This window comes from Streptomyces sp. NPDC048142 (genome assembly GCF_043202835.1).
Classification (GTDB): Bacteria; Actinomycetota; Actinomycetes; order Streptomycetales; family Streptomycetaceae; genus Streptomyces.
Window position 1 is genome coordinate 223,271 of the sequence record NZ_JBIDBC010000006.1, and the last position, 55,943, is coordinate 279,213.

Here is a 55,943-nt window from a genome sequence, read left to right on the forward strand (position 1 = left end):
ACGTGCTGCATCGAACCGTTCGCGGTCCTCGGGCAGGATGCGCCCCCGGATCACGTCTAGCAGTGACTCTTGCATGTCGCGGAAGTCGGTCACTGCTTACCCCCTTCCGGGGCCCTGAGAGCCCCTAGGAACGCCTCAACCTCGCCCCCTGGGGGTCGGGAGGTGTCGGCCGTCAACGAGACGTGCAAGGCCCAACGTAGGGCCGTGACGCGTGCCTGTACTTCCTTGCGCCGAGTCTTGCCCCACCGGTGGCCGTCCCGCTCGGTCTCCGCGTCAAGGCGCAGGATCTCGCGCCCGATGATCTCGGGGGACTGTTCAGCGGTGGTCATCATTCCTCCGGCTGTGACTCGGACACGATGACCACCAAGTCACGAAACGGGCACGTGCACTCTCCGGTGTTCGTCCGGGGGATGTCGCCCTCGGGGAGACGGATTACCCCAAGGCTGCGCATCCAAGGGTTCTTGGTGGAGTACCGCGCGGTCGGGTGATTCTTGCAAGTCAGGATGCGCTGATACGAGTAGTCGTCTGTCCAGTCGAACTCACCGACCGGAACAAGGTCTGCCTTGTCCATGTCCACTCTCAGTTTACGTGTCGTCACTCTGCGTCCACTCCGTAACGTTACGGAGTGCTAGGGGAGGGGCCCCGCCCGAGTGGTTCGAGCGGGGCCCCTAGATGATGCCGACTAGCTGAGCTTGGAGAGCGCGTCACCGAACTTGCTCAACGCGTCCGTGATCTGCTTGCGCAGCTTCTCGCGCTCTTCGTCGCTGTACTCCTCGGCGTTCGCCACCACCGAGACGACGTCCTTAGCGGCCTTGTCCAGCTTGGCGCTGGCCTTGTCGAACGCCGACTTCTCGTCGGTGCCACCGCCGTTGCCCTCTCCCTCTCCCTCTCCGTCGTTCTCGGAACCGTCCGTCAGCTCACCGGCCGCGCGACGCTCGGCAAGTTCCTTAGCGGCCTTGGTCTCCGCACGCTTCCGGGCCGCACGCTCGGCGCGGGACTCGGGGTCAATCTTGTACTCATCAAAGAGAATCGCGGAGAGGGGGCGTTCCTCGGTGGCCTCACCGACCAGCGCGGGGAACAGTTCGGCCGCCTGCTCGGGGGAGTCGTCCAGCGTCCGAACGAACTGCGGGAGAACCGCAGTCATCTGGTAGCTGATCTTCTCCTGGAGCGATTCCATCAGGTCGTCAAAGTCGGCCTTGTCGTTCTTGTAACCCGACTTGATCAGCTTCTCGGCGGCGGCATCCTTGATGCGACCGGCAAGGTCCCTGGACGCCTGACGCGTACCCTTGAGGTCCGGGCGACCCTTCTTGTCCGCGACCCGGAGTCGGGCGTCCAAGATGGCCTCAGCCAGCACGCGGGCCGTTTCCTGGGACGAGACCTCGGCGCGGATGCCCTCGGCCATCTTGTCCGACGTATTGTCGATGATCTCGGCGTAACCGGGGATCTCTTCAACCGTGGTGGTCTCGGGCTTGACAACAGCCGTGGTGGTCCGTCCCTTTGCGGCGGCGACAGCTTCCTTGAGTCGCATCGACAGCGGGGCCCGCTTGGCGGCGCTGATCTTGAGGAGTTCGGCGTTCGCCTGTGCCTGAGTGCTGGTGATCTTGTCGGCGTCGCCCTTGGCCAGGGTGGAGAGAACGTCAATCAGGTTCTCAACATCCTTGGTGACCTCGGCCAGCGTCTCGGCGTCCGTCTTGGGCTTGGTGTCGGTCTCGGTCTCGGCCACGGTGTCGCTCTCCTCGGTGGTGGTGGTCGCTGCGGTTGCTGCGGTGAACAGCTTTGCGCAAGTCTTGCACAGGTTGATCTCTGCGTTGAAGTCGTCGGCGGGGGTAGTGGGCTTTCCGGTGCACGCCGTCTCGCTCGCGTCGGTCAGGAAGTGCGGCGTCTGTCCCTTACCCAGACGGCCGACCTTGTGACCAGCGGTGGTGACGTCCCCGACCGTAACCGTATTCGCTGCCATTTCCCTACCCCTGTCTGTTTCCGGCTGACTCCGTGTCGGCCTCACAAGAAGAACACTAGACCTATCCACGGGGCGTGTCAAACCCCAACTTCAAACTTCGTCCGAACGGACCACCCCGGAACGTTCCGGACTGGTCAGGGACGCAAAAAGCCCCCACAGCGTGAGCCATGGGGGCCAGTCTTAGCGCGCGATGCTGTCAGCCTGTGCGGCCAACTCGGCAAGTGTGCTGTCGTTCATGATGGTTACGCCTACGGGGAACCCCTCTAGTGCGGTCTCGCTCTCGTGCGCGTTGGGGGAGGGGTCGCCTAGAGAGGGTCGGATCACACGGACGAGTCGGAACCCTCGGCGCTGTAGCGCTATGGCCTCATTGGGGTACCGCACATCCGTTACGACGTACGGGCGTCCGCCGTGCGCAAGTTCGTTGATGAGTGCGTTTACCCAGTAGTCGGGGTCACGCTGCCTGACGCTCTGCCCGGTGTGTTGCAAGATGCGGCGAACCTCGGGGTACGTGTCCTTGGCGTACTCCCAACCCACATCAGCAATGAGCCGGTGAAGCCTCACCATGACACCGGGGGAGGTGGGCACCCAAGGATTGATCTCTAGCGCCATGTCCTTAAGCGGGTCCGCGAACGCACGGCGCGTGTACTCGAACCGGGTCATCAAGCGGGCACCGACCGAGTCTTTCCCCGACCGTGCCCGCCCGATGAGTGCAACGTCCCTCAACTGTGCCTCCCTGATAGGTGGTTCTCACCCATCAGGGATCGCGTCAGTTGCGCGGGTCGGTGGCGTACGCCTGTGCCGTCTTCTTGTCCTCGGTGCGCTGGACTGCCTCACCAACACCAAGAACGGCGGCAACTAGACCTAGGGCTAGCTCCGTTGGTAGCTCCGGCACGTAGTGCGCCACTAGGGCGAACAGCGCGACCGCAACCGCGTAGAAGCGTGCCGCGTGAGCCTTGACGAACTGCATTGTGTTTACCTCTCGTTGATGCTTACTCATACCTTCGGAACCTTGAGCGCGTCCCACTGCTTGCGACCGGGCCAGCCATCGCAGTACGCCGGGGCGTCACCTAGCTTGCGCTGGAACTTCTTGAAGCTTTCGCGGTCGGCGTTCGTCCACTTGGAACCGGGGCCAACCTTGTATGCCGAGCACCCCACCTTTACAAGGCGCTTGCCCATGGCGGTGATGATCGGGCTGTTCGGCTTCTTCCGGAAGAACTTCACACCGGGGAACGGCTCGTACCGCATCGGGGCCGGTGCCGACACCGGCTCTAGCGAACCGTCCTGAACCATCTTGTACAGCGCACCACCGGGGCAAGCCGTTGCGTACCCGTCGCGGTGACCTCGGATCTCCTTACCGGCCCCGTGTGCGCGGTTGTAGGCGATGGCGTCGCGGATGCCCTGTACCTGATCAGCGGTTGGGGTCGTGTGCCCCGAGGAACCGACGAACGCGAGAACTGCAAAGTGGTTGCGGTTGAGCGTCGTGTTGCCGTTCGCTGCGTTCTGAGCGTTCAGCCCTCGGCCCTCAAACACGTAACCGTGCTCGCAGACAGCGAAGTTGTAACCGATGTCGGCCCAACCGTTACCGTTCATGTGCTGATTCTGTAGCTTGCGCATGTACGCGGCACACGTGCTATGAACGTCCGCGCTGTACGCCGTGCCTAGGTAGTGGACCTTAACGCCGTAGTTCGAGCTTACGACCGCGTGACCGTTGTCCGGCTTACGTGCGCCCCACTGTGCGCGGGTAACTAGCTTCACTGGTAATGCCTTTCAAAAGGGGGGTGCCCTGCCCGAACAATTCGAGCGAAGCACCCCGTAACGTTCCGGAGAGGTTAGACGCGCGCTAGCGCCATGATCGGATAGTCATGGTTAGCCAGCGCGCCGCTTGCTGCCTGATTCAGCGTCGCCGGTAGGTTCGCGTTAGTCTGGCCCGACTGGTACCAAGCGCGCGCCCACGGCGAACCAGGCATCCAAAAGTTGGCGGTTCCAATTGGGCTTTCGTTCTGCACATGGAAGAACGAGAAATCGGCCGTGCCACCCGTGACCAGCGACCACGCCACCCAGTAGCGACCGGGGGTAAGCGTGGTGGTGGTGATCGTCATAGGCACCGCACCAATGTGGTTCGTCTTGTTCTCGGGCATTGCGCCCGCTTCCTGACCCGCCATGGTCAGCGCGACACCGGCCGTCTGAACGACCAGGGAGCCGGTACCAACTCCGCTTTCTCGGTAGATACCCGCGCGGTAGCGGTTGCTGGAAACACCACCGTAGCCACGGGCCCACATGACGATTCGGTTAACCGTCGTGTTCTCCGTGATGTTGAAGCCGGTCAGGTAAAGACGCTGCGGCGTAAGGTACTTGGCCGAAGGGTTAGCCACCGCGCCCGGATCAACCGACCACGCCTCAAACCCGAGAGCCTGTGGCGTCCACGTGTTCTTAGCGCCACCGCCGGGCATGGTCGGAAGTTGAACGCTTGGAACCTTGCCATCCGATCCGAGCGAGGCAACACCGTTGGCGGTGCCCTTAGTTGCCAGCGGTACAGGCTCAACTACGGTGAAACGGGAGTTAGGTGTAACGACCTTGAGCGCGCCGCCCTCGGAGTACATCGCGACCCCGCCGCTCGGGTTGGCCGTTGGGACCACCGAGGCATCACGGAAACCGAGAACGTACGTACCACCGGCAAAGTCAACGGTAGTCGGACCGATGCCCACGTTATACATCGTGTTTCGTAGGCTGTTGCTGTACGCATGTCCGGCGTCGGTCACACGGAAGTACGTTGTACCGTCGCCGCTGAACGCGGTAAATGGGTGCCCCGTCGCTCGGATGGTGGTGGAGCCGGTGAGATCCCCGCCCGACAGAGGGAGAGCACCGACGTCGGCGGGGGAGAGGGTCACAACACCCTGTGCGTTGGGCTGTACGCCGTTTACAGCGGTTACGGTGCCCGAGCCGGTGCCGTCCTTGCCCGCTGGCCCCATAGGCCCTGTGTCGCCTGTGTCGCCCTTTGGGCCGGTAGCACCGATGGGACCTCGGATGCTTCCCTTGTTGATCCAAGTTGTTCCGTCATGCTGGTAAAGATTTCCGGTATCCGTTCGGATGCCGAAGTCACCAGCCACACCGACGTCGTCAAAGTCGGACCCCAAGGCAGAGGCGTACACCTTGCTGCCGTCTGGACCACGTAGGCCGGTGTCGCCCTTTACACCCTGGATGCCCTGTGCGCCGGTATCTCCCTTGTCTCCCTTGTCTCCCTTGGGGCCCTTGAGGTTGCCCTTTGCGGTGCCCCATCCGGACGCGTCACGCTGCCAAAAGTCGCCAGTGTCCGACCGGATGAGTAGGTCACCGGGCTTGGTCAGGCTGCTACCGGTTGACTCGTTGTTGACGTAGATGTTGTGTCCGCGAATCTCTCCGGTCTGGAGAGTCCACGTGCTGTTCACCTTGGCGTACGTGGTAAGGCGCGTGTCTGTGATCCCTAGGAACGGCGGGGTGACCTCGGTACGTACGTACATGTCGCCATGCTTGCCGAGTCCGGCCGGTGGGGTCGCCGTCCCCTGATAGATACGACTGCCCTCTACGCCAACGTAGTTCGGCGTTCCGGGGTCGGTCGGCGCAAGTTCATCTAGGTAGGGATCGACTAGGGACTTGGGTAGCTTGATCGCGTAGGGCTGTCGGTCCGCAACACCCTGTAGGCGCTCCGTGATCCAGTAGGCCCAATCGGTGGGGTTGCTGCCTGCAACGTCCGTGGCCGGTAGCGTTACATCAAACTTGCCCTCGGCGTCCAGCGGAAGAATCACCGGGCCCGTAACGAACACGTCGGCGTTCGGGAATGTTAGGGGAGTGGGGGCCAGGATCTCGACCCAACCGCGTAGCGGACGGCCGTCCGGCCCGACGTAGCGACCATGAAGCGTAACGGTGGGCACGGATGCCGGTAGATTGAACAGTGTTGCCATTAGTCCTCCCCTACCAGTCCGGAACGTTCCGGACTGGTCATACCCTCGGCCTCAAGCATTCGGCGTAGCTGGCCGTTCTCGATACGCAGCGCCTTAACCTGGATAGTCAGTTCGTTTACTTGCTTTTCTAGTAGCTCGGCCCGCTGTGATTGCGACTCGGCAATGTCCCGCCACGTGTCCGTTAGTCCACGCTTCCACTTCTGGAGCGAAAGGAAGACGAACAGAAGGGAGGGGATTACCACGTCAAGACCAGCGGGAATGCTGTCTAGGCTCATGGTTTCCTATACGGTGAATACGGGTTCGTTGATGTTCGGTGGGCGGACGATCTTTGCGTTACCGCCCACGATCCAAAACCAACCGTTCTCGCTGGCACCGGGCGCGCGATCCTGGGGGACTCCAACGCAGTAATGCATCTGAGACAGGTTGTATTTTCCGTCCCAGCTACCCGGAAGGTCGTTCCATGCGACCGGGGCCGGAGTCCCAGAGTCAACCCACGTGTTACTAGAGGTGTAACGCATCCGGTTACCCCAAATCCAAACACCCTGGCGCTCGCCGTTGTTGTAGAAGAGCTGGCCGTAACCGCTAGGTGGGGACTTGTCGCTGTCCTTGTACGGGCCGAAAACCTGCCGTGCCGGATCTTCCTTACGTAGGCAGTCATTCGGGTTGCGGTGCTGTAGCTCGATTGTGTAAATGGCATCGTCGCTGTCGGTGTAGTCCCACCCGAATTCGATCCCATGAATCCATCGCCACTTGGAAACCGACACGACATTTGAGGTGTTGCCCGTAAGTCGGACAGTGCTTGTCGCGCTCACGCACTCCTTTAGCGAACTCCCGTAAGAGTGACGGAATGCGGCTAGTCGTACTTCGGCCTCGGAACGACCGGGGCGCACGTCGTAAGCCAGGAACTTGGACTCGATGCGGTCGTAGCGCAGACCGGTCACGTTGGCCACGCTCACCGACGACCAGACATTCCCAGCGACCGGACCGCGTGGGGTGGCCGACCATTCAACGCATGGGTACTGGTCATATGAGGTCTGCGGGATGGGCTTGCGCTCTAGCGCCTCTAGGCGCGTCTTCATCGCCCGTAGCTCTGAGACTAGATCCGGGCTAGTGGTCCCTGGACGTGCCATTTATGCACCCTCCGTTTCCTTGAATAGGTCAGACTGAACGAGCGTGAGAGAGAGCCGGTCGGACCCATCAGAGGCCACGGAAACGGCAGTCTCGGTGATGACGTACTCGGCGTTCACGAGACCGAGGAAACCGTCATCAGTCGTGATGCCCGCGCGCATACCGGGCTGTAGTTCCAATGGAGAGAACAGGCCGGGGTACGTGTCGGCCTTTGGGAGAATCACCGGGGCCGATCCGAACGCAAGCGCGCTGCGTACCTTGTACTGCAAAGAGGTAGCCTGCTTGACGCTGGTCTCGTTGAGCACCACGTTCACTTGCGGAATCTGCGTCAGTAGCGCGGGGTTTGTATCCGTCTTGAATGGAGTCACAGAGGCCGTGCCGTCCGTCGCGCCTACAGCGAATGCAGCGGCGGCAAGGCTCGTTCCGTCCACGGAGATGTCGGGGAACTCGCAGTTGACCCCTTGCTGTAGCGACTTGCCCGAGTCGTAAGGATGCCGGTTGGCCGTATTGCGTACACGGTTGCCAACCTTGGTTCCCTCGGTCACCCAATAGGGTTCGAAGTACAGGAAGAACCCACCGCCGTACTTGCCGGATGCCGGATCGATCGACGTAATGTCGTCGGCAAGATCCATGAACACATCGGACAGCGGCTTCATCTCGTACGGATTCCATGTGCGCGTTCGTACCATGCTGGTACTCGTCATGCGTGACGTATCCGTGCCGATAGCGTTAGCCGTACCCGTGATGAAACTCTCGATCATCTGCGTCTGCTCGATGTTCTTGAACTTGACTCCGGTATAGCCAGTCTGACGCTTAGCCCAATACGAGAGGTACCCCGACGCCGAGAGCGCGATAGTACGGGCAGTCAGGTTGAGACGGTAGGCCCATACGAGACCACCCCACACAAGCTCAGTGTCTCGCTGAATGGCAATGCCGGTTCGGACCGGAAAGAGGTCAGCCGGTGTAAGGGGAGTGCCGTCGATCTTGGGAACCCCAATAGGGACTTCCACGGTGGCATTTCCGGCCTCATCCATGACGTACGAGTAAGACAGCGACGAGAACGGAATCTCGGCGTACACCGTCTGAGTCTTCATGTTGTATAGGAGTACGCGGTAAGTCGCCATTAGATCCACTCGTCTCGCATGGTCAGCCATACTTGTCCGGTCGGGTCCGTCCCGCTATCCGTCATGGTGAGGTAGTGATCACCGGGCGTGAACGACGGACGCTGAGCCACGGGGATAGTGAAAGTGCCGCTGCCAGTGATGTTGTGCACATCGCCGGTAACGGCGTTCGTCAGCTTGGGGTCGGTCACCTTGACGCCTGTTGCCAGGTGCGGCGTAATCGAGCGCGTACCGTCCACCGAGATACGCGACGTAACACCCTTCTTAAGCGTGATGCTCGTCGTGTCAACGGCGGTAATCACGGGGTCGGTGGCAAATAGCTCGATCTCAAAGGCGCACGACAGGCGCGCGAACGATGCGTCAAGCGGTGCAGAGCGCTTGCGCGTACGGGCGTTTATGCTTGCGGCGCGTCCGTTACAGAGTCCGGGAATCTGGAACGTGAGAGGGGTCTCACCATCGACACCGGGGGAGAATGCGCGCATGATCAGGTTGACCGAGCTGTTGAACTCGTCGGGCGTAAGCGCCTGCACCTCAAGGCTTAGCGCAATGGTGCGACCACCCATGTAATCGTCACCGGCCCATAGTCCGTCCCGCTGGATAAGCGTTACGTCATTGGTCCGAATGTCCGGCATGGTGAGCGGGTCAAAGTTGGTGAAGTTGACAGCGGGTAGGGTCTCGGCGTCACCGATGGTGAGAGGGCCGTAAGAGATTGTCCAGTCAAGCAATGAAACCGCCAAGGTAGAGGGGGTGGCCGGGGGAGTACCCGACCACCCCGTAACGTTCCGGACTGGTTAGCGGCCCGAGGTCCGAAGAACCCAAGCCACTTCACGCCCGATTTCCGCAGGGTCGGCGTTCGTCTCGGCGTTAACCGTTACGTTCTGCGCCGGTCGCGTAGTCGTCGTGTCGGAACCGCGCTGCGCGTCCAGGGACTTGCGCATAGCGTCGTTGACGGCGAGAGATGCGCCGTCCGCCTGTGGTAGCTCCGTGAGCGCCTTTAGTGGGCTATCGACCGTGCGCAGCATCGGGGATGCGGCGAGAGTCGAGATGCCCATAGGCATAGGTGCAGCCATCAGCGAGAACGCGCCAAAGCCGTCTGTGTCGTCCGCGACAGACATGCGATACGTCGATACCTTGCCGATGTCAGGGACACCGGGGATCGCGTTGTACGCGCCGATAAGCCGGTTGATGACGCCGATGATTCCGTTGATGGCCGACTTGAAGCCCTGTTCGATCTGCCCCGGTAGGGGCGCGATCCCGTCCCAAATGCCACGGAAGAAACGCACCGCGTCAATGCAGAACGAGCGAATAGAGCTAAGCGTGTTCGTCAGCTTGGTAATCCAGTTGGATAGCCACGTGATGATCTGGCGAACAGCCGGAACCAGAGAGGCCACGATTCCCGAAACGAGCTGAGCGACAACGCGAATGACCGGAGTGATTACCGGGACAAGCACGCGTAGTGCTGCGTCGATAAGCCGCGCGAGTAGGGGGAGGAGTGGCGTTACGGCGGTGGCGATGGCAACGAAAGACTCCATCAGCTCACCGAGACTCGGGCCAAGCGCACCCATGATCTGAGTTGCGATGTCCACGAATAGCGGAATCAGGATGTTTAGCGCATCCAGGATCGGCGCAATGAGCGTGGGTAGCACCTCAAGAATGGGAGCTAGCAGCGTCATTAGCAGCGTGCCAAGCTGAGTGACCAGCGGGGCGAGCTGCATAAAGATCGGGGCCAGTCCGGTTACCAGCGACTCAATTAGCGGAAGTACCGCCATGAGGATTTGCGAGATAACCGGTACGAGTGCCTGAATTGGTGGCACGACAAGCGCGACCGCTTGCGCAACGATAGTGCCGAGAACCTGCCCCAGTAGCGTGAATACCGGGGTAAGGCTGGTCAGTACCGGCGTAAGCGCGGTGATAGCGGACGTGATCGCTGGCAGCGCGGCCTGAGCGAATGCCGTAAGGCCCGGCATGATCGCCTGAATAGCGGCACCGAGCGCACCGCCTAGAGCCTGTGCAAGCTGACCAACGAGAGGCGCGATTGCCTGGACGGCGGGAACTAGTCCAGTCGTCAGACCGTCAAGCAGCGTGACGAGACCGGCCGACACTCCATCGAAAAGGGGGGCGAATGCCGACGCTAGGCCACCGAGTAGGGGACCGAGGGCGGCGAGGATATCGCCTAGTCCGCTGAACAGCGATTCCATAGCGGCACCGGCACCGGTCGCGTGCTCGCTCATTGACGCGAACATGGACCCTAGGCCAGTGCCAAGGGAACCGAGACCCGAGGACATGCCCTCAACTACCGGCCCTAGGTTCTGCATTGCGGTCGTAAGGCCCGGTAGAGCGTTGGACGCTAGACCGGTGAAACCCTCGACCATAGGCTTGACCCACTGCGCACCAGCGGCGAACAGTGGGCCAAGCTCACCAACTAGGCTTTGAACGGCGGGCATCGAGTCGATAAGCGCCTTACCCAGTGGCTCGGCCACCTTGCCGAACTCGGACTTAATGGCGTCCGTAGCCTTGGTCATCTCGGCCTGTAGCGTCTCGCTTTGCGCGATAGCCATAGCGCCGATGCCGATCATTGCCAGCGGTAGCGCAGCGAGAGCGGCACCCGCAGCAACACCGGCTAGACCGATGGCACCTACCCCGATACTGGCCTTAGTGGCTACACCGGCAACACTCCCGAGCGAACCCAGGATGCCCGAGATTGCGCCGCCCGCGCGGGACAGTCCGCCCCGGTCAACGTCGGCATCAATGGTTGCCGTTCGGTCTCGCGCTACTCGGGCTAGCGCGGCCTCAGCGTCCGCCGTATCGGCGTTGACGTTGACGTTGATGTCCCGGTCACCCAGCACCCGGTTAAGGTCTGCGGCGGCGGACGTCGTATCAACGTCGATGTTTACTCGTACTTGGGTCCGGCGCTCGATGCGGTCTAGGAACCGCTGTAGCGATGGAGCAAACCGCATAGTGTCGGGAAGAACCCGAATCGCTACGCGGCCCGCTTCGGACCCGCCCGGACCGGCCATGCGTACCCCCTAGGGTGAGGCACGCGAGGCAGACCCTAGGGCTTGGGCAACCGGTATTCAGGAATTGGCATCGCGTGCGGATTGTTTCGGATGAGAGTTTCCGCAGCGCGGTACTTGCGTGCACGCGTACCCGGTCGCTCAAAGGGCTTGGGCTTACTGGGCTTGCGCTTTGCGTTCTGAGCGTTGACCGCCCAAGTAGTCATATTCACCGAGTCGATAAGACATGCCAACAGGTAAGCCGTCGTGTCCCATCCGGTGTGCTCACGGCCACCACGAGCGGCCGTCACGAATGCGGAAGTCTCCGGGAGGTGGGCGACAAGCGCGAGGCAGGAACGCGGAGAGACAGCGCCGGAGACAGCGTCAGAAAGACGCATCCCGTAGCAGCGCTGAAAGTCGGCGTACAGTTCCGCCCCGTGCTTATCGATCATCTCGCGGAGAATTAGGCTTCCGGGGCCTGCGTCGCCTCGCTCCAAGCCTGAATCAGCTTGCCCTTAGCGCCGAGGGGGAGCGCGTCTAGAACAGCCTTGAAGCCGTCCGTGTTATCGACAACTGCGAGTAGTACGGCGTCGATTGCGTCTTCCTGCGCGTCTGCCTCAGCGTCCTTGGAGTTGACAACCTTTACGGCGTCGGTCACTGCCGTACGCTCATGGCGGGGGAGGACCGGAACGGCGCGAAGGTTGTAAGCGACCCCATCGGGGCCGGTGAACTCGACAGCCTTATAGCTCTCCGCTACCTCAGCCATCAGGTCATCAAAAGTCAGCTTGTTACCCATGTGTTTGGTCCCTCGGTCCCTGTGAGGTAAAACCCTCCCCTACAGAGGGACCAGAACTGTAGGGGAGGGGAGTTAAGCAATCCGGAACGTTCCGGACTGGTTACGGCGTGGCGGGGCCCGGTGCAACAAACGCGTCAATGTCACCAAGCGACCCATCGGAACCGGCGAGAATGGTTCCCTTGATCGGGAACTCAAGCAGCGCGGTCGGGTCAAAGGTGATCGCGTCTGAGCCGAGTAGCGACACATTCGGGAAGTAGATAGGTAGCATCTGCGTACCGTCCACGAGCACGATAAGTAGCGCCTTAGCCTGTGCCGTTGGCTTGGCCGGAATCTTGAACGAGCCGTCAGGCTGCGTCGCACCGGGGCCAGCACCGAAGTAAAGGCCGTACGTCTCGGCGGACGCCTGTAGGGCATTCAGCGTGAGAGAGTACGTAACGTCCGGGTTGGTGGTTCGTAGCTTCGGGTTCTGCCACGAACCGCGCGTCTCGGGGTCGTCGCCATCACGGCCAAACTCGATGCCGTTCTCTAGCGACGTGTGCCCTACCGAGTCCCAACCAGTACCGGGGGCCAGCGGGTCAAATGAACCGGTTGGCTTGGTGAGGTTGGGGTTACCGAGATACACGTAACCGGTACCGGGTAGAACAACGTCGGAATCTTCTAGCGCCATGGGTTATGCCTTTCGTGCGGGTCGCGCTGTCAGTTGGTAAGTCGCAATGAACCGCGACAAGTTGGCGTGATCCTCGGGGCCGGGGGACCAGGGGCCGGAAACCTCGGTGAAACTAGCTAGCGACCCCTCGTCGTCACCAACCTTGGTGCGGCACGCATCAACGAGAATCGCGCGAACCTCACGCGCTAGGCGGGAAGCTGAGCGCCGTTCGGTGTGCCAGCACTGAACATCCATCAGCGCACGGTCTACGAACCGAGGATCGGGAGCGGCCCCGCCAACGCGACGTGCGGTCACGAGAGGGCTTGCGGCGTCCCAGTCGGCCGGTAGCTCAATCACGCTGCGAACGGCCGTTAGGCGGGCGCGTAGGGCCTTGAGAACCAGCGCCTCAACGTCGGGAAGAATGGGGGTACTCACTCAAGCCCCTTCTCGATTGCGTGGATTCCTCGCACGGGGCGGCCCGACTTGCTGTCGATGTGACCCCAGTTGATCGAGATCGCGTTAGGGTCATTGATGGCAACTAGCCAGTCTTGGCGTCGGTGCGGACCACTGGCCTTGACGACCTTTACGGACGCTGCAAAGTCACCGGTGATTCGGTGGGACGATGCAGCGGAACGGACCTTGTACGCGCGTCGCTGTGCCTCGTCGTGTACGGCATCGTTGACACCGGGAAGGTTGGCGATCTGCCGACCGAGGTTGCTACGCAGACTTGCCACGTTCCACCACCTCGGCCGAGTAGAACCGTGTACGCGCTGAATAGTCACGCTTGAGCGGGGGACGCACCACCGACCACTCAACGCCGAACATGGTCACTCGGGACCACGGGCCAGCGGGCATGTTCTTGCCGAGTAGCTTGTAACGGCGGGGTTGCGTCCAGCCGTTCGGATCATCCGGGCTCATAGGTTGCGCGATTACGCGAACCTGTACCGGGGCACCCTCACCCGGCTTGGTCCCGCCGTATCCGTCGTCAACGAACACAGCGGGATAAACCGTGATGGGTACCGGGGCGCGATCAAAAATCGCCACGGCTGTAATCCTTCCCGTGCGGGTAGTGAAGTCGCTTAGCGACAATCACCGGCCGGTTAACGGGGATGGACACGAGACCAGTTCGGCCCGACGCTTGACGGATCGTCATTAGCTCATCGGGCCGGAAAAAGAGACCGGCTGAACCTGCTTCGGGGAGCCGGTAGGAATACTCACCGGCCATCTCAGAAACGTAACCCTCGGGGTTACGCATACGTCGCTCGGCTACGGCGAGGACAACACCCTTGACCACATCGGGAACGGGGTTGCCGTTCATGCCCCACAGCGGCAGACCGTAAAGCCGTGCCAGCGCGGACACGTCGTCAAGAGCGGCACCGGCGGCCAGGCTCTCGGGTTCCGAGAACTCGACCCCCATACGGGCCTCTAGATCCTCAACCGTCGCTAGGGCGGGCATAATTGAACCTCCCTAGGTGGGAGACCTCCCCGGAACATTCCGGAGAGGTCCCCCAGGATTAGCCTGCCGGTGCCTCTACCGGCGCAAGGGCAACCTTGACGCCGCGTAGCTGAGCCTTGATGATCGTGTCCGGCGTTGGGTTGGCGATCTTCGCGCCGGTCGCGTCCACGTACTCACCACGGGCGCTAACCAGCGGGTCAAGGACCGGAGAGATACCGGTGTAGATCGACAGGAACGAGCGATCCATGGCCTTATCGGAGTTGTAGTCACGGATGTAACGGACTGCAACGCCGTTGGCGCTCTGCGAGGAAGCGAACGCGGCACCGGCCGGAGCGACGGGAGCGATAAGCGCTAGCTTGAACGCCGTTGGGTGAACGGCGATCATCTCGTCAGGGTCGATCACATCGGAACCAACGATGGTGAAGCCGTACAGGCGACCGATGGATGCCTCACGTAGCGCGTCCGTGGTGCCCGACTGGTCAAGCTGCGTGAGGTGCGGATCGTTGATCAGCGCGGCCTCAACCTCGGAACCGACAAGCAGCACACGACCACCGGCCGGAACGTGGTTAGCGTTCAGTCGCTGTCGCAGCTTCGGGATAGCAAACCGAATCTTCTTGGCCTGTACCTCGGGGTCGGTGTCGCGGCCGATAGCAACCGGGGTGCCGTTGGCGTCGGTCAGCTCAGGCAGGGTCTCTAGCGCGTCGCGCACCTTGAGGTCAAGGTCGGAAGCGATGGACTCGACCTGTGGCGCGAGGATCTGTGCGCCGAACGAGTCGATGTCTAGCGTGGCCTCGGCGTCGGTGATGTCAACAGCGCTGTAAACGTGCGTGTCTAGCTTCACCTGGATCGTGCTCTCAACGATCTCATCCGTCTGGATCGAGCGCGTCTTAGAGCGAGTGATCGCCTCAGAGCGAGCGGCAAGAACGGCCGGACGGCGAATGTTCAGTACGTCGCCCTGAGCACCCTTGAAGCCGTCTGCCGACTGCTTGTCGATGAAAGCCGACAGAATCATCTGTCGCTTAAGAAGTGGTAGCGCAGCGCCAACTAGCTTCTGCTGCTGCTTAATGAACTCAGACATTTAGGGGGTACTCCTAGAAGTAACGGTTAGCGGAAAAGAGCCGGTCGGCTAGCGCTTCGCCCTCGGCCGTGGGGTCGTCGGTGTCGGTCGGATCGAGTCCGCCCGTGCCAAGCGCTGAACCCTTGGCGGTGACGTACGTCGCTAGCGCCTTGGCGTCCGCCTCTAGAGAGTCGGGGCGGAGCATCCCCATAAGGTCGTCGGGGATTCCGTGCTTGCGCGCGGTGCGCTCACGGTTCAGCTCTAGCTCTAGCTCTGCTGCCTTGGCCTTTGCTTCGGCAGCTTCCTTAGTTGCTGCTTCGGCTGCTGCCTTAGCTGCGTCCTCGGAGCCCTGTGCGGGCGTCTGAGGGGCTGGAACCGGGGGAGTGGTCTCCTCGGTCACCGGTGGTGTCACAGGCTCCGCAGGGGGCGTCTGTGGCGTCTGTGGGGTCTCCTCGGGCTTTACCTCGGGGGACGTCTCCTCGGGGGTGGTCGCACCCTCGGGCTTTTCGGGCATTAGCTCTCCAGTCGGAACGCGTTACGGAAGTTGGCTAGCTGCGATGCGCCGGAACCCTCGGTGTCGTTCCACTGGGAGCGCCAACGGTCGGCACGCTCTCGGTCCTCGGCAGGCATGGGCACACCCTCGAAAAGGGGAAGTGTCTGACAGCGGCAATTGGCGTGATACGCCTCGGGGTTCTGGTCATCCAGGAATGAGCGCGAACGGCGCGAAGAATTACGAGAGTCCGTGTACACCAGACCCCGGCTAGCGAGCATGGCGCAGAACCCGCACGGGTCGGCCTCGGCCTTTCGGTAAAAGCCGATAACCTCCCGGTCGTTCTCTCGCGCCTCAGCCAGCGTGTTACGGCCAGCGGCAAGAGTCGTGCGGTCGGTGTTCTCGTGAAGCGGGTTGAGGATGAGCCGGTCAAGCTCCGCCACAAAGTCGGGGTCGTCCAGTCGGCCACGGGCGGGGGAGACAGCGGAATAAAACGCGTCTCCCACACCGTCACCGGGGCGGACCGAACCCCACTGAGAGGCAGGTAGGGCACCGAGACCAGCGGCCTTGCGCACGTCGTTGTGTAGACCCTGCGCTAGCCGGATGGAGTCGGCGCGTGCCCGCTCGACCTCTTGGCGGTACGACTCAAACAGTCGGTCGGGGTTGGCCAGCGAACCAGCGTCAACCCCGACCCACCACCGAACAAGCCACGAAAGAACCCGACTAGCCACGTTGTCTTGCGCTGCTTGGTAGCTGCGCGTGAGCGTGTCTAGTTCGGTCACTTAGGGCCACCGGGTGGGGGTGGTGGCTGCTGACCCTCGGGGCTCTCCGGAACGTTCCGGGGAGGTTCCGGCGTCTTGGCTGCAATGGCTAGAGCCTGCTTATCGGCCTCGGCCTTGAACTCATGGAACTTGTCTACGTCGGTCTGCGAGAAACCAGGTAGCTTGTCCCATAGAGCCTGTGGCGGAACCTGCACCATCTGAACCAGCTTGCCGTAGGCATCGGCCGTCTGTGCCAGCGAACGAGAGCCGGTGTCGCGCCAAACGACCTGTGCCTTACGGTCGGTCGATAGCTTGGTCTTACCGAGAGCCTTAGCGGCTAGGCGTAGGACCGTTTCCCAGGATTCCCCGAACGTCTGCTTAAGCGCATCGACCTTGCGGGTCAGTGCGCTTTCTGCGGCTGCTAGGGCGTCGGCACTCAGGTTGGCCATATTGCCGAGTAGGTAATGCGGGGGTGTCTGCGAGACAGCGGCCATGTGCTGAACATTCAGCTCTAGCGACTTGAGGAATCCGTCTAGCGAAGTTTCCGGCAGGTCGCCAAACTTCGTGTCCGGATCTTCGGCCATCAAAAACCGCGTAGGGTCAAACCCGATGGGCTTGTAGAGCGGGTCTCCGGTCTCGGGGTCCGTGCGCACCTCGCCCGTGTTCGGGTCGGTGTCCATCGGGGGAGCCATGCCGGTTGCGTACCGCACGCGGAACGATCCGTACGTCTGCGCAACGAGTAGGTCAAACCACGTCTGATTGATCCGGTCGCATACAGGAATCAGCGGCTCAACAAGACCAACCGACCGGCCGAGTAGATCGAGATTTGCGGCGAACCGCACCACCGGGCAAACGCCGAAACCGTGAGGCTTGCGACCCGCGATCTGTGGCGTGGTGTACGTCTCGCCAAAAGTGCCGGTCGATTCCTTGTACGTGATTTCGATGATCTCGCGCTCGTCGTAGTAGCGCGCGCCCGTAAGCGTTCCGCTGTCGGGGTGCTCGAAAATCTGCACCGCGTACATGGGGAATTCGTCGGTGACCGGGTCCTCATAGGCAACCCAAACCCGCAGTGCGGAAATCGGTACCAGCTTGGGGCCCTCGGCGTCCGGCACAACAGCGACGTACGAATGCCCGAAAACTAGGGCACCCTCATGCACGATTCCCTGTCGGGCGTCCATCCGATTGTTCTGCCATGCGTCCCATACTTCGGTCCCCTTGCCCGCGCTCGGGCGGAAACCGTCAACCTGTAGATTCTGTAGGGGAGCGGCTACCACCCAGGGGAGCCAGTTATGTACGGCGCGTTCGGCAAGTAGCTTGTACTCGGCGTTCGCGTTGCGAGGCATGTACGGGCCAGCGTGCTTACCTCGGTAATACCGGTCGATCTCTTCTAGCCGCTCGGCGTACTCGTAACGTAGTCGGTCTAGAGAGTGCTCTAGACGTCGCTTGATGTCAGCCACCGATGCCCCAAACTCGGCCGGTACGGGGCCGCTTCAACTTGCCAGATTCAACTAGGTTGTGACGCGCGAGATCGGCCAGCAGCATTGCCGCATAGCCGTCTACCTTGCGCTTGGATTCGCGGTGCTCCTTGGTGAAAGAGACACCAAAGCGGTTGATCTTCCGCTTTGCGTTCATTACGTGGCGCTTGAGCGTGAGGTGTCCGGTGTGCTTGATCCGGCCCACCTCAACAGCGGCCACTAGGCGCTCATTTGCCTGTGTCAGTTCGGGGAGCCCACCGCGCATGTCTCGGCCGACCGTGGACTTACCAGAAGCCTTGACGTGTAGTCGCGTGCGGTATTCCTCGGACCACGCCTCGACCTCGGCCTCCCACAGAGCAACGTCCGCGAAGAAACCGACCACGTCGTACGTGGCGAAAGTGTGGTGAACGGCGTCAACCACTTGATCTCGGGGTGCTTCCCAACCCTCACCAGCGGGGCCGTCCGGCTGTTCCCAAATACCGATGGGGACAACGAGCCGATCAGACATGCGCATAGCGACCAACGCTGTTGCGTCGTCGGTAGAGCCACCATCGAACCCGAGCGTGATTCGGTCACCGCGCTTGAGGGTTTCGTCAGTCTGGCAAGCATCCCAAGCCACCGGCGAAATTAGGGAATCCTCGTCCGTGACAAGCTGGTTGAGGAACATACGGCGCGACTGATAGGCGGGGTACGTGCCCGCGTAGATCGTGGAAATGATCCAGTCAACGTCAAGCCACGTAGCATCCCCGCGCGCTGCGATGATGCCCGCCTCAAGCGAGGCACGGTCACCGAGGACAACGGACGCCGGAGCTTCAACGCTGTCGTAGTACACACCGGCACGGCGGGGGGTGTCTACGTCCTTGTCGCGGAGCTTGGCCCAAGCGTGATAGGTCCGCTCGGCAACGCTCTCTTCACCGGGTAGGGGAGCGTTCGTAATCTCCATCGAACGGGCACCGCCACCGCGTGACTTGGCAAGATTTCCTGCAATCGTCATCGCCATGGCATGGCCCCCGTTGGCCTCTACCCAGTGCTGCGTTTCGTTGAGGAGGTTAAAAGTTGCCCGCCCCCCTTCAAGGGCACGAGCGGACGACGTCACGGCCTCAATGCGGTTGCCGGTCGCGGAATAGATGATCGTCTTGCCGATATCGATTCCGTACCGCTCAATCGCCTTGTCGTTGAACAGCGAGGGAAACACCGTCATCGTGTTTCGCGTCTGGTCCATCGACGTAGCGGCGATCTGAACCCATGCGGAGTTTTGCGTCTTAGCTACCGGCCAGCCGTCCGAATCCCAATGGGAGAAACGGCAAGGGCCGATAAACTCGAATGCGCTAAGGGCTGCGGTAAAAGGGTCCTTGCCCCACCCCTTGAGACGGCGGATCGTTCCCTGTCGGTAGACGAATCGGCCGGTATCATCGATCTCGTACCAGCGCTTTACGATGCGGACTTGCTCACGAGTGAATGTCCAGCGGCTACCGGCGTCGGGGCCGTCCGGCTGTGTCAGGTACTCCGAACACCACAGCAGACATGCCACACCTAGCGTGCGGTTGTCCGGGGGTACGTAGTCGTCTAGCGTGCGTACCGGCTCCATGGGTGGTCCCCTTTCAGCGAGAGGGACCACACCGGAACGTTCCGGGCTGCTAGCTCTGTGCCTTGTACGCGGCCATCAGGTCGGCAATGCCGGAATCAACTTCGGCAGCCTCAGCCTTAGATAGCTCGATGCGCAGACGGCGGCGGGAACCCTCGGTGGTGAGTAGATCGGATGCGGCGGAAATAACCGACGCGAAAAGCTGACCCGAGAGCCGCTGTCCCTGATTCAGGTTGCGGCTCATGGCCTCGGCCACATACGCGGCTTGGGCCCAATCGGATGGTTCGAAAAAGAATGACTGCCCGCTGTCGACTAGCGACTCATACCAGCGGCGCGCGATGGGGTGCCAGTCCGATTCAGGCTCGGGGGCGGATGCGCCGTCAGGGTTCGCGCTCGGTGCGGTAGCTAGCTCGACCTCGGGGGAGTTCCGGCGACGCTTCATATCGTCGCGCTTAGGTACGGGGCCACGGGAACCCATGGGGCGTACCTCCGTGCTATACTGGTGTCTCCACCACAGCGAAGGGGAGATCACAACTGATGGACAAGCTGACTCTTGAGCTGACCGAGGAAGAGGCGGAACTACTCGGTTGGGCAGTTGTCGGTATGCTCAAGGAAACAAGGCAAGCGGCGCGAACCGCCGAGGACCCGGCGAAAGCGGCGGGTTACACACGGACGGTTGGCGGGCTACAGGAACTGCGTAACCGACTTGACGCAATGCTCGGCTAGGTCTAACCACAACGCACGGTAGCGGAGCCTCGGCCTACGGGTCGGGGCTCCCTTGCATTCCAAGTTAGGCGACTTGATAACCCGTACAGACGCCGAGCTGCTATACGCTTGCGGTCCGGAAAGGCTTCAAATCGGGGTCACCCCCCACCGTCCGCCTTGGATTCCAAGGAAGATCAGGCGAGCGTGATCACAGAAAGTCAACACGATCTGATGTGTTGACACAGCGAGATCATCTGTGCATCACCACACATCAGGCATGGTCTCGTCTCGTGTACCAGGGGCCTTTGACTTAGGGGTGTAGGGCTTTTCCTGCGCACGTGCCCGCGCTGATTCCCCCTGTGTCTTACGCCTATGGCACCACGAACACAGGAGTTGCAGGTTAGCTAGGGTGTGGTCATCACCGGGGCGTACGTGGTCAACCTCGGTACCGGGGTGTCCGCATAGGGCCCCTTCTGATAGGACCCCCCTGCAAAGGCCCCGGTCCCTGCGAATGACGCGCTGTCTGATGGCTTCCCAGTTGCGGGGTAGCTCAGAACGGCGGTTCGACGTGGACCAAGCCACGGGATCACTCCGTAACGTTCCGGTATGGTGCGGTGCCTAGGGATCGAACCTAGCGAGCCGGTTTCCCGACCAGGGCTTTACAGGCCCCGTTGCGTCCCAGCGCTCACCGCATGTGTCTGGTTGGTAGGGATCGAACCTACGACTTCCTGTTCCCAAAACAGGCGCTCTACCTCTGAACTACAACCAGTTGTGGTACGTGGTACTATCGATATGTGCGAAAAGAAATGAGATGCGCCATTTCGGGTATGCGAATATCCGCATGTCGCGGCAACGTGATGTATTTGGTATCCACGGTGGACAGCGGAACGGCCGTACAACAGGACTACGCTTGCGAAAGCGCCGAACATCTCGGCTTCATCGTGACCGAGCTTGCCAGCACGGAGGATCACCTTGACGCCAAGGTTCACCGGCTAGTCCCGAGAGTGGAAATGGACGACGATTATTTCCCCATGGACGACAAAGGCAACTTCATCTAGCCGCTGCTCTCCGCCATGGATTCGAACCACGATTCACGGGTTCAGAGCCCGGTGTCTTGCCGTTAGACGAACGGAGAATGTGAGCCCTTGCGAGGAATCGAACCCCGAGCCTCCCGATTACGAAACGGGCGCTCTAACCAATTGAGCTACAAGGGCCAGTCACGAACGGGTCTGTGATGGTAGGAACTCATCACAGACCCGTTCTCGTACCCACTCCCGGACTCGAACCGGGACACTTTGCGTTCTAAGCGCAACGGCTTTGCCAATTTGCCTAAGCGGGCGGGGAACCGTTTTTGTTTTCAGGCACAGCGGCCAAAGGCGGAACGAGACTAAACCGCCTTAGTGAGACCCGAGGGAATCGAACCCCCACGCTCGGGATTTCACCCCGACGCTCTACCAATTGAGCTAGAGCCCCAAGAGCTAGGCCAGCAGGAATCGAACCTACGCCTCACCGATTTGGAGTCGGTGCGTGCTTCCAGTTGACACAATGACCTATTAAGTTGGCACAGAGGGAATCGAACCCCCATCACACGGTTCGTAGCCGCGTACACTGTCCGTTGTGCTATGCGCCATGGGTTGAGAGACGGGATTCGAACCCGCACCATCGAGCTTATGAGACTCGCGCTCTGCCGTTAAGCTACTCTCAGCGCTGGCAAGGCTGGATTCGAACCAGCACCTAACCGGGTAGCAACCGGTTGCACTGCCTGTTGTGCTACTCGCCATAGTGAGCACTCCGGAACGTTCCGGGGTGCTAGTTGGCCCGGTCGGAATCGAACCGACGACATGCGGTTTGTAGGACCGCCGCTCTACCATCTGAGCTACGCGCCATTGTTGGCGTACGGGTTGTTACTGTTGTTACCTCCCGTTCGCTAGGTACCACACCCGGACGCGTGCGCACGCGAAACCCGGTTCTCTCCCTAGCTCAAACGCCCGTGGACCCTATCGGATTCGAACCGCATCTACGCCGTGCAAAAGCGTCGTTTTACCGGATTACACCATAGGGCCCAAGTGGGGTGACGGACGGGGTATGATCCCGCAGCCTCGGGGGTCACGGCCCCGCGCTCTACCAATTGAGCTACCGTCAACGCGCGCCATAAGGGACTCGAACCCTCGGCCTCCCGGCTGACAACCGGACACTCTAACCAACTGAGCTAATGACGCATGTGCGGAAGATGACGGATTCGAACCCCCAAGGGGAATGAACCCCGACGCTTTTCGAGAGCGCTTGGCACGCCAATGCCTGATCTTCCAAGTGGTATGCGCGACGGGATTTGAACCCGCATCGCCCGGTTTATCAGACCGAGGCTCTAACCAATTGAGCTACGCGCAAAGTGATTCGGGTAGGACTCGAACCTACGACGCTGGGATTAAGAGCCCCACGCTCTACCAACTGAGCTACCGAACCGAAGTACCCCCGGTGGGAGTTGAACCCACGACTACGGGTTGAGAACCCGGCATGTTGCCGTTACACCACGGGGACAAGTGCCGTGCGTGCTCAACCGGAGGAGAGGGCCGGGAGCAACGCACGGCCGAGGGGTGCTCTGACCACCGGGTAAGTGTGCGGCAACCGCCCTCTACCTAACAGAGATCGTGTAGCTTGCGCGCGGGCGCGAGGCTACAGCACGGGGGAGCGGTCTCGGGGTGTGTCGAGTGCTGATGTGGGGAGCGGTTTCGGGTTGCCTATAGGTTTTCTTGTGGTGTCTTGGTTTCACATTCAGAATCAACACTCACAACATCTTGCCTGGTCAGAGGGGGTGTACTGAGTGTAGGTTCCCTCTCCGCTGTGTCGGCCGCACCGCTGGAACGCAAAAAGGGGGCCACAAGGGCGAACCCCTGTGACCCCCAAAAGCGGTCTAGCTTACGTGTCACCCCGGAATGTTCCGGTGTGACTACTCCGGCTCATCCTCACCAACCCACTTGATCGTTACCCTTTCGTCACCATCGAACGGCCGTCCGCGTTGCCCCTTGGTCACCCAAATTCTGTCGATACACGCATGCATGATCGCCTTTTTCAGTTCCTCGCTTGCCCGTAGCCACGCATCCTCGCTGTCTGAGCTGTCTATGAGCCAACCCACATCGACGGTGGTTTCTGTCTTGGCTGCGTTAACGGCATCCTGTGCCGCTGTGAGCGTAGACAGCGCCTCGGCATGGGCCGGACCGAAGAACTGTTCTGCGGGGCCGTCGTAGACCCCATTCTGTCGGTCGCGCATAAGGCGCTTGAAGTTGGCTTCCGCGTCCCGCAACGCTGCCTTGGCGTACTTCTCGTCCTCGGTCGCCTTGGGATGCGTGTACGCGGCCCACCGGTCGGCCACCGCCAACACGAACGGATCTTCCGGTTCACTCGCTGCCACCTTGGCGGCCCACCTGTGCGCCACGTACTCCTCAAGAGGCTTGGCAGCGACGTACAGCGGTGCCGGGCATCCGTCCTTGACCGAGGAACGCCAACACCGGTACCCACCGCCCGAGCGGGAAGCCGACGCCGAGCACCCCGGACACTCCACCAGACCGGTTAGGCGGTGCTTGGCGCGCGTGTCGTGGGATGAGCCGTCCAGGGGCACCCCGGAACCCTCGGGGCCCTTTACAGCGGACTGTGCGGCCTCTTGCTCCGCATCGCTGACCAGCGGGGGACTGTGCATCACAGATACGCGCTTGCCCTCGGCGTTGTAGAACGTCAACCGACGCTGTTTCCCATCCTGGCGACCGGTGGTCTGCCAACCGGCGTACGCAGGGTTCTGGATCATGTCGCGGACGGTTACGGCGATCCACTTGCCACCCTCGGGGGAGGGAATCGCGCGCTCATTCATGGCGTAGGCGACACCCCCATATGACAGACCGTCAGTAACGGGGAGGGTGAACACGAGACGTGCAGCGTCACCCTTGGTGCGGCCCTCGGGGTCTCCGGCGTCGTCGTCATCGACGGCTAGCTTGCGTTCGTCGTACTCGTCGCCCTCTTCATCTGTGACCGTTACGAGAACGACTTTCAGGCCGTACGGGGCTCGGGCGTTGACCCATTCGCCGTTCTCCCGTTGGTGCGTCTTGGTGTCCCGCACGCGCTCTGAGAGCTTTTCGGACTCCTCGCGTGCCTCTTCCGCGCGCCGGATGAGTTCGCCCCTGTCGCGCTTGTTGGTGGAGTCCAGTACGGGACGGTTGGTGTCGTCGTCCCATCCGAACAGCAACCGGCGTGGCTGGCCGTCCTCGGGCTCAATGATGCGCAGGATTGATCCGGCCCCGCCTCGGTCCCACCGGTCTAGCCGGTAGCACCACAGCGCGCCGACCTCCCCCTTTTCGAGCGCGGTTAGTGCCTTGCTCTGATCGTCACGAGCCTTGCCGGTACGGAACCGAGAGGCCGAGCCAACCTCTTTCCAGACGTGCCGGACGTGCTTGCCCAAGAGCGCGGCCACCTTCCGGCCTAGCGTCTCCTGAGCGGCAATGCTGATCTCTTGCTTACGTCGCGTTGTGGTGTTTCCTCGGCTCTTTACGGCCTTGGATTTGCGACAGTAAAGGTCCATGAGGTCTGATGGGTCGGGGCCCGTTTCGCTGGTCATATGACCATCGTTGCTGGTCAGCCCCTAATACGCAAGGTGAAGACGCTCCCAGGCCGTCCACTGCGTGATCCGCCGGTCCGACAGCGCCACCCGGCGGCCGCCGAGGCGGTGCGCCTCCACGGTCCGCCCGGCGTCCACGGTCTCCGCGAGCATCGCGGCGACGGCGGCGTAACCGGCGGCCTCCGAGCGGTACGCGGAGGGGGCGCGGCGGAAGTACCAGCGGCAGCCGACGATCAGCACCGGCAGCGCCACCAGCACGGCCAGCGCCAGCGGGGGAGCGGTCACCGTCATCGCGCCGAGCAGCAGCGCGACCCACACGATGCCGATCGCCAGCTGCGGCACGGCCTCGCGCATCGCGTTCGCCAGCCGGTCGATGTCCGTGGTGATCCGGGACAGCAGATCGCCCGTCCCGGCCCGTTCCAGGACCCCGGGCGGCAGCCCGACGGACCGTACGAGGAAGTCCTCGCGCAGGTCCGCGAGCATCTCCTCGCCCAGCATCGCCCCGCGCAGCCGCATGCTGCGGGTGAAGAGGGTCTGGACGACCAGCGCGACCGCGAAGATCGCGGCGGTGCGCTCCAGATGCAGGTCGGTGACGTCGTTCGAGAGGTCCTCGACCAGTCCGCCCAGCAGATACGGCCCGGTGATCGAGGCGATCACCGCCACAGCGTTGACCGCGATCAGGACGACGAACGCCCTGCGGTGCCGGCGCAGCAGACCGCGTACATAACTCCGTACGGTCGCCGGCGTGCCCACGGGCAGCGTCGTCGCCGACTCCGGGGCCGCGGGGTCGTACGCCGGGGGTGCGACGCCGATCATGCCCTCTCCTCGATTTCCTGGATGCTCTTCATGGCGGGGACCGTTGCGACGCCGGCTGTCGTGTCCGGCGCGGCCGCTGCCGCCTCGTCGTCGGTCTCCCGGGTGACGACCGCCCGGTAGCGCGGTTCGGTGCGCAGCAGATCGCGGTGGTCCCCCACGGCGACCACGGCGCCCTCGTGGACGAGGACCACCCGGTCGGCGGCGTCGAGCAGCAGCGGCGACGAGGCGAACGCCACCGTCGTACGGCCCCGGCGCAGCTTCGCGATCCCGGCGGCGACGCGCGCCTCGGTGTGCGAGTCGACCGCCGAGGTCGGCTCGTCCAGCACCAGTGCCTCCGGGTCGGTGACCAGCGACCGGGCCAGCGCGAGGCGCTGGCGCTGGCCGCCGGACAGGGACCGGCCGCGCTCGGTGATCCGGGTCCGCATCGGGTCCCCGTCGTTGTCGGGGGAGGCCTGCGCCAGGGCGCTCAGCACATCACCGCACTGGGCCGCCTCCAGCGCCGCACCGGCGGTGACCAGGCCCGAGGACGGGACGTCCAGCAGCTCCCGGAGCGTGCCGGACAGCAGCACCGGGTCCTTGTCCTGGACCAGCACCGCGGCCCGTGCGGCGTCCAGCGGGATCTCGTCCAGGGCCACCGCGCCGAGCAGCGCCGACGGAGCCTTCGCCGCAGCCTCCTCGGCCCCGTCCTCCTCGCCGGTCTCCGCGTGCCCGCCGAGCCGTTCGGCCAGCCGGCCCGCTTCGTCCGGGTCCCCGCAGACGACAGCGGTGAACTGCCCCTGGGGGGCCATCAGACCGGTCGCCGGGTCGTACAGATCGCCCGAGGGCGCCACCACCTCCTCGACGGTGGCCTCCCGCGCACTGCGGCGCAGCGACAGGACCCGCACCGCACGCTGGGCGGACGGCCGCGAGAAGGAGTACGCCATCGCGATCTCCTCGAAGTGACGCAGCGGGAACAGCATCAGGGTGGCCGCGCTGTAGACCGTGACCAGCTGGCCGACGTCGATGCGGCCGTCCCGGGCCAGCGTCGCCCCGTACCAGACCAGGGAGATCAGCAGAATCCCCGGCAGCAGCACCTGCACCGCCGAGATCAGCGCCCACATCCTGGCGCTGCGTACGGCCGCCCTGCGGACGTCCTGGGAGGCGCGGCGGTAGCGGCCGAGGAACAGCTCCTCGCCGCCGATGCCGCGCAGCACACGCAGTCCGGCGACCGTGTCCGAGGCCAGCTCGGTGGCCTTGCCCGCCTTCTCGCGCTGCTCGTCGGCGCGCCGGGTGGCGCGCGGCAGCAACGGCAGCACGGCCAGGGCGAGCACCGGCATGGCGAGCGCCACCATCACACCGAGGGACGGGAGGTAGAAGGCCAGCCCCACGCAGATCACCACGAGGGCGGTGGCGGCCGCCGCGAAGCGGGAGAGCGCCTCGACGAACCAGCCGATCTTCTCCACGTCGCCGGTCGACACGGCGACGACCTCACCGGCCGCGACCCGCCGCGTCAGTGCCGAGCCCAGCTCGGCGGTCTTGCGGGCGAGCAGCTGCTGGACCCGGGCGGCGGCGGTGATCCAGTTGGTCACCGCGGTCCGGTGGAGCATGGTGTCGCCGACGGCGATCAGGACGCCGAGGGCCACGATGAGGCCGCCTGCCAGGGCGAGCCGCGCCCCGGAGCGGTCGATGACGGCCTGGACGGCGAGACCCACGGTGACCGGGAGACCGGCGATGCCCAGTTGGTGCAGCAGCCCCCAGGAGAGGGACTTCAGCTGCCCCGCGAGCTGGTTGCGCCCGAGCCAGTACAGGAATCGGGGGCCTGAACGGACATCGGGGTCGCCGGGATCCGAATACGGAAGGTCGCGAATCTGCATGATGTCCCAGGGCTTGTGAAACGGAGATCCGGACGGACCTCGAAGAACGGGGTGACGCGCAAGACTCCCTGTTCGTCCCATTCCCGGGCAACTGGTTTTCCGGCCCTCTCGTCGGGGAGCGGGCCGTCGCCCGCCCGCCCGCCCGACCGCTCCCGGGCTGTGCGGTGGCGTACGGGATGGTGTCGTGCTCAGCAGCGGCGCTCCGGCATGCCGTCGACCAGAGCGGACAGCAGCTCGCCGAGCACCTCGCGCTGATCGGCGCTCAAGGGAGCCAGGATCTCCTCCGCCGCCGCCCGGCGCGCGCTGCGCAGGGACCGCAGCGTGGCACGCCCCTCGTCCGTGATCTCGATGCGGACCACCCGGCGGCTGTCGGGATCCGGGGCGCGGCGCACCCGGCCGCTCGCCTCCAGGGCGTCGACCAGCGTCGTCACGGCGCGCGGAACGACGTCCAGGCGGCGCGCGAGATCCGCCATCCGGGGGGCCGCGTCGTAACTCGCGACCGTCCGCAGCAGCCGGAACTGGGCCGGAGTGATGTCGATCGGCTCCAGCTGGCGGCTCTGGATGCGGTGCAGCCGCCGGGTCAGCCGCAGCAGCTGCTCCGCGAGCATGCCGTCGGCGTCGGGGGAGCCGGGCGGCCCGGAGGGACCGGGCGAACTGGGGGAGCCGAGTGAACCGGAGCAATCTGGGGCGTCCATACGGGAACAATATCAGGACCTTGTTCATTATGAGTATAGGTAACAATGAGCTAGGCTCTCCATGCTGCGAGGGTCGGGTCCGCCCGGCCGCGCCTCACGCCCGACGAAGGAGCCCATGAAGCCCGACGGACCCACCTGGACGCCCCCACCCGATCCCGATCCCGATGCCGCAGCCGACCGGCCGCCCGCCGAGGTGCGCCGCATTCTTCGTCTCTTCCACCCCTACCGCGGCCGCCTGGCCGTCGTCGGCCTGCTGGTCGGCGCCTCCTCCCTGGTCTCGGTCGCCTCTCCGTTCCTGCTGCGCGAGATCCTGGACACCGCCATCCCGCAGGGACGCACGGGCCTGCTGACCCTGCTGGCGCTCGGCATGATCCTCACCGCCGTGATGACCAGCATCTTCGGTGTGCTCCAGACCCTGATCTCGACCACGGTCGGTCAGCGCGTCATGCACGACCTGCGCACCGCCGTCTACGCCCAGCTCCAGCGGATGCCGCTCGCTTTCTTCACCCGCACCCGCACCGGCGAGGTCCAGTCCCGCATCGCCAACGACATCGGCGGCATGCAGGCGACGGTCACCTCCACCGCGACCTCCCTGGTCTCCAACCTCACGGCCGTCATCGCGACTGTCGTCGCCATGCTCGCCCTCGACTGGCGGCTCACCGTCGTCTCGCTGCTCCTCCTGCCGGTCTTCGTCGCGATCAGCCGCCGCGTCGGCCGGGAGCGCAAGAGGATCACCACCCAGCGCCAGAAGCAGATGGCCGCGATGGCCGCCACGGTCACCGAGTCCCTCTCGGTCAGCGGCATCCTCCTCGGCCGCACGATGGGCCGCTCCGACTCCCTCACCCGGGGCTTCGCCGAGGAGTCCGAGCGCCTGGTCGACCTCGAAGTGCGCTCCAACATGGCCGGCCGCTGGCGGATGTCCACGATCGGCATCGTGATGGCCGCCATGCCCGCCGTCATCTACTGGGCGGCCGGACTCACCCTCCAGTCCGGCGCCACCGCCGTCTCCCTCGGCACGCTGGTCGCCTTTGTCACGCTCCAGCAGGGGCTGTTCCGCCCGGCGGTCAGCCTCCTCTCCACCGGTGTGCAGATGCAGACCTCCCTCGCCCTCTTCCAGCGCATCTTCGAGTACCTCGACCTCACGGTGGACATCACCGAACCGGAGAAGCCCGTCCGCCTGGAGAAGATCCGCGGCGAGATCGCCTTCGAGGACGTCGACTTCAGCTACGACGAGAAGAGCGGGCCGACGCTGACCGGCATCGACGTGGCCGTCCCCGCAGGCGCCGGCCTCGCGGTCGTCGGATCCACCGGTTCCGGCAAGTCCACACTGAGCTACCTCGTGCCCCGGCTGTACGACGTCACCGGCGGCCGGGTCACGCTCGACGGGGTCGACGTCCGCGACCTGGACTTCGACACCCTCGCCCGAGCGGTCGGCGTCGTCTCCCAGGAGACCTACCTCTTCCACGCCTCGGTCGCCGACAACCTGCGCTTCGCCAAGCCGGAGGCCACCGACGAGGAGATCGAGGCCGCGGCCCGCGCCGCGCAGATCCACGACCACATCGCCTCCCTGCCCGACGGCTACGACACCCTCGTCGGTGAGCGCGGCTACCGCTTCTCGGGCGGCGAGAAGCAGCGTCTCGCCATCGCCCGGACCATCCTGCGCGACCCGCCGGTGCTGATCCTCGACGAGGCGACCAGCGCGCTCGACACCCGTACGGAACAGGCCGTGCAGGAAGCGATCGACGCCCTGTCCGCCGGACGCACCACGCTCACCATCGCGCACCGGCTCTCCACCGTCCGCGACGCGGACCAGATCGTCGTCCTGGCGGACGGCCGGGTCGCCGAGCGGGGTACGCACGAGGAACTGCTCGACCGCGACGGCCGCTACGCCGCCCTGATCCGCCGCGACTCCCACCAGGCCCGGGTGCCGGCCCCCTGACCGCCACCGGCCCGCTCCGCACACACGGCAGCGCCGCCGCTCCCGTGGGACGGGGAGCGACGCCGCCGGTTGGAGCAAGGGTCAGACGAGCCAACCCACGAAGTGGACGACGCCGGCAAGCAGGTTGGTCAGGAAGTTCATCCGGTCTTTCTCCTTGTACGTGGTGCATCTGCGGGACTGCGCAGTAGCGGTCTGCAGCCCGTCGACTGCGCTCTGCGATCATCGCTCCCCGGACGAGTGAACAGCAATGAATCCCCTGACGATCACACGTTCCAGCGAACACCCGATCCCGTGTTCGTGTGTTCAGGGATTCGCGTGTTCTGGTCGCCCGCTACGGCGTTCGTGTCGCCGGGGCCGACGCCGTGGCCGGGCTACCGGCGGCGGCTCACCCCCCGGGTTAACGTGCCCGCATGGTGAACGAGTCCCCGGACGCCCGATCCCGCCGCAGACTCCGCCCGACCCGCCGGGGAAAGATCGTCCTGGCCGTCGGCGCCCTGCTCGTCGCGTCGGCCGCCGTCCTGATCCCGCTGTCCCTGACCGGATCGGACGAACGGCAGAAAGAGGAGGAGAGCCCGCGGAGCACCCTGATGATCCCCGAGGGCCGACGCGCCTCACAGGTGTACGAGGCCGTCGACCGGGCGCTCGGTCTGGAGCCCGGCAGTACGCGGAAGGCCGCGTCGACGGTGGACCTGGCGCTGCCCGCCGAGGCCGCGGGCAACCCCGAGGGATACCTCTTCCCGGCCACGTATCCCGTCGACGCCGAGACCGGGCCCGCCGGACTGCTGCGCTACATGGCCGACACCGCCCGCACGCACTTCGGCGCGGACCACGTCACGGCAGGCGCCCGGCGCAACAACGTCTCCGTCTACGACACGATCACGATCGCCAGCATCGTCCAGGCCGAGGCCGACACCGCGTCCGACATGGGCAAGGTGGCCCGGGTCGTCTACAACCGGCTGCTCAAGGACATGCCGCTGCAGATGGACTCCACCATCAACTACGCCCTCAAACGATCCACCCTGGACACGACGACCGCCGACACCCAGCTGGACAGCCCGTACAACAGCTACCGGATCAAGGGACTGCCGCCGACGCCCATCGGCAACCCGGGGGAGGAGGCGCTGCGCGCGGCCGTCAGCCCCACGCCCGGACCCTGGCTGTACTTCGTCACGGTCGGCCCCGGCGACACCCGGTTCACCGAAAGCTACGACGAGCAGCAGAGGAACGTCGAGGAGTTCAACCGCAACCGCGCCTCCGCGGCCGCGAGCTGACCGCGTCCGCCGGCGGGCGCGCGTTCACGCCCCCGCGACGCGGGCGCCGACGGCCGCCCCGGACCCCCGGCCGGTCCGCTCGCCACCGGTCTCCTTCAGCAGCCGCACGACCGACCGGGCCGCCGCGCGGCCCGCGCGGTTGGCGCCGATGGTGCTGGCGGACGGGCCGTACCCGACGAGATGCACGCGCCCGTCGCGGACGGCACGGGTGTCCTCGGCCCGGATGCCGCCGCCCGGCTCGCGCAGTCTCAGCGGCGCCAGATGGTCCACGGCGGGCCGGAAGCCGGTCGCCCACAGGATCACATCGGCCTCGACGACACGGCCGTCGTCCCAGGCCGCGCCGCCCGGCGTGATCCGGTCGAACATCGGGAGCCGGTCCAGCACCCCGTCCTCCCGGGCCCGCCGTACCGCGTCGGTCATCGGCAGCCCGGTCACGCTGACCACGCTGCGCGGCGGCAGCCCGTTGCGTACCCGCTCCTCCACCATCGCCACGGCCGCCCGCCCCCACTCCTCGGTGAACGGCCCCTCGCGGAAGACCGGTTCGCTGCGGGTCACCCAGAAGGTGTCGGCCGCGTGCTCGGCGATCTCCATCAGATGCTGCGTACCGGACGCGCCGCCCCCGACCACGAGGACGCGCTGCCCCGCGAACTCCGTGGGCCCGGGGTAGTTCGCCGTGTGCAACTGCCGCCCCCGGAAGGTCTCCTGGCCCGGATAGCGCGGCCAGAACGGCCGGTCCCAGGTGCCGGTCGCGTTGACCAGGGCCCGTGTCGCGTACGTCCCCTGGGACGTCTCCACCAGCAGCCGCCCGCCGCTCCCCTCCCGTACGGCGCTCACCTCCACGGGTCGGTGGACCCGCAGGCCGAAGCGTTCCTCGTACGCGGCGAAATACGCGCCGATCACCTCCGACGAGGGCCGGTCGGGGTCGGCTCCGGTCAGCTCCATGCCCGGCAGCGCGTGCATCCCGTGGACCTTGCCGTACGTCAGCGAGGGCCAGCGGAACTGCCACGCCCCGCCCGGCCGGGGCGCGTGGTCCAGCACGACGAAGCCGGCGTCCGGCTCCAGCCCGGCACGGCGCAGGTGGAAGGCGGCGGACAGCCCCGCCTGCCCCGCGCCGATCACGACCACGTCCAGCTCACGCACCCCAGAAATGTTCACGCTTCTACCAACTGTCCGGGGTTCCGGGATCTTCCCGTACGGGGAAGGCACCAGGAACCCCGGCGCGCCGGGGCGGGGGGTCCGCTCCGGCGCCTGGTGAAGCGGCGGCTGCCGTCCGGTCCGCCGGCGTCGGCGGTTCTCCGGCGGAGTCGTTCAGTGGTCGTCCCAGTGGTCGTCGTGCTGGGCGTGCCGATGGCCGTCGTGGACGTAGTCGACGTGGTCCTCGTGCGGCACGGCGACATGGCCGCAGTCCACTCCGTGCCGGTGCTCGTGCCCGCTGTGCACCGAGTGCGACGGGCTCACGCACTCGTCCGCATGGCCCTCGTGCACGCGATGGAGGTGACCGTCGTGCACGTAGTCGATGTGGTCGTCGTGCGGGATCGCCACGTGGCCACATCCCGGGGCGTGCTCGTGCGTGTGCGCCGGGTGGGGGTGGTGTGCCGTGGTCGTGGACATCTCGCTGGCTCCTTCGCGGGTGGCGCGGGCCGGTCCGCCGAAGCGGGAGGGCGGACATATCCCGCATTTCTCGCAGTCTAAGTCCGCCCTGACGCTGCTGCCTCCGGGCGCGCCGCGCGAAAGCACCGCTCACGCCCGAGCGGGCAGTCGTGCGGAACGACGCGAGGAGCACGCCCCTCCACGGGACGTGCTCCTCGCGCGATGTGCTCGGCGTCAGTGCTGCTTGACGCCACTCAGCTCGTTGGGAGCCTTCGGCAGCTCGGTGGAGGCCAGCTGCTCGCCCGACTCGATGTCGATGGCCACCAGCTTCTTGGCCGACGGGCCGGAGACATAGGCCGTGTGGTCACGCACGAACAGCGTGGGGCGGGGCTGCTGCCAGTCCAGCGGCTCCTGCCACGTGTCGAGCACGGCGATCTTCTTGGTGACCTTGCCCGCGTCGGGGTCGATGACGTGGATACTGCCGTCGGTGCCCAGGACGAGCGCCTCACCGTGCGGACCGCGCGCCAGGGAGCGGAAGGAGTAGCTCGTGCCGATGTCGACGAGGCGCATCCGGCCCGTCCGGGTGTCGATGAGGGACACCTGCTCGGGGCGTTCCAGTTCGGCGTCCTTGTCCTTCTTGTAGTCACCGAGGACGACGGGCGACTCGTCGGAGCCGGCCTGGTTGCCGATCCGGCCGTACTCGGTGGGGCTCTTCAGCTTCTTGACGGCGCCGTCCTTGTAGAGCAGCACACCGTTCTCGCAGCCGATGACGACGGCCTCGTCCTGCGCGGTGGCCTCGCCGTGGACGCCGGGGCACTCCTCGCTGCGGGTGATCTCCTTGCGGTCCTTGTCGAGTACGGCGATGCCGACGCGCTTCTCCTCCGTACCGAGGGTGGTCACCAGGGTGCCGTCGGTGAGCTGGATGGCGACACCGTGGTGCGGGGCCGCGGAGGTGTACGTCTCGGCCTCCGGCTTCGTGTCGCCGAGGTCCTTCGGGTCGAGGACCGTGACCACTCCGGTGCCGTCGGTGAACAGGACGGTCTTGCCCGCGTGGCGTACGACGTGGCCCGGCTTGCCGCCTTCGAACTCGACATCGGTGAGCTTTCCTCCCGCCGCGTCCAGCACCTGAAATCCGGTGGCCGTCGAGACCATCATGTGGCGCTCGCTGCCTGCGGGATTGACTCGGTTGAACCCTTCCAGCGGTATGTCCTTCGCGAGCTTCAGGGTCGCTCCGTCCAGGACGTACAGACCTCCGTCGTACGTGGTGACGATCGGGTCGGCGATCCGGGCGGCCGGTGAACCGGGCTTCTTCTCCTTCGCCTTGGCGGCGGAGTCCTCGGTGCCGTTGCCGCAGGCGGTGAGGGCCAGGGACGCCACGATCAGTGCGGCGACGGCAGCGGTCGTCCGGGGGCGTGCTACATGCTTCATCAGGTTTCTTTCCCTTTTGGTCTGTCGCTCATGACCGGCGACAACGCGTTTATGCGGTGGTCAGTCCCGTGGTGATGGACCTGGTGTTGGCGCGCATCATTTCCAGATAGGTGGCCGCGCCTTTCCCCTCTGCGGTGAGGGACTCGGAGAACAGCGGCACGACATCGACGTCGACTTCGCTCTCACGTTTCAACACCTGGGCGAGGCGGTCGGGTTGGGAGGAGTCAACGAATATCGCCCGGACGCCGGCTGTCTCGATCGCGGTGGCGAGAGACGTGAGGTCGGAAGCGCTCGGCGATGCGAGGGTGGTGCCGCTCGGGATCACCGCGCCCACGATCCGGAACCCGAAGCGCTGGGCCAGATAGCCGAAGACGTGATGGTTGGTCACCAACTGCCGTTGCCCGTCCGGGATGCGGTGGAACTGCTCTTCCATCCACCCGGTGAGTTCGGTGATCCGCGCCCCGTAGGCGGACGCGTTCTCCGCGACCACGGACCTGTCGACGCCCTGAACGTGCTCGATGACGTGATCCGCGATGAGCCCGACGGCTGTGCGGACGCGTTCGGGGTCGGTCCAGAAGTGCGGGTCGGGTTCGTCGGCGGACTCGCCGGCCGTGTAGGTGATCGGATCGACGGCTTCCCCGACCGCCAGGGTGGAGACGCCGGACTCCTCGGCGGCCCGCACATGGCGCAGGATGTTCTCCTCCAGGCCGAGCCCGTTGTGGACGACCAGATCGGCCCGCTCGATGGACGCCGCCTGCGGGGCCGAGACGCCGAAGGAGTGCGGGTCGGCGTCGGCCCGCATCAGCACGGTCACCTCGGCCTCGTCGCCGACGATGTTCCGGGTGATGTCCCCGAGGATGTTCGTGGTGACGACCACGGAGGCGCGGTCCTCGTCCCTCCCCGCGCACCCGCTCGCTCCCACGAGCAGTACACCGGCCAGGGCGGCGAGAAGGAGACGGGCGAGGGCATGATGCCTGCGTGGAGCGGTGGGGCGGCTGCTCATCGGCCGGTCTCCACCATGAACGTCGGGGCTATGCCGAGCGAGAAGGTACGGGCGAGCCGAAGCCGGTCGGCGTAGTCGATCTCGTACACCTTGCGTGCCGCGGTGTCGTTGACGTACGCGCGGGTGGAGTCGACCTCGATGGTCGCGGACGCCTCGGCCTTCGCGAGGAGCTTCTTGCGGACGACCGCCTTCTTGGTGGTGATGTCGTAGGCGGTGAGGACGCCGTCCTCACCGAGCGCGAGCAGCGGCGAACCTTCCCCGGCGGTGTTGGCGGCCACGACCGGGCCGGTCTCGACGCGCGTCCAGGTGCGGTCGGTGACGTCCAGGACCCAGACGGCGTCGTCGCCGGAGAGGGCCGCGAGCGTGCTGCTGCCCGCCCGGTGGCGGAAGTCGAGGGCCCGCTCCGCTTCCCGCGTCGTCGAGCCGTACGGGATCTTCCCGGCTTCGAACGTGCCCTTGTCCTCGCTGACGAGCAGCGCGCCGTCAGCACATCCGAAGACCACGCCCCGGCGGGTGACCGCCTCGCCACGCGCCTGCGCGCACGGTTCCTTCAGCACGGTGACCTGTGCGCCGTCGCGGTCGCGGATCTCGATGCTGTCCTTGCCGGGCCCCGCCCCGGCGACCAGCAGATGCTCCCGGTAGGGGATGACCGCCCCGCTGCCCGTGGCCTTCAGCGTGCTGCCACCGGGAACGGCTCCGCTCTCGAGCTTCTTGCGGTCGAGGAGCCGGGTGCCGTCGCCCGAGGTGACCACGGTGACCGCCATGTCGCTGTGGATGTGGGCGACATCCGTACCCGGGATGGTCCCTGCGCTGCGGATCGCGGCGCGGTAGTAATGGACGTGATCGCCGTGGTCCACCGTCCAGGCGCCGCTGTCGATGACGTAGGTGCCGTCGGCCCCGCCCAGGTAGGCGAACCGGCCGTCGGCGCGCAGGTTCTTCGGACGGCCGCTGCCCTTGAGCGGCGTCACGTCCTCGGTGGTCAGGTCCAGCACCTCGACCTTCCCCGTGCCCGCTTCCGCCAGCACGAGCCGGGACTGCTGTTCCGCGGCTTCTTCGGCCCCCTCCACGTATCCGTGGGGCTGCGCCGATGCCGCCGAGGGGGCTTTGGCGTCGCTGCCGCTCTGGCAGCCGGCGAGCAGCGCGGAGCCGGCGAGGGCGACACAGGAGAGCGCCGTGGCGGTACGAGTTGTTCGGGGTCTCATGACAGGTGTCCGCTTTTCACGTGGGGGCGGTCAGGTGTGGCAGGGGCGGGGGGAGTGGAACGGGCCCACCGGTGGCGAAGGCCGGAGGCGGCCGTGGAGAGCATGAACTGGGCGACGGCCGTCGCCGCGATGCTCGCCCCGGCAGCCGTGTGGAAGTGCCACGAGATCAGCAGGCCGATGAACGTCGCGCTCGCTCCCAGTCCGGCGGCGCCGGCCATGATCACCGGGATACGCCGGGCCCAGGGCAGCACCGTCGCGGGCGGGGCGATCAGCAGGCCGAAGACCAGCAGCGTCCCCACCACGTGGAACGAAGCGACGATGGCCAGCGTGAGCAGGGCCAGCAGCGCCGCGTGCGCCAGCCGTGGCCGGAGCCCCAGCGTGTGCGCCTTGCGCTCGTCGAACGCCAGGGCGACGAAGGGACGGTAGCCCAGTACGGAGACCACCAGCGCGATGACCAGGGCGCCGCCGAGGTAGAGCAGGTCGGCCGAACGCACGGCGAGCACATCGCCGAAGAGGAAACCGGTCAGGTCGACCGCGAACGACTGCGAGCGCGACACGATGATGACACCGAGCGACAGCATGCCGACGAAGAGCAGGCCGATGCTCGTGTCCTGCGACAGGCGGGGCGACCGCCCGACGACGCTGACCCCGAGAGCCATGACGGCCGCGCTCACGGCGGCGCCGACGAGCAGATTGCCTCCGAGCAGCGAGGCGAGCGCGATGCCGGGAAGCATGCCGTGCGACATCGCGTCACCGAAGAACGCCATGCCGCGCAGCACGACCCACGTTCCGGCCAGGGCGCCGATCAGTGACACGAGTATGCCGCCCCACAGGGCCCGTTGGACAAAGGTCACCTCGAAGGGGCCCATCAACCATTCCATGGGGCGGGACACTACAATGAAAATGATTATCACTACAAAATCTGGCGGGAAGAGGTTCGGGGCATGCAGTGGCAGGTAAGGCTCGACGGGGTGGCGGCCGGGTATGCGAACCGGGTGGTCCTGGAGCGATTCACCGCGCACGTACCGGAGTTCACCACCACCGCGGTGGTCGGGCCGAACGGCTCGGGCAAGTCCACGCTGCTCGGGGTCGTCGCCGGAGTGATCCGGGCGACGGCGGGCCGGGTGGAGCACCGGACCGACGGACGGGTGGCGTACGTGGCCCAGCGGAGCAAGGCGTCCGATGTGCTGCCGATGACGGTGCGGGACGCCGTGGCGATGGGGAGGTGGGGCCGCCGCGGGCTGTGGCGACGGCTGTCGCGCCAGGACTGGGCGGTGGTGGAGGCGAGCATGGACCGGCTCGGCATCGGCTCCCTCGCTCACTGTCAACTGGGAGAGCTGTCCGGCGGGCAGCGCCAGCGCGCCCTCGTGGCTCAGGGGTTGGCGCAGGAGGCCGATCTGCTCCTGCTCGACGAGCCGACCGCCGGCCTCGACACGGCGGCGCAGCAGCTGATCGCCGATGTGCTGGCCGAGGTGACGCGGGATGGGGTGACGGTCGTGCAGGCGACGCATGACCTCGGGGTGGCCAGGTCGGCGGGGCATCTCCTGCTGCTCCGGGAGGGGCGGCTCCGGGCGGAGGGCGACCCCTGTGAGGTGCTGACCGACGACGCGATCGACGAGGTCTGGCAGCTGCCCCGGCGCGCGTGAGGCCTGGGTTCGGGCGGGTGGGCGGGTGCGGCCATGGCGGCTTATTGAAAATGATTACCATTGTGCTTAAGGTGGGTGTGGTCCCGGAGGCGCGGAGGGGAGCCGGCGACGGGGCTCCGGCCGCCCCCGACGCCGCAGGGTGACTCGAAACGGTCCGCGCACACGGCGGCACGAAACCGTACGGGTACCTCGCCCCCGTCGAGATCCGATCCGGGGCCCGACTCCGCCTGCCGGCCCGCGACACGAGATGCCCCGGAGGCCGGCGGCTCCCCGCCGCCCCACTTCGACGATCGGAACCCACGTGTCCAAGGCGCTGCTCAGCGTCGTCACCGGCAACACCCCCATGGTGCGGGGTAAAGCCGTCGACGGGCTCCTGAAGCTGTCGGCGACCGCGGTCGTCCCGGCTGTGTCGATCTGCGGCGAGAACGAGGGATACCCCTCGGTCCACCGTCTCCTCAGCGGCGCGGGCGCGCCCCTGGACACAGCCGTCTCGGGGGCCGTCACCGGGAGTCCGGCGGTCGTTCTCCGTCAGGACCTGCTGTCCCTGCGCCGGACCGTAGGGAGCGAGCACGTGATCCTCGCGCTTCCGGGCAGCCTGGACGTTCTGCCGTTCCTCGTGGAACTGTGGCGCGCCCGGACCGGTGCGACCTCCCTCGCGGACCACTACGCGGCGGCCCCGGCTCTGGTGGCCGTCGATCCGGTGACGTTCATGGCCGACATCGGTCGCGTACACCATGCCGTCCGGCTGTGGAACGGCTGGAACCGTACGGCTCCGCTCACGCGGGCCGAAGCGGCGGCCCGTCAGGTCGAGTCGGCCGACGTGCTCTACGTACCCGCGGGAGAAGGCGTCGGGGACCGGCACGGCTCAGGCGTGGGGTGCCTGGTCGAGCGGGTCAACGGCGGTGCTCTGCTGGTCGACTCGTGCTCCGACGGCCGTCATCTGATGCGTCCGCTGCCGGCGGACTTCGGTGAGGAGTGGCTGGGGCGACTGGATCCCCTGGTGATCCCGGGCAGCCCGCACCCCGCGGAGCACTCCGTGCGGTCCGTACGGTGGCGCTCGCGCCGGCCCGTCCACCCGCAGCGCCTGGCCGACGCGCTGGCGGTCGCCCTGAGAGGAGTCGTGCGCAGCCGGGGTCACCTGTGGCTCTGCGGCCGACCCGATTCCGTGATCACCTGGCGGTCCGCCGGCGCGCACCTGGAACTCCAGGAAGCGGACCGATGGCTTGAGCCGCAGGAGACGGGCGCCTGGCAAGCGGCCACACCCCAGCGGCGCACCCTCGCGTCGTGGTTCTGGCACGACTACTACGGCGAGAGGCGCAACGAGATCGTCTTCATCGGCGTGGGCCTCGACGAGCAGGCCATCCGGTGCGCCCTGGACGAAGCCCTGCTGACCGACCACGAGCTGGCGCAGGGCAGGGCGGCGTGGGCCGCGGTGCCGGACCCGCTGCTCGGAAGCGCCGCGGGCTGACGCGACTCCGTCGGGGAACCCGGGGACCCCCGACAGGGTCGAGCCGGCCCGCGCTTCGCCGTGCCCGCACAGGTGAACCCCGCCGACCGAGGCATCGGTTGACGGGGTTCACCTGTGCGGGCGTGAGGGCCGGACCGGACGATGCCGTGGCTGCGACCACCGCCCGGCCCGGAGATCAGGGGTGTGCTGTCACCGGTTCCCGGTGCTGGACTTCGCACGCGTCATCAATGCCGTAGGTTTCCCACTCCGGGAACGGGTCGGCGGCCACGGGCCACGGCTCTTCGTCCGACAGCAGGCACGCGGCAAGGGCCTCGTGCAGGGGCTCCGCCCGCAGATCCGTGCCGATGAAGACCAGCTCCTGGCCCTGCGCGGTGCCGGCATCGCGTGCGCCGGAAGGTTCGAAGCGGGCAACGGAGCCGGCCTGTGACCACAGTCCGGTCACGCCGGGCCTGCTGGACAGCCAGAAGAAACCCTTGGAGCGCAGGACCTGTCCGTACCGCCCGCTGTCCAGATCCTCGGTGACGAACGCCCACAGACGGTCGGGGTGGAAGGGGCGGTCGGCACGGAAGACCGTGCTGGAGATGCCGTACTCCTCCGTCTCCGGCATGTGGTCACCGTTCAGTTCCCGGACCCAGCCGGGGGCCTGCTGGGCCCGCTCCAGGTCGAAGAGGCCGGTGCCGAGTACGTCGTTCAGCTCCACGCGGCCATGGGCGGCGGGTACGAGGCGCGCCGCGGGGTTGAGACGGTTGAGCGCGGCACCGAGCTGATCGCGCTCTCGCTCGCCCACCAGGTCCAGCTTGTTGAGCACGATGACGTCGGCGAACTCGATCTGGTCCATGAGCAGGTCGCTGACCGTGCGTTCGTCGTCCTCGTACTGGTCGAGTCCGCGCTCGGCGAGCCCGTCGCCTCCTGCCAGTTCGGTGAGGAAGTTGGCCGCGTCGACCACGGTGACCATGGTGTCGAGGCGGGCGAGGTCGCCCAGCGTCGCTCCGTCGTCGCGCGGGAAGGAGAAGGTCGCCGCCACCGGCATCGGTTCGGAGATGCCGCTGGATTCGACCAGCAGGTAGTCGAAGCGTCCCTCGCGGGCGAGCCGGTCCACCTCTTCGAGCAGGTCGTCGCGCAGGGTGCAGCAGATGCATCCGTTGGTCATCTCGACCAGGCGCTCCTCGGTGCGCGAGAGCGCCGCGTCGCCCCCGCGCACCAGAGCCGCGTCGATGTTGATCTCGCTCATGTCGTTGACGATCACCGCGACGCGCATGCCCTCACGGTTGCCGAGGACATGGTTGAGCAGCGTGGTCTTTCCGGCTCCCAGGAAACCGGACAGCACCGTGACGGGCAGGAGGTCCTGCGTCATGAGGGATCAGCCCTCGGGGCGCAGCAGGCCGCGCTCGTAGGCTTTCGCCAGCCGCTGCGGCACCCGGTAGACGGAACCGTCGATCGTGACGGGCACCAGCTGGGGCGTCACGGCCTTCCACTGGGCTCGGCGGTGACGGGTGTTGCTGCGGGACATCTTCCGCTTCGGGACTGCCATGAGGACCACCTCTGTCGTTGGTGCCGAAACGCTACATGAAAACGATAGTCAATACCAAAACGCTGTTGTGCCGGCACCGGTGCTTCGGTGGCGTCACCGGCGCTGCGCTGCCCGCCGCGTCGAGTGGTGGCGTCGGTGACCGGCCCGCGTGGCGGACTGCCCCGTTCTCGCCGACGCGCGCGGCGACCGTTTCACACGCATGAGTGAAGGGCGCGAGCGATGGCGTGGTCCTCACCGGTGGGGCGACCCGTGAGGCAGCGAACCCCACCGTGCAAACCGGTCCCGGAGGGGCTCATTTGTGCTGCGGCCGAACGGCGCATTTCCGGGAGAGAGCCCCCAGCGGTGATCTTTTCTGCCCATATGCTTTTCCTACGGATTCGCAGAAGGCGTTTTCGTCTTCCGCCCCCTCTTGGAGAACAGCCATGCGTATTGCCGTGACCGGCGGCGGGGGTTTTCTGGGCTCGCACCTGTGTGAGGCCCTGCTGCGGCGTGGAGATGACGTCGTCTGCCTCGACAACTTCGCCACGGGGAAACCCGAGAACATCGCGCACCTGCGCGATTTTCGTGCGTTCGAGTTCATTCTCACGGATGTGAGCGAAGCCGTCCACGTACCCGGACCGCTCGACGCGATCGCCCATCTCGCGAGCCCCGCCTCACCACCCGACTACCTGCGCCGGCCCCTGGAGACCCTGGCCGTGGGCAGCCGCGGCACCGAGAACATGCTGCGTCTGGCGGAATGGAACAACGCGCGCTTCCTGCTCGCTTCGACCAGCGAGGTCTACGGTGACCCACTGATCCACCCGCAGGACGAGGACTACTGGGGCAACGTCAATCCTGTAGGACCGCGCAGCGTGTACGACGAGGCCAAGCGATACGCGGAAGCGGTCACCATGGCCTACCGGCGGAGCCGTGGTGTCAATGCGGGGATCGTGCGCATCTTCAACACTTACGGTCCCCGAATGCGCCCGCACGACGGCCGTGTCGTCTCCAGTTTCATCACCCAGGCGCTGAGCGGCGAACCGCTCACGATTTACGGCGACGGAAAGCAGACGCGCAGCTTCTGCTATGTCGACGATCTGGTCCGCGGCCTTGTCGCCATGCTGGACTCGCCCGTCACCGGGCCGGTCAATCTCGGCAATCCGCAGGAGCGGACGGTGCTCGAACTCGCGGAGCTCGTCCTCGAACTCACCGGCTCGACCTCGGACGTTCAGTACCACCCCCTTCCGACGGACGACCCGACCCGCCGACGACCGGTGATCACCCGGGCAAGGGAGCAGCTCGGCTGGGACCCGGAGGTGGACGTCCGGCCAGGGCTGCGCAGGACCGTCGACTGGTTCCGGGGCCGGCCCCGGGACATCGCGGTGGGAGCGGCGGCGATCCGCGGCGGGCAGCAGGACACCGTCCCGGTTCCCTGAGCCGGCCCGCACACCGGCTCCCGCGCAATCCCCGGCCCCGCACGTCGTGTGGATCCCCCGTGGATCGGCACCGCGCCGCACACGGCCGCCACCACCCGGCGACCTTCTTTCTGGAGCACACCCATGACGCAGGCCCCGCCAGGCCCTGCCCCCGGGGCCGGCACGGTCACCGGCACGCCGCCCGACACGCTTCCCGACCGGATCCGCTCCCTCTCCGCGGGAAACGTCGTGGGAATCTCCCCCGACGGGCCGGTGTTCGGAGCCCCTCCCCGCACGGCCACGACACGAGCCGACAGCTTCGTCGCGCAGTTCTCCCGGGCCGACCGGGTCAAGGTCATGTTGCTCAGCACCGGGTGGCTGGCCGGGCTCGGCTGGTTCTGGACCTGGTGGCTCCAGCCCGATCACCGGGTCGGCTGGGTGGGGCTGACGGTCAACAGCGCGCTGCTGATCTACCTCACGGTCCTCCCCTTCCACTTCGTGTTCGTGTGCGCCCGGATGCGCCGCTTCAACCCCGCGGTCGCCGTACCTCGGCTGAGGACGGCCTTCGTGGTGACCCGCGCGCCCTCGGAGCACTGGGACATGGCCCGGACCACCCTGCGCGCGATGCTGGACCAGAAGTTCCCGCACCCCTACGACGTCTGGCTCTGTGACGAGGACCCGACGCAGGAGGTCATCGACTGGTGCCGGGAGAACGGGGCCGGACTCTCCTGCCGACGGGGGGTCGAGGAGTACCACCGCGCCACCTGGCCGCGCCGGACCCGGTGCAAGGAAGGCAACCTGGCGTACTTCTACGACCACTGGGGCTACCAGGACTACGACGTCGTCGCCCAGCTCGACTGCGATCACGTCCCCCACCCGCACTACCTGAGCGAGGTGGTCCAGCCCTTCGCCGACCCGGCGATCGGCTATGTCGCCGCTCCCAGCGTCTGCGACTCCAACGCCGCCGCCTCGTGGTCGGCGCGCGGCCGCCTCTACCGCGAGGCGGTCTTCCACGGCGCCTTCCAACTCGGACACTCCGAGGGGTACGGCCCGCTGTGCATCGGTTCCCACTACGCCGTGCGCACCCGGGCCCTGCGGGACATCGGGGGTCTTGGCCCCGAGCTCGCCGAGGACTTCTCCACCACCTTCCTGCTGAACTCCGCGGGCTGGCACGGCGCGTTCGCCATCGATGCCGAGGCACACGGCGAGGGCCCGATCACCTTCACGGCCATGGCCACCCAGGAGTTCCAGTGGTCGCGCAGTCTCGCCGTCCTCCTCTTCGGCATGCTCCCCAATCATCTGGGCCGGATGAGCCGTCGTCTGCGCCTGCGGTTCGGGCTCATCGCCCTGTACTACCCCCTCCTCGCGACAGCGACCGCCGTGGGCATCGCCCTCCCCCCTGTCGCGGCCGTCACCGGTCTGCCCTGGATCAATGTCAACTACTTCTTCTTCCTGGGCCACTTCTGGGCCATGTCCGGGTGGCTGATCCTCCTCACCCTGATGGTGCGCCGCTGCGGTCTGCTGCGCCCCCGTGACGCTCCGGTGCTCAGCTGGGAGAACTGGCTCTTCGTACTGGCCCGTTGGCCCTTCGTGGTCTGGGGCATCGGGGCGGCCCTGCTTCAGCGATTCCGTCCCCGGCCCGTCGTCTTCAAGGTCACCCCCAAGTCCCGCAACGGGCTCGAACCGCTGCCGCTGCGCATGGTGGCTCCCTACGTGCTCATCAGCTGCGCCCTCTCCTCGGCGGCAGTGGTAGGCGAACTCACCGGCCCAGCGGTGGGCTACGTCTTCCTGTGCATCCTCGGCTCGGTGTCCTACGCGGTGGTGACCTTCGCCGTGTCCGGCCTGCACGTCGTCGAGGCCGCCCGGGGATCCGGTGTCAGCGTCCGGAGGGCCCTCGTCACCGCCTGGCCGCCCCTGCTGGCCGGCGCTCTCGCACTGCTTCCGCTGGCCCTGGCCACGGTCCTGTACCCGGCCTACCTCACCGGTGTCCTGGGCTGGTGACCCGGGGTCGTTCTCCTGCCCGCACGCCAACCGAAAGGTGCCTCATGCCCGGTCCCTCCACGGTCCTCGTGACCGGTGCCGCCGGCTTCATCGGCAGTCATACGTGTGTCGAACTGCTGGAACACGGCCACGAGGTCGTGCTGGTCGACAACTACTCCAACAGCTCGCCCGAGGCCGTCGAGCGCATCGCGAAGGTCGCCGGCCGCCCGCCGGCCGCGGTGTACGAGGCCGACCTGCTCGACCGGAGAGCGCTCGGCGAAGTGTTTGAAGGCCACTCCTTCGACGCGGTCATCCACTTCGCGGCCAAGAAGGCGGTGGGCGAGTCCGTGGCCCTGCCCGTCGAGTACTACGACACCAATGTCGGGGGCACGACCGCACTGCTCCGTGCGATGCGCGACCACGGGGTACACCGTCTGGTCTTCTCCTCCTCGTGTTCGATCTACGGCGATGCGACAAAGGTGCCGCTGACCGAGAGCGACCCGGCCCGCCCCACCAACCCGTACGCCACCACGAAGTGGCTGTGCGAGCAGGTGCTCCATGACGTCTGCCGCCGGCTCCCGGAGTTCTCCGTGCTGGCCCTGCGCTACTTCAACCCGGTCGGCGCACACTCCTCCGGGCTCCTGGGCGAGGTGCCCCGTGGTGTTCCCGACAACGTCCTGCCGTACATCGCGCAGGTCGCCGCCGGGCGGCTGGACCGGCTGAGGATCTTCGGCGACGACTACCCCACGCCGGACGGCACCGGTGTCCGCGACTACATCCACGTCATGGACGTCGCCCAGGGGCACCGCGTCGCGCTGGACCACCTCGACGACGAGCGCGGTATGCGCGTCCTCAACCTCGGCACGGGCCGGGGCACCTCCGTCCGCCAACTGGTGACGGCCTTCTCGGACACCTGCGGAACGCCGATTCCCTTCGAGATCGTCGCCCGTCGCCCCGGGGACGTGGCCGAGCTGGTCGCCGACCCCACCGCCGTGGCGCAGGCATGGGGCTGGACCGCCGAACGGGAACTGACCTCCATGGTCGATGACGCATGGCGCTTCCAGCTGCTGAATCCCTCCGGTTACGCGAACTGACGCACAGACAGGAGCAGAACAAGATGCGGTTGACCGTCATGGGAACGGGTTACCTGGGCGCTGTGCACGCCGCGTGCATGGCGGACATCGGGCACGACGTGCTCGGCGTCGATGTCGACGCCCGTAGGATCGCGCTGCTCGGGGAGGGCAGGACCCCCTTCTTCGAGCCGGGACTGCAGGAGACGCTCGCCGGGGGCGTCAGATCGGGCCGCCTGCGGTTCACCACCTCGGCGCGCGAGGCCGCCGAGTTCGGGGAGGTCCACTTCGTCTGCGTCGGCACGCCGCAGAAGGAGGGCTCCCAGGCCGCCGATCTGCGGTTCGTCGACGCCGTCGTCGAGGGGCTGGTGCCGCACCTCCGGCGGCCCTGTCTGATCGTCGGCAAGTCCACGGTGCCCGCGGGGACGACGGCCCGGCTCGCGATGCGGGTCGACGCGCTCGCCGCGGCGGGCGCGGACGTCGAGGTCGCGTGGAACCCCGAATTCCTCCGGGAGGGCCATGCCGTCGAGGACACCCTGCGTCCCGACCGCATCGTGGCCGGTGTGTCCTCCGCGGGCGCCGACGCCGTCCTGCGGGAGGTGTACGCGCCGATGCTGCGGGCCGGTGTCCCCTACATCAGTACGGACCCGGCGACCGCGGAGCTGGTCAAGGTGGCGGCGAACTCCTTCCTCGCCACCAAGATCTCGTTCATCAACGCGATGGCCGAGGTGTGCGAGGCGGCCGGAGCCGATGTCGCCACCCTGGCCGACGCTCTCGGCCACGACACCCGCATCGGACGCCGTTTTCTCTCCGCGGGCCTCGGTTTCGGCGGCGGCTGTCTGCCCAAGGACATCCGTGCGTTCATGGCCCGTGCCGGGGAGCTCGGCGTGGGCGACTCCGTGGCGTTCCTGCACCAGGTCGACGAGATCAACGGCCGCCAGCGCCGGCGTGCGGCGGACCTGGCCCGGGACATGATCGGCGGGGACTTCGCCGGCCGTCGGGTCGCCGTGCTGGGCGCGACGTTCAAGCCGGACAGTGACGACGTGCGCGACTCACCCGCGCTCGCCGTGGCTGCCGCGGTCCACCGAGAGGGTGCGGCGGTGAGGCTGTACGACCCGCAGGGCATCGAGAACGCCCGGTCCGTACTTCCGCGGATCGAGTACGTCCACGACGTGCCGAAGGCGTGCGAGGACGCCGAGCTGGTCCTGCACCTCACGGAGTGGTCCGAATTCCGCCGGATCGACCCCGCGGCGCTCGCGGCGTCGGTGTCCGTCCCAAGGATCCTCGACGCCCGCAACGCGCTGGATGCCGCGCTCTGGCGCTCCGCGGGCTGGACCGTGCGCGCGCTCGGGAGACCGGCCCCGCCGGCCCTGCCGAACCAGCAGGCGCCGGCCTCCACGGCGGCGGTCTACTCTTCCGATGTGGGCTGAGCGGCTCCGGCGGCGGCTGTCGGGGACAGCGGTTCCCCGAAGTAGTCGACGGGCCCCGGCTCGATGCCGGTCTTCTTGAGGTCCAGCGCCGCCTTCATCAACGCGTCCGAGCAACGCGGCACCATCCTGGTGGCCTCCTTCGCATCGCTGATGGGGTCCGTCGTGCTCTCCAGACACGGATCGGCGTCCGTGCCCGTGGGGCCGGAGCCGTCCCGTTCCTGGCCGCCCGCGGTGCGCCAGGCATCGAGCGTCGGATAGCTTTCGCCGCCCCAGCGCACCTTCCAGCCGCTCGTGCTGAAGTAGTCGTTGCCCTGCAGCACGACGTCGTCCGACGCGAAGGCCTTGGTCGACAGCACGAGCGGCGCGCCGTTGGTGACGAAGATGTTGTTCCGGATGGTGGCACTGGCAAGTCCTCTTTCGAGACGCAGGGCGGGGGCGCTCTCCGGGGCCTTGTCCGACGCCTTCATCACCACCGTGTTGTGGTAGATGTCCAAGTCCCTGACGAGACCGCCGTACGCGACGATGCCGCCGTACTGAGGATGCTTGTGGGAGTCGCCGTAACTGAGGTTGAAGCGCACGATGTTGTCGCGGTGCGCACCGTTGAGGTCACGCGTGTAGAGGAGATAGCCCGGCCCGTCGTTCCCGAAGGCCAGGTTGTACTGGATAACCGACGAGGAGACGTTGTTGTCCAGCCCGAAGCCACCCCCGTCCGCGTGCGAGGCCGACTGGTTGGCGTACGAGACGTTGTGCTCGACGACCACGCGGGTGGAGTCGTAGGCCCAGATCCCCTCGGGCCCTTCCTTGGCCCGGCTCGACGACTTCGCCCCGTTGTGATGGGCCGTCGACCGCCGGACCTCGGCGTCGCGGACGCTGCCCAGCATGATGCCGCTGCCGGTGTTGCGGCCGGACGACTTCGGATCGCCGTCGTTGCGGTACGCCCGCACGCGGGCCAGTGAGACCTTCTCGTGGGCGTAGACCGGGTCCTTCACGTCGAACTCGGGCCCCACGAGGGAGATGCCCGCGTCCTTGTTGTGGTGGACGGCGGTGTCACTGATGCGGACGTCGCGGAACCCGGTGCCCCGGTTGGCCCCGGCCAGCGTGACACCGGAGCGGAAGCCGGAGATGTCGAGCCCGGAGAGAACCACGTGCGACAGTTTCCGGTCGTCCGCGAGCTCGCTGAAGAACCGGACGCCAGGATGCCGGGAGTGCGAGCGGTCGTCGCCGACCAGTTTGATGTTCCGGATCTCGATCCCGGCGGTGTTGTAGACGGAGATCCCCGGCGTTCCGGCTGCCTCGATCGTCGCGTGGCCCTCGCCGTACGACTCGATCACGACGGGCCTTCTCGCGCTGCCGGCCTCCCTCTCGCCGAGCGAGAGGGCACCGGGGTACCGGGCGCCCGCGCGCAGCCGGAGACGGTCACCGGGCCGGTAGGTCACCGCGTCCGCCTTGCGCAGCGTCCGCCACGCCTTCTCGGGGGAGAGCCCGTCGTTGTCGTCATCGCCTTCGGGACTCAGGTAGAAGGTGAATCCCTCGGCGGCGTTCTTGCTGGGCGGGACATAGGTCTCCGGCAGCGAACAACCGGTCGCGGCCAGAAGGGCGACAGCCAGCGCGCACGGCGCGGTCCGTGAGCGATACCGCCCGGGAACGCGGCGGCCAGGCCGTTCCGATGTGGTCCCCGAATTCTCCGTTCGTACCTGCATCGGCGCTCGTACTCCCTGGCTGTCTGGTGCGTCAACGGTGCTCCGGCAGCCTGACAGAGAAGGGGAGCCGGTCCCCGGCAATGACATGACGCACAGGGCTGAAGAATCCTGCCCGGGTGAACGGGGCGCCCGCCGCGCCGTTCACCTCGCCTCCGTCGGATCACGTACGGCCCCCCAGCACGCCGGGGCGGGCGCCCCTTGCCGTCACATGGCTCCAGGGTTGCCGTAATAGGCTCCCGCACCGTGCTTACGGGTGAAGTGGCGGTCCAGCAGGTGCTGAGGCGGCTGCACGGCTCCCAGGGAAAGCGTGTGCAGCGCCATTTCCGCGACGGCCTCGCAGATGACGGTGTGCTCCAGCGAGGCATGGGCGTTCGCACTCCAGGTGAAGGGGCCGTGGTGGGCCACGAGGGCGGCGGGCACGGTCCGGGCGCGCTCGTCGTCGCCTTCGAGCAGCTCCACGATCACCTGCCCGGTGTTGAACTCGTAGTCGGCCGCGCACTGTTCGGGGCTGAGTGGCTCGGTGACGGGCACCGGCCCGTCGAAGGCGTCCGCGTGCGTGGTGCCGAGCACCGGGATCGGGCGGCGGGCCTGGGCGAAGGCCACGGCGTGCGGGGAGTGGGTGTGGGTGATCCCGCCCACCGACGGGAAGGCCCGGCTTCGGTGCAAACAACGGTATGAACCTGGTCGGCATAGGCACCGACCGGAAGCAGGTGATCAAGGGCCTGGCACTCCTCGCCGCGGTCGGCTTCGACGTCTGGAACAAGCGCAGGGCCGGCTCCTGAGACCGCCACCCCGGTGGCCGGCGGCGGGTGCGCGCGGCCTTCCGGCGCCCGGGGGCGTTGCGTCTCAGGCCGCGATGCGCGCGATGCCCGCCGTGCCCCTTGACCGGATCTGCCGCTACTGCTCACGCGTCTGCGAACCGGACAGCTCTCAGGAGCACTCCGGCAGCGCCGGGCGCTCCTTGGCGCGTACGGCGGGGAGCCAGGCCGTAGGGGTCCTGGAGCCGGACGGCAGGCGGACGCGGAACCAGTGGGTGGACCGGCGGTCCTCCTCGTCGATGATGGTCTCCCCGTCGGGCACCAGGCAGTCGGTGATGAGGACGTCCCCGTGCCACACCCTGGTCGGCACGACGTTCTCCGCGGTGTAGGGCCGCGCGGGATCGATCGCCAGACCCAGGCTGCACTGCCGGGCCCGGTCGGACCGTCCCCGGCAGTCCCGCTCCGCGTTGTACACCTCGATCGTGCCGGGTGGCGTGGTGTTCGCGCGGCCCGGCGGCACGGGGGAGGCATCCCGTACCGCGTCCGAGTACAGCGTCGCCCCGGCGATCCCGCACAGGGCGGTGGCCAGGACGGCCGCGCGGGCCCGAGCGCCCCGCCGCCCCGCCCCCGGCGTCCCCCGGTGGGCGGTGATGCGGGTGAGCAGGCTCTGCGCGGTGTGAGGGGCGCGGGCCTCGTGGGTCGGGGCGAGGCAGTCGGCCGCCAGCGCACGCCAGAACGGCGGTACGGCCTGGTCCATGCGCAGCGGCGTACGCCCCTGGCCGTACTCCTGGACCGCGGCGCCACGAGCCATGGGTGTGGCCCCGGGGAACGGCGAGCCGCCGGACGCGAACACCTCGTGGATGACGATGCCCAGCGCCCAGATGTCCGCGGTCGGCCGGACCCGTACGCCGCGTTCGCCCAGCGGCGCCCGCCAGCGCTCGGGCGGAAAGTAGTCCAGAGTGCCCAGGGGAGGCACGTGACCGTGGGTCCCCGTCAGTTCGGTGGCCAGGCCGAAGTCCGAGAGCTTCACGGACCCGTCCCTGCCGAGCAGGACGTTCTCCGGCTTGAGGTCCGCATGGACCCAGCCCGACCGGTGAAGATGGGCGAGCCCCTCGCAGACGCCCGCGATCAGCCGGCCGCGATCGGCCTCGGGCACCCCCGCGTCGACCAGTTCCCGCAGACTGCCGGCGGCCCGCTCCATGACCAGCACGATCGCACCCTCCAGACAGGGGCGCTCGGGTGCGGTGAGAACGAACGAGTCCAGGACGTCGATCAGCCGGGGATGCCCGGCCCGGCGGCCGAGTTCGACCTCGCGGCGGGCGGACTCCACGATCCTGCGTGCCTGGCGCGGCGCGAGACCGGCGGTCGGCATGATCTTGAGAGCGACGTCGGTGTGCCCCCGGGGCACGGCGGTCCCGCCGGTCCGGCCCGGGTGCCCCTCGGCCGGCCGCGCCGCGTACACCGTGGACCAGCCCCCGGAACCGATCGGCCGGGTGACCACCCAGTCCCCGACCCGGTATCCGGGCGGGAGCAGATCCGCCCCGTCGCCGTCCGTGGTGTCCCGCGGGCCGTGCGGCGGCCTCATCGTGCGGCCTGCCGCTCCCGCCCGCCGGCCCCTGCCGGGGGCGGCAGCAGCGCGAGATGCTCCTCCCGTACGAGCCCGAACCGCAGCGCCAGTCCCACGATCTCCTCCCGCTTGCCGTTGCGGCGGTCGCCCTTGCCCGGCTCGGGGGCGTCCGGGCCGCCGATACGCAGCTTCTGCTCGGCGAGGTAGTCGATGTGCGAGCTGACCGCCCGTGCGGTCAGCTCGCCACCGGCGAGGTGTCCACCGAGCCGCTCGACGATCTGGGGCGTGGTGGGGACCGCCACGCGCGACTGGTCGCGCAGCCGCGGTTCGCAGAGCGCGACCAGGACGAGGAAGTACGTGGCCGTCTCGTTCAGGGAGTACGCGGTGACCGTGCTGTTCCCCCAGCGGCCGCCCATCGCGTCCGGGTCCAGATACAGGTGGTCGGGCGCGAACACCTGGAAGGAGACCGAGACGTCACCGCGCGTCGGCAGCACGACGCGTGAGAACTCGAACGGGATGGGCGCCCCCACCCGTCGCGGCGGCACCCGCAGGTATTCCCCCGCACCCTCCGGGTTCTCCACGAGATAGCTGTGGGTGGTGCTGTGGTTCGTCAACTGCCAGTGGTCGTCGGTGACCCGGATCTCCCCGGCGAGCCGGGAGACCGCCGGATCGTCGAGGCGCAGTTCGACGGGAACGGTCGTGGAGCCCCGCCCGAAGCGGGCGGCCTCGCCGGGACCCAGCCGCAACGTCACCGTGTCACCGTACGGTCCGCCGCCGACGGCGCCACCGTTTCCTCGCGGCAGATGGACGACTACGCCGCTCACTGCTCCCCCCGTCCCCTTTGTCATGTGTCGAACGAGCGGAACGATACTCATCTCCCGGGGGAGTTCACCGGTGTACTTCGGCCACTTAGCCGGAACCCGATGCCCGGTGCCATGGATGCCCCGTTCTGGGAGGGGGCAGTGGGGAAGGTCACTGTTCTGATTTCAGCGGGATTTCATCGGTCCTCCTTAGCTTTGCCGGGTTCGGGCGACGGCCCGCACGACAGGGGAGGGACAGCGATGGCACGGAGGAGACACCGGACGAGGCTGCCGGTGACGGTCGTCGCCGCGGTGGCGTTGATGAGCACACTGGCGGCCACCGGGTCGACGGCCACGGGGGCGGCCGCCGCCGGACCGGGGCCGGACAGACCGACGATCCGCTACACCGAGTACGGAATCCCGCACATCATCGCCTCGGACTGGGAGGGACTGGGGACGGGTTACGGCTACGCGGCCGCCAAGGACAACGTCTGCACCCTCGCCGACACCTATCTGATGGTCAACGCCCAGCGCTCCCGCCACCTGGGGCCCGACGGCAGGGCGAGCCCCGGAGAGAAGCAGAACACCACCACCAATCTCAACAGCGACCTGTACTTCCAGCGGATCAAGGACGACCGGGTGGTGGAACGGCTCCTCGACAAGCCCGCCCCCGACGGGCCGGAGCCCGAGGTCCGGGAAGCCATCCGCGGCTATGTCCAGGGATACAACAGATACCTGGCCGAGACCGGCGTGGACGACATCTCCGACCCGGCCTGCCGCGGTGCGGCCTGGGTCCGGCCGATCACGGAGCTGGACGTCTACCGGCACGCGCACGCCGAGATCATCATGGGCAGCGCCGACGCGCTCCTGGACGGCCAGGTGAACGCGGCGCCCCCGGGCTCCCAGCCGCAGGGCGCGGGATCCTCGGCCACCGCGCAGCCGAAGTCCACACCCGCGCCGCGCGTTTCCTCACCCGGCAGGACCGCGGCGAAGATCCGCGACGCGATGGCGGTCAGCCGCGAGCAGGGGATGGGCAGCAACGCCCTGGCGGTCGGCTCGCAGGGCGTGTCCGGTGGTACCGGCATGCTGCTGGCCAACCCGCACTTCCCGTGGCAGGGCAAGAACCGGATGTGGCAGAGCCAGCTGACGATCCCGGGAAAGATCAACGTCTCCGGGGCCAGCCTGCTCGGATTCCCCGCGGTGAACATCGGCTACAACGAGAACGTGGCCTGGAGCCATACCGTCGCCACGGTGGCCCCGTTCGGGCTGTTCGACGTACAGGTCGATCCGTTCAACCCCACCATGTACCTGGTGGACGGCGCCTGGGAGCGGATGACCTCGCAGCGGGTCGAGATCGACGTACGGAAGCCGGACGGCTCCCTCGCCAAGGCCGCCAGGACGCTGTGGTCCACCCGCTACGGCCCCATCACCACCTCGATGCAGGGCGTCCCGCTGCCGTGGGTGGTCAGCGCGCACGCCGTACGCGACGTGAACATGAACAACCTGCGGGCCCTGAACAGCTGGTTCCGCCTCGACCAGGCCAAGGACGTCCATGACGTCGTGAACATCCTGGAGACCACGCAGGGCGTCCCCTTCTTCAACACGGTCGCCTCCGACCGCAAGGGCAACGCGTTGTACGCGGGCATCCAGGCCACCCCGAACATCACCGACGAGCACGCGCGATCGTGCCTCACCCGGACCGGTCAGCTGCTGTTCAACCAGTCGCTGCGGCTGCCGAACGTGCCGCCGATCTCCATCCTCGACGGCAAACGCAGCGCCTGCGACTGGCCCGACGACCCGAACGCGGCCGCGCCGGGACTGCTGGACCCGCATGAGCAACCACGTCTGATCCGGTCCGACTTCGTGGGCAACGCCAACGACAGCCCCTGGCTGTCCAATCCCGAGCAACCGCTGGCCTTCCCCCGGGTGATGGGCGACACCTCGGCGCCCAGGTCGCTGCGCACCCAGGAACTCATCCTGACCGCCCAGAACCGGATCAACGGCACCGACGGCCTCCCGGGCAAGGGCTTCACACCGCAGACCATGGGGCAGTTGCTGTTCGCCGACAACAGCAGGGCGGCCGACCTGGCGCTCGACGCCACGGTGACGATGTGCCGGAACGTCCCCTTCGGTCACATCCTGGTGGACGGCAACCTGGTCGACGTGCGCGAGGCCTGTCCGGTGCTGGCCGCCTGGAAGAGCCACGACTACTCCACGGACAGCCGGGGATCCTGGCTCTTCGCGAACTACTGGTCCTTCCTGAGCAACGGACAGGGAGTGGAGAAGCTGCCCTGGCGGGTCCCCTTCGACCCCAAGGACCCGGTGCACACGCCCAATTCACTGGACTCCGGGAGCTCCGAGGTCCGTGACGCGTTCGGCCGTGCCGTGCTCGCGCTGCGCAGGGCGAACATTCCGCTGAACGCCCCGCTGTCGGACATCCAGAAGGTCACCCGCGGCGATGAGCGGATCCCGATCCACGGCTCGCTCGGCCAACTGGGCGTGCTGAACGTGATCACTCCCGGCCAGGTCGACGGGAAGCTGGACATCGTCTTCGGGTCCAGCTTCATCCAGCAGGTGCGGTTCACCGCCACCGGCCCGCCGCAGGCGCTCTCCGTCATGGCCTACTCCCAGTCGGCCGACCCGAATTCGCCGCACCACGCCGACCAGACCGCATTGTTCTCGGCCGGCGGGTGGGTGACCGAGCGGTTCACGGAGGAACAGATCGCGGCTTCACCGGAACTGCGGATCAAGGTTCTGAACTGAGCATCCCGACAACCTCGCAAGGGGGAACGCAGTGACAAGCACAGTACGAAGGACAGCACATCGGTGGCGGATCGCGGTGGCCTGGACGATCGCGGCGGTGGCCGTGGCCGTGTTCGCGCCGGCGGGTGCCGTACGGGCCGCCGAGACGGCCTCCGCGCCGCCGCCCATCACGTACGGCTTCGGCCTGACCCAGGCCGGCGCGGCGGTCGGGGACGCCACCGACTTCTACCTCACGGTGACCACACCCGAGGTCGCGGGCGAGCAGCACATCAAGATCATTCTTCCGAGCGGCTACTACGACGACCCGGACCGGCGCTACCCGGTGATGTACTTCCTGCACGGTTCGCCCGACGACCCGATCCAGCAGAACTACCCGGCGCTCTCGATGTCGGACGAGATGATCACCGTCATTCCGGACGGCGGCGCCCGGGGCTGGTACGCCAACTGGCTCAACCAGAAGACCGCGGCCGGCGCGCAGAACTGGGAGAACTTCCACCTGGAGCAGGTGCTCCCGTTCATCGACGCGAACCTGCGGACCATCGCCACCAAGAAGGCCCGCGCCATCGCCGGCGTCTCCATGGGGGGCTTCGGCGCCTTCCACTACGCCCAGGTCCGCCCCGACCTGTTCAGCCACACCGCCTCCCTGTCGGGTGACATCGACTTCTCGGTCAAGTCCATGGGCCTGCGGCTGGCCGTCGTCGCCTCCCTCATCGACGGGCAGGGCGTGATCTGCGCCCTGTCGTCCGGGAGTTGCGACCCCGACAACTCCCCGTACAAGCCCGCCGTCGACAGCGATGCCGCCTTCGGCTCGCCCTACCCGGTGTTCAACGCCGACTGGCGGTTCAACGAGGTCGACCCGTCGCAGCACATGTCCGTGCTGGCCGACGCCGGGGTCCGGGTCTCCATCTACACGGGCGACGGGGGAGGTTCGGTCACCGAACCGGAGTTCTGGGTGGCGGGGGCCGCCAAGAACGTCAAGGCCGCCATGGACGACCTGGGCATGTCCTACTACTACGTCAACTACGGCGACGGGGCCGGGTGGGGCAGCCAGTGCAACGGCGGCCACAACGGCGGCTGCTGGGAACAGGACCTCCGGGACCTGATCCCCCGGCTGGAAAGGGAGTTCGCCGCCTGAGCGCCGACGGCCGCCGTCCTCCCGACGCGTTTCATCGTCATGTCATCGGTCACTGCCAGGGTCGTGAGACGTAGGCAGACCACATGGGGAGGAACGTATGCGAGCGAAGAGGATGGCGGCCGTGTCGGCCGGACTTCTGCTGACGGCAGGGCTCTCGGTGACACAGGCGTCCACGGCGCAAGCGGCGACGGCA

The 55,943-nt window shown here is 66.5% G+C and carries 49 protein-coding genes, 16 tRNA genes and 2 pseudogenes (2 of these 67 running past the window's edge); 13 read left to right on the forward strand and 54 right to left on the reverse strand.

From position 1 onward, the window contains the following. The 21 genes from ACGF2Y_RS11185 to ACGF2Y_RS11285 all read right to left on the reverse strand — a co-directional run. Positions 1-93: the 5' portion of a hypothetical protein gene (locus tag ACGF2Y_RS11185; protein WP_392945196.1), read on the reverse strand. Its footprint begins 159 nt before the window's first position; only the first 93 of its 252 coding nucleotides appear in the window; it begins with the start codon at positions 91-93; its stop codon lies beyond the left edge, outside the window. A gap of 235 nt (positions 94-328) precedes the next feature. After that, positions 329-571 (reverse strand): hypothetical protein, encoded by a 243-nt coding sequence (locus ACGF2Y_RS11190; protein WP_392945198.1) that lies wholly within the window; start codon positions 569-571, stop codon positions 329-331. A 111-nt stretch (positions 572-682) separates the two neighbouring features. Then, complete coding sequence (locus ACGF2Y_RS11195; RefSeq protein WP_392945200.1) at positions 683-1,957, reverse strand: hypothetical protein; 1,275 nt, start codon at positions 1,955-1,957, stop codon at positions 683-685. A gap of 180 nt (positions 1,958-2,137) precedes the next feature. Then, positions 2,138-2,617 (reverse strand): hypothetical protein, encoded by a 480-nt coding sequence (locus ACGF2Y_RS11200; protein WP_392945202.1) that lies wholly within the window; start codon positions 2,615-2,617, stop codon positions 2,138-2,140. Between the two features lie 106 nt (positions 2,618-2,723). Further along, the gene (locus ACGF2Y_RS11205) at positions 2,724-2,924 is read right to left on the reverse strand and encodes a hypothetical protein (RefSeq protein ID WP_392945204.1); all 201 of its coding nucleotides are present in this window, start codon (positions 2,922-2,924) and stop codon (positions 2,724-2,726) included. Between the two features lie 26 nt (positions 2,925-2,950). Further along, entirely contained in the window at positions 2,951-3,712 is a 762-nt protein-coding gene (locus ACGF2Y_RS11210; RefSeq protein WP_392945206.1) for a peptidoglycan-binding protein, read from the reverse strand. Positions 3,713-3,786: 74 nt separating this feature from the next. Next, positions 3,787-5,895, reverse strand: coding sequence for a hypothetical protein (locus ACGF2Y_RS11215; protein WP_392945208.1), 2,109 nt, complete (start codon positions 5,893-5,895; stop codon positions 3,787-3,789). A 281-nt stretch (positions 5,896-6,176) separates the two neighbouring features. Then, the gene (locus ACGF2Y_RS11220) at positions 6,177-6,836 is read right to left on the reverse strand and encodes a hypothetical protein (protein WP_392945210.1); all 660 of its coding nucleotides are present in this window, start codon (positions 6,834-6,836) and stop codon (positions 6,177-6,179) included. A 189-nt stretch (positions 6,837-7,025) separates the two neighbouring features. Next, positions 7,026-8,117, reverse strand: coding sequence for a hypothetical protein (locus ACGF2Y_RS11225; RefSeq protein WP_392945213.1), 1,092 nt, complete (start codon positions 8,115-8,117; stop codon positions 7,026-7,028). Positions 8,118-8,146: 29 nt separating this feature from the next. Beyond that, complete coding sequence (locus ACGF2Y_RS11230) at positions 8,147-8,881, reverse strand: hypothetical protein (protein ID WP_392945216.1); 735 nt, start codon at positions 8,879-8,881, stop codon at positions 8,147-8,149. 54 nt (positions 8,882-8,935) lie between these two features. Then, positions 8,936-11,161, reverse strand: a complete 2,226-nt coding sequence (locus tag ACGF2Y_RS11235) for a hypothetical protein (RefSeq protein ID WP_392945218.1) — start codon at positions 11,159-11,161, stop codon at positions 8,936-8,938. Positions 11,162-11,600: 439 nt separating this feature from the next. After that, the gene (locus ACGF2Y_RS11240) at positions 11,601-11,933 is read right to left on the reverse strand and encodes a phage tail assembly protein (RefSeq protein WP_392945220.1); all 333 of its coding nucleotides are present in this window, start codon (positions 11,931-11,933) and stop codon (positions 11,601-11,603) included. Between the two features lie 100 nt (positions 11,934-12,033). Then, positions 12,034-12,600, reverse strand: coding sequence for a hypothetical protein (locus tag ACGF2Y_RS11245; protein WP_392945222.1), 567 nt, complete (start codon positions 12,598-12,600; stop codon positions 12,034-12,036). A 410-nt stretch (positions 12,601-13,010) separates the two neighbouring features. Then, positions 13,011-13,313 (reverse strand): DUF5403 family protein, encoded by a 303-nt coding sequence (locus ACGF2Y_RS11250; RefSeq protein WP_392945225.1) that lies wholly within the window; start codon positions 13,311-13,313, stop codon positions 13,011-13,013. Next, on the reverse strand, positions 13,297-13,623 hold the full coding sequence (locus ACGF2Y_RS11255) for a hypothetical protein (protein WP_392945355.1): 327 nt from the start codon (positions 13,621-13,623) through the stop codon (positions 13,297-13,299). The genes ACGF2Y_RS11250 and ACGF2Y_RS11255 overlap by 17 nt, the downstream gene beginning before the upstream one ends. After that, positions 13,610-13,996 carry a hypothetical protein gene (locus ACGF2Y_RS11260; protein ID WP_392945227.1) on the reverse strand — a complete coding sequence of 129 codons (387 nt, stop codon included), beginning with the start codon at positions 13,994-13,996 and terminating at the stop codon, positions 13,610-13,612. The genes ACGF2Y_RS11255 and ACGF2Y_RS11260 overlap by 14 nt, the downstream gene beginning before the upstream one ends. A gap of 97 nt (positions 13,997-14,093) precedes the next feature. After that, positions 14,094-15,113: a P22 phage major capsid protein family protein gene (locus ACGF2Y_RS11265; RefSeq protein WP_392945229.1), complete on the reverse strand. Its 1,020-nt coding sequence runs from the start codon at positions 15,111-15,113 to the stop codon at positions 14,094-14,096. A gap of 13 nt (positions 15,114-15,126) precedes the next feature. Next, entirely contained in the window at positions 15,127-15,606 is a 480-nt protein-coding gene (locus tag ACGF2Y_RS11270; protein WP_392945231.1) for a hypothetical protein, read from the reverse strand. 754 nt (positions 15,607-16,360) lie between these two features. Continuing rightward, on the reverse strand, positions 16,361-17,800 hold the full coding sequence (locus tag ACGF2Y_RS11275) for a phage portal protein (protein WP_392945233.1): 1,440 nt from the start codon (positions 17,798-17,800) through the stop codon (positions 16,361-16,363). Then, positions 17,793-19,406, reverse strand: coding sequence for a terminase (locus ACGF2Y_RS11280; RefSeq protein WP_392945236.1), 1,614 nt, complete (start codon positions 19,404-19,406; stop codon positions 17,793-17,795). Before ACGF2Y_RS11280 ends, ACGF2Y_RS11275 begins: the two co-directional genes overlap by 8 nt. Positions 19,407-19,455: 49 nt before the next feature. After that, positions 19,456-19,881, reverse strand: coding sequence for a hypothetical protein (locus tag ACGF2Y_RS11285; RefSeq protein ID WP_392945238.1), 426 nt, complete (start codon positions 19,879-19,881; stop codon positions 19,456-19,458). Positions 19,882-19,940: 59 nt separating this feature from the next. On the opposite strand from ACGF2Y_RS11285, the gene ACGF2Y_RS11290 reads away from it, so the two are divergent. Further along, positions 19,941-20,129, forward strand: a complete 189-nt coding sequence (locus ACGF2Y_RS11290; RefSeq protein ID WP_392945241.1) for a hypothetical protein — start codon at positions 19,941-19,943, stop codon at positions 20,127-20,129. A gap of 240 nt (positions 20,130-20,369) precedes the next feature. On the opposite strand, the gene ACGF2Y_RS11295 is transcribed toward ACGF2Y_RS11290, so the two are convergent. From ACGF2Y_RS11295 to ACGF2Y_RS11305, 3 genes are all read right to left on the reverse strand, one after another. Further along, entirely contained in the window at positions 20,370-20,690 is a 321-nt protein-coding gene (locus tag ACGF2Y_RS11295) for an HNH endonuclease (RefSeq protein ID WP_392945243.1), read from the reverse strand. A gap of 25 nt (positions 20,691-20,715) precedes the next feature. Next, positions 20,716-20,800: transfer RNA gene (locus ACGF2Y_RS11300), tRNA-Tyr, on the reverse strand. A gap of 5 nt (positions 20,801-20,805) precedes the next feature. Continuing rightward, positions 20,806-20,877: transfer RNA gene (locus ACGF2Y_RS11305), tRNA-Pro, on the reverse strand. A 25-nt stretch (positions 20,878-20,902) separates the two neighbouring features. On the opposite strand from ACGF2Y_RS11305, the gene ACGF2Y_RS11310 reads away from it, so the two are divergent. Next, entirely contained in the window at positions 20,903-21,166 is a 264-nt protein-coding gene (locus tag ACGF2Y_RS11310; RefSeq protein WP_392945245.1) for a hypothetical protein, read from the forward strand. Between the two features lie 6 nt (positions 21,167-21,172). On the opposite strand, the gene ACGF2Y_RS11315 is transcribed toward ACGF2Y_RS11310, so the two are convergent. The 18 genes and pseudogenes from ACGF2Y_RS11315 to ACGF2Y_RS11400 form a co-directional block, all read right to left on the reverse strand. Then, positions 21,173-21,243 (reverse strand) — tRNA-Gln (locus tag ACGF2Y_RS11315). 5 nt (positions 21,244-21,248) lie between these two features. Further along, positions 21,249-21,322: transfer RNA gene (locus ACGF2Y_RS11320), tRNA-Thr, on the reverse strand. 51 nt (positions 21,323-21,373) lie between these two features. Then, positions 21,374-21,447 (reverse strand) — tRNA-Leu (locus ACGF2Y_RS11325). 62 nt (positions 21,448-21,509) lie between these two features. Continuing rightward, a tRNA-Phe gene (locus ACGF2Y_RS11330) sits at positions 21,510-21,581 on the reverse strand. A 5-nt stretch (positions 21,582-21,586) separates the two neighbouring features. Next, positions 21,587-21,661 (reverse strand) — tRNA-Trp (locus ACGF2Y_RS11335). Positions 21,662-21,666: 5 nt separating this feature from the next. Beyond that, positions 21,667-21,738, reverse strand: a tRNA-Arg gene (locus ACGF2Y_RS11340). After that, positions 21,739-21,813, reverse strand: a tRNA-Met gene (locus ACGF2Y_RS11345). A 2-nt stretch (positions 21,814-21,815) separates the two neighbouring features. Further along, positions 21,816-21,888 (reverse strand) — tRNA-Ser (locus tag ACGF2Y_RS11350). Positions 21,889-21,921: 33 nt separating this feature from the next. Beyond that, positions 21,922-21,994: transfer RNA gene (locus tag ACGF2Y_RS11355), tRNA-Val, on the reverse strand. A gap of 181 nt (positions 21,995-22,175) precedes the next feature. After that, positions 22,176-22,252 (reverse strand) — tRNA-His (locus ACGF2Y_RS11360). A 1-nt stretch (position 22,253) separates the two neighbouring features. After that, positions 22,254-22,327: transfer RNA gene (locus ACGF2Y_RS11365), tRNA-Asp, on the reverse strand. Positions 22,328-22,332: 5 nt separating this feature from the next. Continuing rightward, positions 22,333-22,416 (reverse strand) — tRNA-Ser (locus ACGF2Y_RS11370). Between the two features lie 82 nt (positions 22,417-22,498). After that, positions 22,499-22,571: transfer RNA gene (locus tag ACGF2Y_RS11375), tRNA-Lys, on the reverse strand. A gap of 4 nt (positions 22,572-22,575) precedes the next feature. Next, a tRNA-Glu gene (locus ACGF2Y_RS11380) sits at positions 22,576-22,646 on the reverse strand. A gap of 409 nt (positions 22,647-23,055) precedes the next feature. Further along, the gene (locus ACGF2Y_RS11385; RefSeq protein WP_392945247.1) at positions 23,056-24,711 is read right to left on the reverse strand and encodes a recombinase family protein; all 1,656 of its coding nucleotides are present in this window, start codon (positions 24,709-24,711) and stop codon (positions 23,056-23,058) included. A gap of 33 nt (positions 24,712-24,744) precedes the next feature. Continuing rightward, positions 24,745-25,527, reverse strand: a pseudogene (locus ACGF2Y_RS11390) (ABC transporter transmembrane domain-containing protein); the annotation flags it as partial. After that, positions 25,524-27,380: an ABC transporter transmembrane domain-containing protein gene (locus ACGF2Y_RS11395; RefSeq protein ID WP_392945249.1), complete on the reverse strand. Its 1,857-nt coding sequence runs from the start codon at positions 27,378-27,380 to the stop codon at positions 25,524-25,526. The pseudogene ACGF2Y_RS11390 and the gene ACGF2Y_RS11395, both read right to left, overlap by 4 nt. 188 nt (positions 27,381-27,568) lie before the next feature. Further along, positions 27,569-28,075, reverse strand: a complete 507-nt coding sequence (locus ACGF2Y_RS11400; RefSeq protein ID WP_392945250.1) for a MarR family winged helix-turn-helix transcriptional regulator — start codon at positions 28,073-28,075, stop codon at positions 27,569-27,571. 115 nt (positions 28,076-28,190) lie between these two features. Here ACGF2Y_RS11400 and ACGF2Y_RS11405 point away from each other — a divergent pair, with 115 nt between their 5' ends. Continuing rightward, the gene (locus ACGF2Y_RS11405; RefSeq protein WP_392945252.1) at positions 28,191-30,014 is read left to right on the forward strand and encodes an ABC transporter ATP-binding protein; all 1,824 of its coding nucleotides are present in this window, start codon (positions 28,191-28,193) and stop codon (positions 30,012-30,014) included. Positions 30,015-30,424: 410 nt separating this feature from the next. Continuing rightward, on the forward strand, positions 30,425-31,285 hold the full coding sequence (mltG, locus tag ACGF2Y_RS11410) for an endolytic transglycosylase MltG (RefSeq protein WP_392945255.1): 861 nt from the start codon (positions 30,425-30,427) through the stop codon (positions 31,283-31,285). A 24-nt stretch (positions 31,286-31,309) separates the two neighbouring features. Here mltG and ACGF2Y_RS11415 read toward each other — a convergent pair whose 3' ends face one another. From ACGF2Y_RS11415 to aztB, 6 genes are all read right to left on the reverse strand, one after another. Beyond that, a complete protein-coding gene (locus tag ACGF2Y_RS11415) occupies positions 31,310-32,425 on the reverse strand; it encodes an NAD(P)-binding domain-containing protein (protein WP_392945257.1) in 1,116 nt (371 codons plus the stop codon). Between the two features lie 168 nt (positions 32,426-32,593). After that, positions 32,594-32,896, reverse strand: coding sequence for a hypothetical protein (locus ACGF2Y_RS11420; protein ID WP_392945260.1), 303 nt, complete (start codon positions 32,894-32,896; stop codon positions 32,594-32,596). A gap of 213 nt (positions 32,897-33,109) precedes the next feature. Further along, positions 33,110-34,303, reverse strand: a complete 1,194-nt coding sequence (gene aztD / locus ACGF2Y_RS11425; RefSeq protein WP_392945262.1) for a zinc metallochaperone AztD — start codon at positions 34,301-34,303, stop codon at positions 33,110-33,112. Positions 34,304-34,352: 49 nt separating this feature from the next. After that, positions 34,353-35,306 (reverse strand): zinc ABC transporter substrate-binding protein AztC, encoded by a 954-nt coding sequence (gene aztC / locus ACGF2Y_RS11430; RefSeq protein WP_392945264.1) that lies wholly within the window; start codon positions 35,304-35,306, stop codon positions 34,353-34,355. Next, on the reverse strand, positions 35,303-36,508 hold the full coding sequence (locus ACGF2Y_RS11435; protein ID WP_392945266.1) for a hypothetical protein: 1,206 nt from the start codon (positions 36,506-36,508) through the stop codon (positions 35,303-35,305). Before ACGF2Y_RS11435 ends, aztC begins: the two co-directional genes overlap by 4 nt. Then, complete coding sequence (aztB, locus tag ACGF2Y_RS11440) at positions 36,505-37,389, reverse strand: zinc ABC transporter permease AztB (RefSeq protein WP_392945268.1); 885 nt, start codon at positions 37,387-37,389, stop codon at positions 36,505-36,507. The genes ACGF2Y_RS11435 and aztB overlap by 4 nt, the downstream gene beginning before the upstream one ends. 63 nt (positions 37,390-37,452) lie before the next feature. On the opposite strand from aztB, the gene aztA reads away from it, so the two are divergent. Both aztA and ACGF2Y_RS11450 read left to right on the forward strand, forming a co-directional pair. Continuing rightward, positions 37,453-38,154, forward strand: a complete 702-nt coding sequence (gene aztA, locus ACGF2Y_RS11445) for a zinc ABC transporter ATP-binding protein AztA (RefSeq protein WP_392945271.1) — start codon at positions 37,453-37,455, stop codon at positions 38,152-38,154. Between the two features lie 301 nt (positions 38,155-38,455). Then, on the forward strand, positions 38,456-39,622 hold the full coding sequence (locus ACGF2Y_RS11450; protein WP_392945274.1) for a GTP-binding protein: 1,167 nt from the start codon (positions 38,456-38,458) through the stop codon (positions 39,620-39,622). 175 nt (positions 39,623-39,797) lie between these two features. On the opposite strand, the gene ACGF2Y_RS11455 is transcribed toward ACGF2Y_RS11450, so the two are convergent. After that, entirely contained in the window at positions 39,798-40,976 is a 1,179-nt protein-coding gene (locus tag ACGF2Y_RS11455; protein ID WP_392945276.1) for a GTP-binding protein, read from the reverse strand. 6 nt (positions 40,977-40,982) lie between these two features. Next, the gene (gene rpmF / locus ACGF2Y_RS11460; RefSeq protein ID WP_030081698.1) at positions 40,983-41,153 is read right to left on the reverse strand and encodes a 50S ribosomal protein L32; all 171 of its coding nucleotides are present in this window, start codon (positions 41,151-41,153) and stop codon (positions 40,983-40,985) included. Between the two features lie 422 nt (positions 41,154-41,575). On the opposite strand from rpmF, the gene ACGF2Y_RS11465 reads away from it, so the two are divergent. The 4 genes from ACGF2Y_RS11465 to ACGF2Y_RS11480 all read left to right on the forward strand — a co-directional run bounded on the left by ACGF2Y_RS11465 (position 41,576) and on the right by ACGF2Y_RS11480 (position 47,027). Then, positions 41,576-42,568 carry a UDP-glucuronic acid decarboxylase family protein gene (locus ACGF2Y_RS11465; protein ID WP_392945279.1) on the forward strand — a complete coding sequence of 331 codons (993 nt, stop codon included), beginning with the start codon at positions 41,576-41,578 and terminating at the stop codon, positions 42,566-42,568. 123 nt (positions 42,569-42,691) lie between these two features. Beyond that, a complete protein-coding gene (locus tag ACGF2Y_RS11470) occupies positions 42,692-44,548 on the forward strand; it encodes a glycosyltransferase (protein ID WP_392945281.1) in 1,857 nt (618 codons plus the stop codon). A 44-nt stretch (positions 44,549-44,592) separates the two neighbouring features. Next, positions 44,593-45,621 carry a UDP-glucose 4-epimerase GalE gene (gene galE / locus ACGF2Y_RS11475; protein ID WP_392945284.1) on the forward strand — a complete coding sequence of 343 codons (1,029 nt, stop codon included), beginning with the start codon at positions 44,593-44,595 and terminating at the stop codon, positions 45,619-45,621. A 23-nt stretch (positions 45,622-45,644) separates the two neighbouring features. Further along, positions 45,645-47,027 (forward strand): UDP-glucose dehydrogenase family protein, encoded by a 1,383-nt coding sequence (locus ACGF2Y_RS11480; RefSeq protein ID WP_392945286.1) that lies wholly within the window; start codon positions 45,645-45,647, stop codon positions 47,025-47,027. Here the strand turns inward: ACGF2Y_RS11480 and ACGF2Y_RS11485 are convergent. From ACGF2Y_RS11485 to ACGF2Y_RS11500, 4 genes and pseudogenes are all read right to left on the reverse strand, one after another. Beyond that, positions 47,006-48,727: a right-handed parallel beta-helix repeat-containing protein gene (locus tag ACGF2Y_RS11485; protein WP_392945288.1), complete on the reverse strand. Its 1,722-nt coding sequence runs from the start codon at positions 48,725-48,727 to the stop codon at positions 47,006-47,008. The two genes, ACGF2Y_RS11480 and ACGF2Y_RS11485, sit on opposite strands and share 22 nt — an antisense overlap. Positions 48,728-48,931: 204 nt before the next feature. Next, positions 48,932-49,393 (reverse strand): annotated as a pseudogene (locus ACGF2Y_RS11490) (class II aldolase/adducin family protein); the annotation flags it as partial. A 264-nt stretch (positions 49,394-49,657) separates the two neighbouring features. Then, positions 49,658-51,070 carry a serine/threonine-protein kinase gene (locus ACGF2Y_RS11495; protein ID WP_392945291.1) on the reverse strand — a complete coding sequence of 471 codons (1,413 nt, stop codon included), beginning with the start codon at positions 51,068-51,070 and terminating at the stop codon, positions 49,658-49,660. After that, positions 51,067-51,876, reverse strand: coding sequence for a serine/threonine protein kinase (locus tag ACGF2Y_RS11500; protein WP_392945293.1), 810 nt, complete (start codon positions 51,874-51,876; stop codon positions 51,067-51,069). The genes ACGF2Y_RS11495 and ACGF2Y_RS11500 overlap by 4 nt, the downstream gene beginning before the upstream one ends. Before the next feature lie 237 nt (positions 51,877-52,113). Between ACGF2Y_RS11500 and ACGF2Y_RS11505 the strand changes: the two genes are divergently transcribed. From ACGF2Y_RS11505 to ACGF2Y_RS11515, 3 genes are all read left to right on the forward strand, one after another. Continuing rightward, positions 52,114-54,615: a penicillin acylase family protein gene (locus tag ACGF2Y_RS11505; RefSeq protein WP_392945295.1), complete on the forward strand. Its 2,502-nt coding sequence runs from the start codon at positions 52,114-52,116 to the stop codon at positions 54,613-54,615. A gap of 31 nt (positions 54,616-54,646) precedes the next feature. Further along, positions 54,647-55,750: an alpha/beta hydrolase gene (locus tag ACGF2Y_RS11510; protein WP_392945297.1), complete on the forward strand. Its 1,104-nt coding sequence runs from the start codon at positions 54,647-54,649 to the stop codon at positions 55,748-55,750. A 97-nt stretch (positions 55,751-55,847) separates the two neighbouring features. Continuing rightward, positions 55,848-55,943, forward strand: partial view of a cutinase family protein gene (locus tag ACGF2Y_RS11515; RefSeq protein ID WP_392945298.1) — the start only. Its footprint extends 603 nt past the window's final position; only the first 96 of its 699 coding nucleotides appear in the window; it begins with the start codon at positions 55,848-55,850; its stop codon lies off the right edge, out of view.

What these genes read in the sequence shown, in the direction of transcription:
- ACGF2Y_RS11190 (WP_392945198.1), bottom strand. Translation starts at nt 571, where the DNA reads ATGGACAAGGCAGACCTTGTTCCGGTCGGTGAGTTCGACTGGACAGAC.
- ACGF2Y_RS11195 (WP_392945200.1), bottom strand. Translation starts at nt 1,957, where the DNA reads ATGGCAGCGAATACGGTTACGGTCGGGGACGTCACCACCGCTGGTCAC.
- ACGF2Y_RS11200 (WP_392945202.1), bottom strand. Translation starts at nt 2,617, where the DNA reads ATGACCCGGTTCGAGTACACGCGCCGTGCGTTCGCGGACCCGCTTAAG.
- ACGF2Y_RS11205 (WP_392945204.1), bottom strand. Translation starts at nt 2,924, where the DNA reads ATGCAGTTCGTCAAGGCTCACGCGGCACGCTTCTACGCGGTTGCGGTC.
- ACGF2Y_RS11215 (WP_392945208.1), bottom strand. Translation starts at nt 5,895, where the DNA reads ATGGCAACACTGTTCAATCTACCGGCATCCGTGCCCACCGTTACGCTT.
- ACGF2Y_RS11225 (WP_392945213.1), bottom strand. Translation starts at nt 8,117, where the DNA reads ATGAAGACTCAGACGGTGTACGCCGAGATTCCGTTCTCGTCGCTGTCT.
- ACGF2Y_RS11235 (WP_392945218.1), bottom strand. Translation starts at nt 11,161, where the DNA reads ATGGCCGGTCCGGGCGGGTCCGAAGCGGGCCGCGTAGCGATTCGGGTT.
- ACGF2Y_RS11240 (WP_392945220.1), bottom strand. Translation starts at nt 11,933, where the DNA reads ATGGGTAACAAGCTGACTTTTGATGACCTGATGGCTGAGGTAGCGGAG.
- ACGF2Y_RS11245 (WP_392945222.1), bottom strand. Translation starts at nt 12,600, where the DNA reads ATGGCGCTAGAAGATTCCGACGTTGTTCTACCCGGTACCGGTTACGTG.
- ACGF2Y_RS11260 (WP_392945227.1), bottom strand. Translation starts at nt 13,996, where the DNA reads ATGGGGGTCGAGTTCTCGGAACCCGAGAGCCTGGCCGCCGGTGCCGCT.
- ACGF2Y_RS11265 (WP_392945229.1), bottom strand. Translation starts at nt 15,113, where the DNA reads ATGTCTGAGTTCATTAAGCAGCAGCAGAAGCTAGTTGGCGCTGCGCTA.
- ACGF2Y_RS11270 (WP_392945231.1), bottom strand. Translation starts at nt 15,606, where the DNA reads ATGCCCGAAAAGCCCGAGGGTGCGACCACCCCCGAGGAGACGTCCCCC.
- ACGF2Y_RS11280 (WP_392945236.1), bottom strand. Translation starts at nt 19,406, where the DNA reads ATGGAGCCGGTACGCACGCTAGACGACTACGTACCCCCGGACAACCGC.
- ACGF2Y_RS11285 (WP_392945238.1), bottom strand. Translation starts at nt 19,881, where the DNA reads ATGGGTTCCCGTGGCCCCGTACCTAAGCGCGACGATATGAAGCGTCGC.
- ACGF2Y_RS11290 (WP_392945241.1), top strand. Translation starts at nt 19,941, where the DNA reads ATGGACAAGCTGACTCTTGAGCTGACCGAGGAAGAGGCGGAACTACTC.
- ACGF2Y_RS11385 (WP_392945247.1), bottom strand. Translation starts at nt 24,711, where the DNA reads ATGACCAGCGAAACGGGCCCCGACCCATCAGACCTCATGGACCTTTAC.
- ACGF2Y_RS11395 (WP_392945249.1), bottom strand. Translation starts at nt 27,380, where the DNA reads ATGCAGATTCGCGACCTTCCGTATTCGGATCCCGGCGACCCCGATGTC.
- ACGF2Y_RS11400 (WP_392945250.1), bottom strand. Translation starts at nt 28,075, where the DNA reads ATGGACGCCCCAGATTGCTCCGGTTCACTCGGCTCCCCCAGTTCGCCC.
- ACGF2Y_RS11405 (WP_392945252.1), top strand. Translation starts at nt 28,191, where the DNA reads ATGAAGCCCGACGGACCCACCTGGACGCCCCCACCCGATCCCGATCCC.
- mltG (WP_392945255.1), top strand. Translation starts at nt 30,425, where the DNA reads ATGGTGAACGAGTCCCCGGACGCCCGATCCCGCCGCAGACTCCGCCCG.
- ACGF2Y_RS11420 (WP_392945260.1), bottom strand. Translation starts at nt 32,896, where the DNA reads ATGTCCACGACCACGGCACACCACCCCCACCCGGCGCACACGCACGAG.
- aztD (WP_392945262.1), bottom strand. Translation starts at nt 34,303, where the DNA reads ATGAAGCATGTAGCACGCCCCCGGACGACCGCTGCCGTCGCCGCACTG.
- aztC (WP_392945264.1), bottom strand. Translation starts at nt 35,306, where the DNA reads ATGAGCAGCCGCCCCACCGCTCCACGCAGGCATCATGCCCTCGCCCGT.
- ACGF2Y_RS11435 (WP_392945266.1), bottom strand. Translation starts at nt 36,508, where the DNA reads ATGAGACCCCGAACAACTCGTACCGCCACGGCGCTCTCCTGTGTCGCC.
- aztB (WP_392945268.1), bottom strand. Translation starts at nt 37,389, where the DNA reads ATGGAATGGTTGATGGGCCCCTTCGAGGTGACCTTTGTCCAACGGGCC.
- aztA (WP_392945271.1), top strand. Translation starts at nt 37,453, where the DNA reads ATGCAGTGGCAGGTAAGGCTCGACGGGGTGGCGGCCGGGTATGCGAAC.
- ACGF2Y_RS11455 (WP_392945276.1), bottom strand. Translation starts at nt 40,976, where the DNA reads ATGACGCAGGACCTCCTGCCCGTCACGGTGCTGTCCGGTTTCCTGGGA.
- rpmF (WP_030081698.1), bottom strand. Translation starts at nt 41,153, where the DNA reads ATGGCAGTCCCGAAGCGGAAGATGTCCCGCAGCAACACCCGTCACCGC.
- ACGF2Y_RS11465 (WP_392945279.1), top strand. Translation starts at nt 41,576, where the DNA reads ATGCGTATTGCCGTGACCGGCGGCGGGGGTTTTCTGGGCTCGCACCTG.
- ACGF2Y_RS11470 (WP_392945281.1), top strand. Translation starts at nt 42,692, where the DNA reads ATGACGCAGGCCCCGCCAGGCCCTGCCCCCGGGGCCGGCACGGTCACC.
- galE (WP_392945284.1), top strand. Translation starts at nt 44,593, where the DNA reads ATGCCCGGTCCCTCCACGGTCCTCGTGACCGGTGCCGCCGGCTTCATC.
- ACGF2Y_RS11480 (WP_392945286.1), top strand. Translation starts at nt 45,645, where the DNA reads ATGCGGTTGACCGTCATGGGAACGGGTTACCTGGGCGCTGTGCACGCC.
- ACGF2Y_RS11485 (WP_392945288.1), bottom strand. Translation starts at nt 48,727, where the DNA reads ATGCAGGTACGAACGGAGAATTCGGGGACCACATCGGAACGGCCTGGC.
- ACGF2Y_RS11495 (WP_392945291.1), bottom strand. Translation starts at nt 51,070, where the DNA reads ATGAGGCCGCCGCACGGCCCGCGGGACACCACGGACGGCGACGGGGCG.
- ACGF2Y_RS11505 (WP_392945295.1), top strand. Translation starts at nt 52,114, where the DNA reads ATGGCACGGAGGAGACACCGGACGAGGCTGCCGGTGACGGTCGTCGCC.